The organism is Streptomyces sp. NRRL S-244 (genome assembly GCF_000717915.1).
Classification (GTDB): Bacteria; Actinomycetota; Actinomycetes; order Streptomycetales; family Streptomycetaceae; genus Streptomyces.
Genome location: NZ_JOCX01000005.1, coordinates 55356 through 113026, shown reverse-complemented (window position 1 = coordinate 113026; position 57671 = coordinate 55356). Strand labels below are relative to the sequence as shown.

49 protein-coding genes and 2 pseudogenes (2 of these 51 cut by a window edge) are annotated in these 57671 nt (G+C 72.2%); 16 read left to right on the top strand and 35 right to left on the bottom strand.

The window, feature by feature from the left end:
* On the bottom strand, nt 1-1055 hold the 5' portion of the coding sequence (guaA, locus tag IF02_RS0108095; protein ID WP_030154791.1) for a glutamine-hydrolyzing GMP synthase. Its footprint begins 538 nt before the window's first position; 1055 of the gene's 1593 nt are visible here — the first part of the coding sequence; the start codon lies at nt 1053-1055; its stop codon lies beyond the left edge, outside the window.
* Between the two features lie 290 nt (nt 1056-1345).
* On the opposite strand from guaA, the pseudogene IF02_RS0108090 reads away from it, so the two are divergent.
* Nucleotides 1346-1642: pseudogene (locus IF02_RS0108090) on the top strand (chorismate mutase); the annotation flags it as partial.
* Between the two features lie 346 nt (nt 1643-1988).
* Here IF02_RS0108090 and IF02_RS0108085 read toward each other — a convergent pair.
* From IF02_RS0108085 to IF02_RS0108055, 7 genes are all read right to left on the bottom strand, one after another.
* Nucleotides 1989-3635, bottom strand: coding sequence for a hypothetical protein (locus IF02_RS0108085; protein WP_051695975.1), 1647 nt, complete (start codon nt 3633-3635; stop codon nt 1989-1991).
* Nucleotides 3636-3827: 192 nt separating this feature from the next.
* Nucleotides 3828-5645, bottom strand: coding sequence for a GMC oxidoreductase (locus IF02_RS0108080; protein WP_030154786.1), 1818 nt, complete (start codon nt 5643-5645; stop codon nt 3828-3830).
* Between the two features lie 26 nt (nt 5646-5671).
* Nucleotides 5672-7300 (bottom strand): succinic semialdehyde dehydrogenase, encoded by a 1629-nt coding sequence (locus IF02_RS0108075; RefSeq protein ID WP_030154784.1) that lies wholly within the window; start codon nt 7298-7300, stop codon nt 5672-5674.
* A gap of 93 nt (nt 7301-7393) precedes the next feature.
* Nucleotides 7394-9037, bottom strand: coding sequence for a serine/threonine-protein kinase (locus tag IF02_RS0108070; protein ID WP_030154782.1), 1644 nt, complete (start codon nt 9035-9037; stop codon nt 7394-7396).
* Nucleotides 9038-9161: 124 nt separating this feature from the next.
* Nucleotides 9162-11891 carry a protein kinase gene (locus tag IF02_RS0108065; protein ID WP_030154781.1) on the bottom strand — a complete coding sequence of 910 codons (2730 nt, stop codon included), beginning with the start codon at nt 11889-11891 and terminating at the stop codon, nt 9162-9164.
* Between the two features lie 151 nt (nt 11892-12042).
* Nucleotides 12043-14490 carry a serine/threonine-protein kinase gene (locus IF02_RS0108060; RefSeq protein WP_030154779.1) on the bottom strand — a complete coding sequence of 816 codons (2448 nt, stop codon included), beginning with the start codon at nt 14488-14490 and terminating at the stop codon, nt 12043-12045.
* A gap of 161 nt (nt 14491-14651) precedes the next feature.
* Complete coding sequence (locus IF02_RS0108055; RefSeq protein WP_030154778.1) at nt 14652-16358, bottom strand: glycerol-3-phosphate dehydrogenase/oxidase; 1707 nt, start codon at nt 16356-16358, stop codon at nt 14652-14654.
* Nucleotides 16359-16618: 260 nt separating this feature from the next.
* On the opposite strand from IF02_RS0108055, the gene IF02_RS0108050 reads away from it, so the two are divergent.
* Nucleotides 16619-17908 carry a nucleotide sugar dehydrogenase gene (locus tag IF02_RS0108050; protein WP_030154776.1) on the top strand — a complete coding sequence of 430 codons (1290 nt, stop codon included), beginning with the start codon at nt 16619-16621 and terminating at the stop codon, nt 17906-17908.
* 150 nt (nt 17909-18058) lie between these two features.
* Nucleotides 18059-18565 carry a hypothetical protein gene (locus IF02_RS0108045; RefSeq protein WP_030154775.1) on the top strand — a complete coding sequence of 169 codons (507 nt, stop codon included), beginning with the start codon at nt 18059-18061 and terminating at the stop codon, nt 18563-18565.
* Between the two features lie 73 nt (nt 18566-18638).
* On the opposite strand, the gene IF02_RS0108040 is transcribed toward IF02_RS0108045, so the two are convergent.
* From IF02_RS0108040 to IF02_RS0108025, 4 genes are all read right to left on the bottom strand, one after another.
* Entirely contained in the window at nt 18639-19763 is a 1125-nt protein-coding gene (locus IF02_RS0108040; protein WP_030154774.1) for a GuaB3 family IMP dehydrogenase-related protein, read from the bottom strand.
* Between the two features lie 135 nt (nt 19764-19898).
* Complete coding sequence (guaB, locus tag IF02_RS0108035) at nt 19899-21398, bottom strand: IMP dehydrogenase (RefSeq protein WP_030154773.1); 1500 nt, start codon at nt 21396-21398, stop codon at nt 19899-19901.
* 180 nt (nt 21399-21578) lie between these two features.
* Nucleotides 21579-22208, bottom strand: a complete 630-nt coding sequence (locus IF02_RS0108030) for a sigma-70 family RNA polymerase sigma factor (protein ID WP_030154772.1) — start codon at nt 22206-22208, stop codon at nt 21579-21581.
* Between the two features lie 437 nt (nt 22209-22645).
* Complete coding sequence (locus IF02_RS0108025) at nt 22646-23257, bottom strand: response regulator transcription factor (RefSeq protein WP_003948568.1); 612 nt, start codon at nt 23255-23257, stop codon at nt 22646-22648.
* Nucleotides 23258-23636: 379 nt separating this feature from the next.
* Between IF02_RS0108025 and IF02_RS0108020 the strand changes: the two genes are divergently transcribed.
* A complete protein-coding gene (locus IF02_RS0108020; RefSeq protein WP_030154771.1) occupies nt 23637-23963 on the top strand; it encodes a WhiB family transcriptional regulator in 327 nt (108 codons plus the stop codon).
* 138 nt (nt 23964-24101) lie between these two features.
* Here IF02_RS0108020 and IF02_RS0108015 read toward each other — a convergent pair whose 3' ends face one another.
* Complete coding sequence (locus tag IF02_RS0108015) at nt 24102-25019, bottom strand: LysR family transcriptional regulator (RefSeq protein ID WP_030154769.1); 918 nt, start codon at nt 25017-25019, stop codon at nt 24102-24104.
* 143 nt (nt 25020-25162) lie between these two features.
* On the opposite strand from IF02_RS0108015, the gene IF02_RS0108010 reads away from it, so the two are divergent.
* From IF02_RS0108010 to IF02_RS0108000, 3 genes are all read left to right on the top strand, one after another.
* The gene (locus IF02_RS0108010; protein WP_030154767.1) at nt 25163-25834 is read left to right on the top strand and encodes an MOSC domain-containing protein; all 672 of its coding nucleotides are present in this window, start codon (nt 25163-25165) and stop codon (nt 25832-25834) included.
* Between the two features lie 180 nt (nt 25835-26014).
* The gene (locus IF02_RS0108005) at nt 26015-26788 is read left to right on the top strand and encodes an SDR family NAD(P)-dependent oxidoreductase (RefSeq protein ID WP_030154766.1); all 774 of its coding nucleotides are present in this window, start codon (nt 26015-26017) and stop codon (nt 26786-26788) included.
* Nucleotides 26789-26882: 94 nt separating this feature from the next.
* Nucleotides 26883-27572, top strand: a complete 690-nt coding sequence (locus IF02_RS0108000) for an ester cyclase (RefSeq protein WP_030154764.1) — start codon at nt 26883-26885, stop codon at nt 27570-27572.
* A gap of 89 nt (nt 27573-27661) precedes the next feature.
* Here IF02_RS0108000 and groL read toward each other — a convergent pair whose 3' ends face one another.
* Together groL and groES are read right to left on the bottom strand one after the other, a co-directional pair.
* Nucleotides 27662-29290 (bottom strand): chaperonin GroEL, encoded by a 1629-nt coding sequence (groL, locus tag IF02_RS0107995; RefSeq protein ID WP_030154762.1) that lies wholly within the window; start codon nt 29288-29290, stop codon nt 27662-27664.
* Nucleotides 29291-29401: 111 nt separating this feature from the next.
* Entirely contained in the window at nt 29402-29710 is a 309-nt protein-coding gene (gene groES, locus IF02_RS0107990; protein ID WP_030154760.1) for a co-chaperone GroES, read from the bottom strand.
* A 258-nt stretch (nt 29711-29968) separates the two neighbouring features.
* Here groES and IF02_RS0107985 point away from each other — a divergent pair, with 258 nt between their 5' ends.
* From IF02_RS0107985 to IF02_RS0107960, 6 genes and pseudogenes are all read left to right on the top strand, one after another.
* The gene (locus IF02_RS0107985; protein WP_030154758.1) at nt 29969-30664 is read left to right on the top strand and encodes a response regulator transcription factor; all 696 of its coding nucleotides are present in this window, start codon (nt 29969-29971) and stop codon (nt 30662-30664) included.
* A 52-nt stretch (nt 30665-30716) separates the two neighbouring features.
* The gene (locus IF02_RS0107980) at nt 30717-32204 is read left to right on the top strand and encodes a sensor histidine kinase (RefSeq protein ID WP_158708468.1); all 1488 of its coding nucleotides are present in this window, start codon (nt 30717-30719) and stop codon (nt 32202-32204) included.
* 95 nt (nt 32205-32299) lie between these two features.
* Nucleotides 32300-33535, top strand: a complete 1236-nt coding sequence (locus IF02_RS0107975) for an LCP family protein (RefSeq protein WP_030154754.1) — start codon at nt 32300-32302, stop codon at nt 33533-33535.
* The gene (locus IF02_RS0107970; RefSeq protein ID WP_078621954.1) at nt 33523-34950 is read left to right on the top strand and encodes an FtsW/RodA/SpoVE family cell cycle protein; all 1428 of its coding nucleotides are present in this window, start codon (nt 33523-33525) and stop codon (nt 34948-34950) included. The genes IF02_RS0107975 and IF02_RS0107970 overlap by 13 nt, the downstream gene beginning before the upstream one ends.
* Nucleotides 34951-34953: 3 nt before the next feature.
* Nucleotides 34954-35712 (top strand): annotated as a pseudogene (locus IF02_RS0107965) (glycosyltransferase family 2 protein); the annotation flags it as partial.
* A gap of 51 nt (nt 35713-35763) precedes the next feature.
* The gene (locus tag IF02_RS0107960) at nt 35764-36402 is read left to right on the top strand and encodes an HAD family hydrolase (RefSeq protein ID WP_030154749.1); all 639 of its coding nucleotides are present in this window, start codon (nt 35764-35766) and stop codon (nt 36400-36402) included.
* Nucleotides 36403-36409: 7 nt separating this feature from the next.
* Here the strand turns inward: IF02_RS0107960 and IF02_RS0107955 are convergent, their stop codons facing one another.
* Entirely contained in the window at nt 36410-37279 is an 870-nt protein-coding gene (locus tag IF02_RS0107955; protein ID WP_030154748.1) for a polysaccharide deacetylase family protein, read from the bottom strand.
* Nucleotides 37276-38223 (bottom strand): polysaccharide deacetylase family protein, encoded by a 948-nt coding sequence (locus tag IF02_RS0107950; RefSeq protein WP_037835777.1) that lies wholly within the window; start codon nt 38221-38223, stop codon nt 37276-37278. The genes IF02_RS0107955 and IF02_RS0107950 overlap by 4 nt, the downstream gene beginning before the upstream one ends.
* A gap of 107 nt (nt 38224-38330) precedes the next feature.
* On the opposite strand from IF02_RS0107950, the gene IF02_RS0107945 reads away from it, so the two are divergent.
* Entirely contained in the window at nt 38331-39518 is a 1188-nt protein-coding gene (locus tag IF02_RS0107945; protein ID WP_030154745.1) for a THUMP-like domain-containing protein, read from the top strand.
* A 12-nt stretch (nt 39519-39530) separates the two neighbouring features.
* On the opposite strand, the gene IF02_RS0107940 is transcribed toward IF02_RS0107945, so the two are convergent.
* From IF02_RS0107940 to tsaB, 5 genes are all read right to left on the bottom strand, one after another.
* Nucleotides 39531-40160, bottom strand: a complete 630-nt coding sequence (locus tag IF02_RS0107940) for a hypothetical protein (RefSeq protein WP_037835775.1) — start codon at nt 40158-40160, stop codon at nt 39531-39533.
* A 65-nt stretch (nt 40161-40225) separates the two neighbouring features.
* Nucleotides 40226-40498 (bottom strand): hypothetical protein, encoded by a 273-nt coding sequence (locus IF02_RS0107935; RefSeq protein ID WP_030154742.1) that lies wholly within the window; start codon nt 40496-40498, stop codon nt 40226-40228.
* On the bottom strand, nt 40498-41622 hold the full coding sequence (gene tsaD, locus IF02_RS0107930; RefSeq protein WP_030154740.1) for a tRNA (adenosine(37)-N6)-threonylcarbamoyltransferase complex transferase subunit TsaD: 1125 nt from the start codon (nt 41620-41622) through the stop codon (nt 40498-40500). Before tsaD ends, IF02_RS0107935 begins: the two co-directional genes overlap by 1 nt.
* Nucleotides 41615-42094: a ribosomal protein S18-alanine N-acetyltransferase gene (gene rimI, locus IF02_RS0107925; protein WP_030154739.1), complete on the bottom strand. Its 480-nt coding sequence runs from the start codon at nt 42092-42094 to the stop codon at nt 41615-41617. The genes tsaD and rimI overlap by 8 nt, the downstream gene beginning before the upstream one ends.
* 35 nt (nt 42095-42129) lie before the next feature.
* Nucleotides 42130-42792, bottom strand: coding sequence for a tRNA (adenosine(37)-N6)-threonylcarbamoyltransferase complex dimerization subunit type 1 TsaB (gene tsaB, locus IF02_RS0107920; RefSeq protein WP_030154737.1), 663 nt, complete (start codon nt 42790-42792; stop codon nt 42130-42132).
* 162 nt (nt 42793-42954) lie between these two features.
* Between tsaB and IF02_RS0107915 the strand changes: the two genes are divergently transcribed.
* Complete coding sequence (locus IF02_RS0107915) at nt 42955-43512, top strand: hypothetical protein (RefSeq protein ID WP_030154735.1); 558 nt, start codon at nt 42955-42957, stop codon at nt 43510-43512.
* Between the two features lie 73 nt (nt 43513-43585).
* Here the strand turns inward: IF02_RS0107915 and IF02_RS34255 are convergent, their stop codons facing one another.
* The 8 genes from IF02_RS34255 to IF02_RS0107875 form a co-directional block, all read right to left on the bottom strand.
* Nucleotides 43586-43768 carry a hypothetical protein gene (locus IF02_RS34255; RefSeq protein WP_106977242.1) on the bottom strand — a complete coding sequence of 61 codons (183 nt, stop codon included), beginning with the start codon at nt 43766-43768 and terminating at the stop codon, nt 43586-43588.
* A gap of 180 nt (nt 43769-43948) precedes the next feature.
* On the bottom strand, nt 43949-44509 hold the full coding sequence (tsaE, locus tag IF02_RS0107905; protein WP_030154733.1) for a tRNA (adenosine(37)-N6)-threonylcarbamoyltransferase complex ATPase subunit type 1 TsaE: 561 nt from the start codon (nt 44507-44509) through the stop codon (nt 43949-43951).
* Complete coding sequence (locus tag IF02_RS0107900; protein WP_078621952.1) at nt 44445-45644, bottom strand: alpha/beta fold hydrolase; 1200 nt, start codon at nt 45642-45644, stop codon at nt 44445-44447. Before IF02_RS0107900 ends, tsaE begins: the two co-directional genes overlap by 65 nt.
* An 18-nt stretch (nt 45645-45662) precedes the next feature.
* Entirely contained in the window at nt 45663-46799 is a 1137-nt protein-coding gene (gene alr, locus IF02_RS0107895; RefSeq protein ID WP_030154730.1) for an alanine racemase, read from the bottom strand.
* A gap of 89 nt (nt 46800-46888) precedes the next feature.
* The gene (locus tag IF02_RS0107890; RefSeq protein WP_030154728.1) at nt 46889-48319 is read right to left on the bottom strand and encodes a bifunctional ADP-dependent NAD(P)H-hydrate dehydratase/NAD(P)H-hydrate epimerase; all 1431 of its coding nucleotides are present in this window, start codon (nt 48317-48319) and stop codon (nt 46889-46891) included.
* A 26-nt stretch (nt 48320-48345) separates the two neighbouring features.
* Nucleotides 48346-48714 (bottom strand): holo-ACP synthase, encoded by a 369-nt coding sequence (locus tag IF02_RS0107885; RefSeq protein ID WP_030154727.1) that lies wholly within the window; start codon nt 48712-48714, stop codon nt 48346-48348.
* 18 nt (nt 48715-48732) lie between these two features.
* The gene (gene glmS, locus IF02_RS0107880) at nt 48733-50580 is read right to left on the bottom strand and encodes a glutamine--fructose-6-phosphate transaminase (isomerizing) (RefSeq protein WP_030154725.1); all 1848 of its coding nucleotides are present in this window, start codon (nt 50578-50580) and stop codon (nt 48733-48735) included.
* Between the two features lie 108 nt (nt 50581-50688).
* Nucleotides 50689-51480, bottom strand: a complete 792-nt coding sequence (locus IF02_RS0107875) for a hypothetical protein (protein WP_158708467.1) — start codon at nt 51478-51480, stop codon at nt 50689-50691.
* A gap of 301 nt (nt 51481-51781) precedes the next feature.
* Between IF02_RS0107875 and coaA the strand changes: the two genes are divergently transcribed.
* Complete coding sequence (gene coaA / locus IF02_RS0107870; RefSeq protein WP_030154722.1) at nt 51782-52774, top strand: type I pantothenate kinase; 993 nt, start codon at nt 51782-51784, stop codon at nt 52772-52774.
* Between the two features lie 82 nt (nt 52775-52856).
* Here coaA and glmM read toward each other — a convergent pair whose 3' ends face one another.
* The 5 genes from glmM to IF02_RS0107845 all read right to left on the bottom strand — a co-directional run.
* Nucleotides 52857-54215: a phosphoglucosamine mutase gene (gene glmM / locus IF02_RS0107865; protein ID WP_030154720.1), complete on the bottom strand. Its 1359-nt coding sequence runs from the start codon at nt 54213-54215 to the stop codon at nt 52857-52859.
* A gap of 134 nt (nt 54216-54349) precedes the next feature.
* Nucleotides 54350-54865 carry a 30S ribosomal protein S9 gene (rpsI, locus tag IF02_RS0107860; RefSeq protein ID WP_030154718.1) on the bottom strand — a complete coding sequence of 172 codons (516 nt, stop codon included), beginning with the start codon at nt 54863-54865 and terminating at the stop codon, nt 54350-54352.
* A 42-nt stretch (nt 54866-54907) separates the two neighbouring features.
* The gene (rplM, locus tag IF02_RS0107855) at nt 54908-55351 is read right to left on the bottom strand and encodes a 50S ribosomal protein L13 (protein ID WP_030154717.1); all 444 of its coding nucleotides are present in this window, start codon (nt 55349-55351) and stop codon (nt 54908-54910) included.
* Between the two features lie 231 nt (nt 55352-55582).
* A complete protein-coding gene (locus IF02_RS0107850) occupies nt 55583-56872 on the bottom strand; it encodes a glycosyltransferase family 87 protein (RefSeq protein WP_030154715.1) in 1290 nt (429 codons plus the stop codon).
* Nucleotides 56873-56910: 38 nt separating this feature from the next.
* On the bottom strand, nt 56911-57671 hold the final stretch of the coding sequence (locus IF02_RS0107845; RefSeq protein ID WP_030154713.1) for an ABC-F family ATP-binding cassette domain-containing protein. It continues 859 nt past the right edge of the window; 761 of the gene's 1620 nt are visible here — the last part of the coding sequence; its start codon lies off the right edge, out of view — the gene reads right to left on this strand; the stop codon is at nt 56911-56913.

Genomic DNA, 57671 nt, shown 5'->3' with positions numbered 1-57671 from the left:
CCGCCGGACTCGACGACGTCCGGGTACAGGGTGCCCTGGACGAGGAAGGCCACCGCCGGGCCGTCCTCCTGGAGGATCTCCAGCTGGGCCTGCTCGAAGACGCGGATGAACTCGCGGCCGATGATCTTCCGCTTGGTCTCCGGGTCGGAGACCCCGGCCAGCGCGGTCAGGAAGCGCTCCTGCGCGTCGACGACCTTCAGCTGCACGCCGGTGGCGGCGACGAAGTCCTTCTCGACCTGCTCGGTCTCGCCCTTGCGCATCAGGCCGTGGTCGACGTACACGCAGGTCAGCTGGGAGCCGATGGCCTTCTGGACGAGGGCCGCGGCGACCGCGGAGTCCACGCCGCCGGAGAGGCCGCAGATGGCGCGCTTGTCGCCGACCTGCTCGCGGATGGCCGCGATCTGCTCCTCGACGATGTTGCCGGTGGTCCAGGTGGGCTCCAGGCCGGCGCCGCGGTACAGGAAGTGCTCCAGCACCTGCTGGCCGTGCGTGGAGTGCATCACCTCGGGGTGGTACTGCACGCCGTACAGCTTCTTCTCGTCGTTCTCGAAGGCCGCGACCGGGACGACGTTCGTCGACGCGGTGACGGTGAAGCCCTCGGGGGCGGCGGAGCAGGCGTCGCCGTGGGACATCCACACCGACTGGTGCTCGGGGGTGCCCTCGAAGAGGGTGGAGCCGGCCTTGGAGACGGCGAGCGGCGTACGGCCGTACTCACGGGCGCCGGTGTTGTCGACGGTGCCGCCGAGGGTGGTCGCCATCAGCTGGAAGCCGTAGCACATGCCGAAGACGGGGACGCCGGCCTCGAAGAGGGCGCGGGCGTCGTCCAGGCGCGGAGCACCCTCCTCGTACACGGAGGACGGGCCGCCGGAGAGGATGATCGCCTTCGGGTCCTTGGCGAGCATCTCGGCCACCGGCATCGTGCTGGGGACGATCTCGCTGTAGACCCGTGCCTCGCGGACGCGGCGGGCGATGAGCTGGGCGTACTGGGCGCCGAAGTCGACGACGAGAACCGTGTCCGGGGCGCTGTCGTGGGCGGCGGAGGGTGCTTCTGGCACGGGGCGGCCTTCCGGCGGAAGAGGGTGGCTGTTTTGTCGATTCTACCGGTGGCGCCGGCCGCCACTTTGTCGCACCATCCGAGGCCCACGTCACGGTCCGTCTCACGATCCGGGCCGGGTTGGCCCGGAGGGGGTCGGGCCGACATAATCCGGTTCATGCGCAAGCAGCTGAGCTTCCTCTTTACCTATGGCACCGGCCGGTCCGGTCGCCATGGGTCCGCGTGATGCTCGCTTGAGCCGCTGACTTCCCAGAGCGCCCCGGTCCGACAGGACCGGGGCGCTCTGGCGTTTCCGCTCCTGCCGGCACAACCCACAGGAGTAAGAACATGAGCGTGACCACCACCCCCGCGCAGCTGATCGCCGAGTCCCGCGAGCGGATCGACGCCATCGACGACCGGATCATCGGGCTGATCCAGGAGCGGATGGCCGTCTCGACCGTCATCCAGGACGCCCGGATCGCCTCGGGCGGCCGCCGGGTGCACCTCTCGCGCGAGATGGAGGTGCTCGCGCACTGGAGCGACGCCCTCGGCAAGCCGGGGACCACCCTCGCGATGACGCTGCTGGAGCTCTGCCGCGGCCGGGTCTGAGGCCCGTTCGTCCGCTCCGGTCTTTGCGCCCGTTCCGGTACGCCCGTTCCGGTAAGCCCGTCCCGGTACGCCCGTCCCGGGCCTTACGCCTGTTCGTCACTCGTCCGGACCGTGACCGGCCCCGGCACCCTTCGTTGGTGTGGATGGCCGCGCCAGCCAGGCGCGGGACCACAGCACCACGCGTGGCTCTTCGGGAGCGATGAGACGTACGGCCCCCCGGGACGTGCGTCGTGGGACCTCGCTCCTTCGCGTGACCGGACGGCAGGGGACAGCAGCCCGGTCACCCCAAAAAGGACGGCCGGCCGGGGGGACGCCCCCGGCCGGCCGTTCCGCGTGTCCCCGCTGCTTACGCGTGCCCGCCCGAGCGGCGGCGGACCCCCACGTACAGCGCACCGCCGACGGCCACCGCGCCCAGCGCGCCCAGCGCGATCGGGCCGACGGAGCTGCCGGTCGAGGCCAGGTTGCCGCCCGTACCGCCGGTGGCGGACGCGGACGCGCTCGGCGAGACCGACGCCGAGGGCGAGGCGGAGGCCGACGGGGACGGCGACGCGGAGGCCGAGCCGGACGGGCTCGGGCTCGTACCGCCCTTGACCTCGACCACGAAGGCGGCCTTGGCGTTGCCCGCGACCGGGTCGAAGGCGAGCGGCTTGGTGCCGCCCGCGACCGGCTCGCCGACGGTGACCGAGCCCTTGGCGTCCGCCACCGCCTTCTCGATCTTCATCGAGAACCGGCCGGTGTACGTACCCGGGACGTCCGCGAAGATCCCGCCGTCGCAGAAGTAGCGCGGCGCGCCCAGCTGCTCCGCGCGGTCGCTCCCGTCCGCGTTGGCCGCGCGGCAGTTCCGGGGCACGTCCGTGACCTGCACCCCGGCCGGCATCACGATGTCGGTACGGGCCACGCTCTGGCTCGAGCGGAGGTGGCTGATCACGGCCGGGCCCTTGTTGCGGAAGCCGAGCTCGGCCACGACCGTGTCGCCGACCTTGCCGGAGGGCGCGGCGGTGACCGCCTCGAAGTCGGCCCGGGCGCCCTTGGCGGTGAACTCGAACGCGCGCTCGTTGTCGCGCGGGTTCAGGTCGGTGTCCTCGGCGCGGCGAGCGTCCCGCGCCTCCAGGTTGGAGTCGGTGACCGGCACCGCGGCCGACGCCTTGACCAGCTTCAGCTTCTTGCCGGTCGCCGGCTTGCCCTCGGTCGCGTCCTTGGCCGGCGCCGGGTCGGGGACGACCCCGTACCTCAGCCGGTCCTGATAGGCGCGCTCGGTGGTCTTGAGGTGCAGCGGGGAGTCGGGGGCGAGCTGGTAGGACTCGCCCGGCAGGAACTCGCCCTCGACGAGGCACACCGTGGTGGCGCCCATGCCGCCGTGGTCCTGCCGCCGGCAGTTGTCGTACGTCTCCGCCGGCTCCAGGCCGGCCGAGGCGTCCAGCTCCAGCGCCACCGACCTGGCGGGCAGCGTGCCCCGGTTCGCGAAGGCCAGCGGCAGGTCCTGCTGCTCGCCGGCCGTCACCTCGGCCTTGGGCTTCAGCTCGCCCAGGTGCAGGTCGGGGCCGCCGACGGTCAGCTTGGTGGTGACCGGCGTGACGCCGGCGCCCGCCACCCGGCCGGTGACCGCGATCTCGCCGCTCGCGCCGTTCTTGGCGTCCTTGGCGGCGGAGACGAGCAGGTCGAAGCTGTTGCCGTTCCCACCGGTCCCGACCGACAGGCCCTGCTGCGTGCAGACGATCGCGGTGGCGCTCGTCGTGCAGTTCGGCCTGGGCTTGGCCGGGTCGAGCCGGACCGACGCCACCCCGGAGACCTTGGCCAGGTCGACGGTGACGGTGAACTCGCCCGGGAAGCTGTTGCCGGGGCCCACGTAGGCCAGCTCGTAGCGAAGGCTGCGCTCCTTCGAGGCGCCCGTGTCCGGGGACGGCTGGAGCACCAGTGCGGAGGGGCCGCCTAGCGGAAAGACCGGTTCCGCGGCGAGCGCGGGGGCGGCCGCGCCGAGGCTCAGCGCCGCCAAGCCAGTAGCGGCCAAAAGGGAGATGCGCTTGTCCATGAAGATCGAGACCGCCGAGTACGGGTCTCGGTTGCCCCCTTCGGAGGGTGACGGGCATCACATGCAACCATCCGGACTGATCACCTGTCACTTATGTACGCGGCGGCGGGGTCTGCGCTCGGAGGGGGAGCGCAGAACCCGCCGCCGCGAGACGTGTCAGGCCTTCTTCGGAACCTCCGGTACCGGCAGCAGCAGCGGCAGCCGCAGCGCGCCGAAGGCCTCCTTCGGGACCGCCGGACGGGCCGGTTCCACCGCCGCCAGGCGGATGTAGGCCGCGCCCTGCTCCGGCCGCGGGTCCTGCTCGCCCTTGTTCGGCCAGTACGACATCGCCCGCTCCGCCTGCGCCGTGATCGTCAGCGACGGATTGACGCCGAGGTTCGCGGAGACCGCCGAGCCGTCCACCACCGAGATCCCCGGGTGCCCGTACAGGCGGTGATACGGGTCCACCACGCCCTCCTCGGCACGGGCGCCGATCGGGCAGCCGCCGAGGAAGTGCGCGGTCAGCGGGGTGCCCATCAGCTCGCCGATGTTGCTGCCGGGGAAGCCGTTGATCTCCTCGGCCAGCAGGGTGGCCGCCTCGGTGGCCTCCTTGATCTGCACCGGGTTCGGGGCGCCGTGCCCCTGGCGGGCGGTGAGCAGCCCCTTCCCGAGGCCACCGGGCTTGCGGTACGTCGTCAGCGAGTTGTCCAGCGACTGCATGACGAGCCCGATGATCGTCCGCTCCGACCAGCGCCGGTTGGAGAGCGAGCGCGCCAGCTGCACCGGGTGCTTGGCGGTCCGGGCGAACCAGGCCCGCACCCGGTGCCTGCCGTACGGCACCTGGAGGACGGTCATGAACCCCATGGCGTTGGAGCCCTTGCCGTAGCGGACGGGCTCGATGTGGGTGTCGGCGTCGGGGTGCACGGACGAGGTGATCGCCACGCCCCGGGTGAAGTCCGCCTGCCGGTCCCGGCCGTGGCGCCTGCGGTAGCGGCGGTCGTCGGTCTGCGCGCCGACCAGGCCCTCGGAGTTGGTCCGGGTCAGCTCGCCGAGCCGGTCCGAGATGCGCGGGAGCAGCCCGTTGTCCTTCATGGTGTGCAGCAGGGTCTGGGTGCCGTACGTGCCCGCCGCGACGACCACGTACCGGGCGCGCAGCTCCTTGGCGGTGCCCCGGCGTCGGGCGTCGGTGGGGACGGTGCGGACGCGGAGGCCGCCGTCGGGGTGCTCGGCGAGCGCGGTGACGGTGGTCATCGGGTGGATGACGGCTCCGGCGCGCTCGGCGAGGTGGAGGTAGTTCTCGTTCAGGGTGTTCTTCGCGCCGTGGCGGCAGCCGGTCATGCATTCGCCGCATTCGGTGCAGGCCCTGCGGGCGGGGCCGGCGCCGCCGAAGTACGGGTCGGGGACCTCCTCGCCGGGGCGGGCGGTGCGGCTGCCGCCCGAGCCGTCCGCGTCCGCGCCGTCGCCGAAGTAGACGCCGACCGGGGCCATGTGAAAGGAGTCCCCGACGCCCATCTTCTCGGCGGCGGCCTTCAGGTGGACGTCGGAGGGGGTCATCGTCGGGTTGAGGCGTACGCCGAGCATCCGCTTGGCCTGGTCGTAGTACGGGGCGAGTTCCTCGCGCCAGTCCGTGATGGACGCCCACTGCCGGTCCTCGAAGAAGGCGGTGGGCGGCACGTACAGGGTGTTGGCGTAGTTGAGCGAGCCGCCGCCCACCCCGGCGCCCGCGAGCACCATCACGTTGCCGAGCAGGTGGATCCGCTGGATCCCGTAGAGCCCGAGGGCCGGGGCCCACAGGTAGTTCCGCAGGTCCCAGCTGTTGCGGGGCAGGCTCTCGCGGGTGAACCGGCGCCCCGCCTCCAGGACGCCGACCCGGTACCCCTTCTCGGTCAGCCGCAGCGCCGAGACCGACCCTCCGAAGCCCGATCCGATGACGATGACGTCGTAGTCGTACCCGTTCTCGTTCTCGTTCTCGTTCTCGTCGGTGTTGTCCGACACTGCGGTGCCTCCCCGAGCGGTGGTGCCTAACGGAATCGGAGCGTCTTCATGACCTTGAGGCTGCGGGTCATGAACGCCGCGTACTTCTCGTCGTCCATCCCCAGCGAAGGCGCCATCGGCAGCAGCCGCTGGTGGGCGACGGTCTGGGCCTCGGTGTACTTGAGGATGCCCTCGGAGCCGTGCCGGCGGCCGAGGCCGGAGTCCTTCATGCCGCCCATGGGTGCCTGGGCGCTGCCGTAGGCCGGGGCGTAACCCTCGTTGATGTTGACGGTGCCGGTGCGCAGGCGCGCGGCGACGGCGTGGCCGCGGCGGGCGTCCTTGGTCCAGACGCTGGAGTTGAGCCCGTACGCGGTGGAGTTGGCCTGCGCGATCACCTCGTCCTCGTCGGTGAACCGGTAGACGGAGACGACCGGGCCGAAGGTCTCCTCGCCGCAGACCGCCATCGGCGCCTCGACCCCGTCGAGGATGGTGGGCTCGTAGAAGAGCGGGCCGATGTCGGGGCGGGCGGCGCCGCCCGCGACCAGGGTGGCGCCCTTGGCGACGGCCTCGTCGACGTGCCGCCGTACGGTCTCCAGCTGGCGCTCGCCGACCAGCGAGCCCATGTCCGCGCCGTACGCGAGGGAGGCGCCGAGCCGCATGGCCTTCGTACGGGCGGCGAAGCGCTCGACGAACGCGTCGGCGATGGAGGCGTGGACGTACAGCCGCTCGATGGAGATGCACAGCTGGCCGGCGGAGGAGAAGCAGGCGCGGACGGCGCCCGCGGCGGCCTTCTCGACGTCGGCGTCGGCGAGGACGAGCATGGCGTTCTTGCCGCCGAGTTCGAGGGTGACCCCGACCAGGCGGGCGGCCGCGCCCTGGGCGACCTCGCGGCCGGTGCGGGTGGAGCCGGTGAAGGAGACGTAATCGGCGTGCCGGACCACCTCGGGGCCGACGACGGGTCCGTCACCGAGGACGACCTGGAAGACCTCGGCGGGCAGTCCGGCCTCGATCAGCAGGTCGCGGGCCCACAGGGCGGTGAGCGCGGTCTCGGTGTCGGGCTTCATGACGACGGCGTTGCCGGAGACGAAGGCGGGCAGCGCGTCGCCGACGGAGAGTTCGAGGGGGTAGTTCCAGGGGGCGATCTGGCCGACGACCCCGCGCGGCTGGCGCAGCTCGGTGACCTTGGTGAGGGTGGGGATGGCGCCCGTGTGGCCCTTGGGGCGCAGGTACGAGGGGGCCTTGCGGCCGTAGTGGCGGGCGGCGACGGCGACCGCCTGAACCTCCTCGTGGGCGTGCAGACGGGCCTTGCCGGTCTCCAGCTGGATGAGGTCGAGCACCTCGGCCTGGCGGGCCAGGACCAGGTCGTGGAAGCGGAGCAGTACGGCGGCCCGCTTGCGTACGGGGACGGCGGCCCAGGCGCCCTGGGCGGCGCGGGCCCGGTCGAAGGCCTCGGCGACGTCCTCGGGGGTGGCCTCGGGGAGGTCCGCCAGCTTGGCCCCGGTGAAGGGGGTGTGGTTGGCGGTCCGGCCGGAGCCGATCACTCCGCGCGTGAGCCGGGTGACCAGGTCGGGGGTCACCACGTCGGCGGCGGTACGGGCACCGGCCGGGGCGGGGGCGACCGGGTTGGTGGGCTGCGGTGCGCTGCGGAGGGGGGCCGGGGCCTGCGAGTCCGTCATGGCGGTGAGCGTATTCCGCCCGGGGGGCTTTGGGTACCCGTCGGTAACCGGATTTTGCCATTTCTGCCAGCGATCGCTGGCAGGATGACGGAATCAGGGTTTCTCGGCCGGCGGCTTCCAGCCGCTGAGCACGACGTCGAACTGCTGCTCGGTCTTGGCCCAGTCGGCGACCGGGCTCGAGATGTAGACCGCGTACTCCGTGCCGTCCGGGGCGACGTACATCTGCTCCTTGGCCCGGCGCGGACCCGGGTGGTTCTGCTTCTCCGTCCAGGTGAAGTCCCAGAGCGCGGCCCGGGTGCTGTCCCGGAAGGTGTTCTGGTTCAGCCGCACCTTCTTGTAGTCCGTCCGCTTCTGCACCTGCTTCTCCAGGTCGAGCAGGTGCGCGTACGGATCCTGGTAGTCCGGGGTGGAGTCGGAGGCGATCCGGATGAAGTGCTTCCCGTCGTCCGGGGTGTAGTCGATCTGGTCGCCGTTCGCCTTGCGCGTCCAGCCGTCGGGGACGAACAGCGTGAAGCCGGCCAGGGGGTCGACGACCTTGGTGTAGCCGGCGGGCGGGGCGGCCTCGTCGCCGCCGTCGTCGTCCTGCTGGTCGGGGGCGCTCGCGTTCTTGTCGGTGCCGCCGTTGCCCGCGTCGTCCCCGGTGAACTTCAGGACGCCGAAGACGGCTCCGCCGCCGACCAGCGCCGCCACGAGCGCGATGGCGGTGGCCCGCTTGACCCAGCCGCCGCCGGTCGCCGGTGCCGGCGCGGGGCCGGGCTGTTCGGGCAGGGCGGCCGTGCGCGCCTGATCGGCGGTCGGGGCGGACGCGGGAGCGGGCTCCGCCTCCGGCTCCGTTTCCTCGGCGGCGTCGGCGAGCTCCTCCGAAGTCACCGCGCGCGTGGGGACGTACGCCTGCGCCGCCTTCGGCGGCCGGCCCTCCATCGCCTCGATCAGCATCCGCTCGGTCTCCTGCGCCGAGGGCCGCTCGTCGGGGTCCTTGCGCAGCAGGGCCGTGATGACCGGGCCCAGGGCCCCCGCCTGGCGCAGCGCCGGCGGCTCGTCGTTGACCACGGCCTGGAGGCTGGAGATGGGCGAGGTGCGGCGGAAGGGCGAGCGCGCCTCGACCGCCGTGTACAGGGTCGCGCCCAGCGACCACAGGTCGGAGGCGGTGCCGGGGGTCCCGCCGGTGACCCGCTCCGGAGCCAGGTAGTCGATGGAGCCGACGATCTCGCCGGTCCGCGTGATGGAGGAGTCGCCCTCGATCGCGGCGATCCCGAAGTCCGTGAGCAGGACCCGGCCGTCCTTGGCGAGCAGCACGTTGCCGGGCTTGACGTCCCGGTGCAGGACGCCGACCGCGTGTGCCGCGCGTAGAGCGCCCAGTACGTGCAGGCCGATCCGGGCCGCCTCGGCGGGCTCGATCCGGCCGGCCGCCTTGGCCGCGTCCGCGAGGGAGGGGCCGTCGATGTACTCCATGACGATCCAGGGCCGGTCGTCGTGCTCCAGTACGTCGTGGACCACCACGACCGCCGGGTGCTGGATCCGGGCCGCGGCCCGGGCCTCCTTCTGGGTCCGGGCGTGCAGCACCTCCCGGTCGGCCTGGGCCACGTACAGACCCGCCGTCAGTTCCTTGACGGCGACGGTCCTGTGCAGCAGCTCGTCATGCGCGCGCCACACTTTGCCCATGCCGCCGCTGCCGATCGGCTCCACGAGCCGGTACCGGCCAGCGAGCACCGCGCCCGCACCTGTCTGCTGTTCCACGAAACCCCGCCACTCTGTGCACTTCGGGCCAGATTACGGAGCGCCCGGGGCTGCCGGAACCGTGAAGGCGCGGTTCCGGCAGCACTGTGACGCAATCGCCGTACTGAGTCACCGTCAGTCGGCCTCAGCCGCCTGATTTGTAACTCCCCGTGGCCTTTTCGAAGACCTCGGTGACCTTGCCTTCGCCGTCCTGCGGACCGGTCACCATGACGACGTGGTAGCTGCCGCCGAGCGCCACGACGAAATTCCGGGCAACGACGCTGCGGCCGTTGCCGTCGATCCACGTGTACCGGCCGGTGACGCGGAGCTGGCTGCCGACCTTGGTGGTCTTGACGTCGCCGCCGCTGGCCCAGGTCGAGGACCGGTACGGGGCCAGCTCCGGCTCCTTGTCCTTCTGGTACGTCGCCGGGTCGGGGTTTCCGTCGACCTTGTCCCGGCCGGGGACGACGGTCAGGACGTACTCCCCGTCGGTGTACCGGACCTGCCCGGCCTCGTTCATCCCGCGCCGCTCCCAGCCGCTGGGGACGGCGATCTCGAAGTGCTCGGGGTCCTGCTGGGTGGTGTAGCCGGGGGGAGCGGGGGCGGGGGCGGCCTGGCTGGGCGTCGACTTCGGCGACGCCGACGGCGGGGCGGACGGGGGCCGCGAAGGGGACTGCACGGGGGGCTTGGCCACGGCGGCGGGTCGCTGCTCCTCGTTCCTCGGCAGGAAGAGGATGGCGTAGGCCACGGCCCCGGCGAGCAGGACCAGGACGCCGAGGAGGAGGGTCCGCCCGAGGGAGCGGGGCTTGCGGGAGGCGGCGGGATTGCGGTGGCGGCCGTGCAGGTCGCCCCGCCGGCGTACGACGGGCAGCCGCGCGGGATCCGGCTCCGGCATCGGGAGCGCGGCGAAGTCGCCGTCCGGCTCGGGGGCGGACCGTACGAGCGAGCGCAGCCAGCCGCGGAGCTCCTCGAAGTCGGGGCGCTCGGTGGGGTCCTGGCGCAGCAGCGACTCCACGATGGGGCGCAGGGGGCCGCACTCCTCGGCGAAGGCCGGGGACTCGGCGCAGACCATGTCGACGAGCTCGGTGACGCTGTCCTCGGGGTACGGGGCGTGCCCCTGGACGGCGCGGTACAGCAGCGCGCCGAGCCCCCAGAGGTCGGTGGCGGGCCCGACGGGTGCGGCCAGCTGCCAGGGCCCGGTGACGGACCCGGCCTGCTCGGGCGCCCACCGCTCGGTGACGGCCCCGACGACGGCCATCCGGGTCAAGCGCGCCCGCTCGGCCCCCAGCCCCCGGAGCCCGTCCCCGCCCCAACCCCCGGCTTCCCGGCGCTCGGCGCCTTGCGGTCCGGCCTGGCCGGGGCGGGGCTGACCGGGGCGGGGGTACGCGGCCGCGGCCGGGGCATCGGACCCGTTCGGCCGGAGCCGGCCGGGCTCGCCGGACGGCAGGTACGAGGCCATGTTCGGGCCCTCGGTGCCGTGCGGCGGGGTCTGGCCGGGGCGCGGGGGGCGGGGCTGGCCGGGCTGGCCGGGGCGGAGGTAGGCGGTCGGGTCCGGGGCTTCGGCTTGGCGGTAGCCCTCGGGCAGGGCCAGTTGCGCCGGCAGCGCGGGACGGACCGGCGCCGGGTCGGGCCGCGATTCGGGCTCCCGCACCGGCCCGGGCTCCTGCTCCGACGGCTCCGGCTCCGAAGGCCCCTGCCCCTGCCCCTGCCCCTGCCCCGACGGCCCGGCGGGGGGAAGCGCGGCCTGCCGGCGCGGCGTGGCCCCGTGCCACGGCGCACTCGTACCGGTCTCCGGCCCGCCGTACGGGTACGAGTACCCCTGCGGGAGGTTCGACCCCTGCGGCCTCGGCTCCGGCGCGGGCTCGGACCCGCCCTTGCGCTGCTCGGTGACCCGCGCGGCGGCGGCCTGCGCCCCCGCCCGGTAGGCGGCGATGGCCCCGGCCCGGGCGGCGGCCTTGAGGTCGGGCCGCTCCCCCGTCGCCCCGGGGGTGATGTGGTCGGAGTACCGCGGGCCGGTGTCGTACCCGGGCGCCACGAGCGGCGCGTAACCGCCCGCGCCCGGACCACCGTCCGGCCGGGCGCCCGCCGGCTCGCCCTGAGCACCCCGTACGTCCAACCCCGCACCGGGCACCGCACCCTGCGCACCGCCGGAGCCCGCCGACGCGACGGGCGGCGCACCCCTGCCCGGGTCAGGGTCTAAGGCGGCCGTACCGTTCGGGCCCGTGCCCCGGCCCACGCCCCCGGCGGGAGGAGAAGGCGGTGGCGGGTCGTCCCAGGGCTCGGACTCGGCATGGGGCTCGGACTCCCGGGGGACCGGGTCGTATCCGCACAGGGCGTCCTCCGCGGCGCCCGCCGCCAGGCCCGTCAGGACGACCCGGCCGTCATCGCATATCAACACGGTCCGGACCGTGATGTTCCGGTGCGTCCAGCCGTGCGCGTGCAGCACCCGCAGCGCGGTCAGCACGTCCGCCGCGACCTCGGCCGCCCGGTACGGGCTCAGCGGTTCATCGGCGATCAGCGCGGCCAGCGGGCGCGCCGGCACCAACTCGCTCACTATCCACAGCGACCCGCCCTCGGCGAACACGTCGAAGACCTGGTCCAGCCGCGGATGGTCCGGCACGGACGCGGCCGCCTGTGCCGCGGCGATCGCCCGGCGCACGGCCGGGATTTCTCCCCCGGCCGGCGCCGGAGGCCCCGGCGTCTGACCGTCGAGCAGCTCGGCATCCACGATCTCCGGCAACGGCACCTGCCGCACCAGGACTTCCTGCCCGCTGCGCGTGTCGAAGGCGCGGGTCTCGACCAGTTCGTACTCGTCCGACGGCGGCAGCGGCAGACGGTAGCGGCCGGCCAGGATCCGGCCCGCGTAGTCCTCCACTTCGCCTCCCCCGAGTGCCGGGGCGCACGTCCCCCATGGCCCCACTGCCACGATACGTCGCGCGGGCCGCCCGCGTCCCGAGCCTGGAAAGGCTCGTCACCCGTCACCCGTCACTCGTCGGCGCCCGGCCCGGCAGCCCCGGAGGCGCGGTTCAGCCCAGGGGCTGGAACGTCTGGAACGCCGTGTTGCGCATCGTCGTGCATTCCGGGGCGTCCCACTGGTCCGCCGGGCAGCTGATCATGATGGCGTAGCCGTGCTTCGCGTCCACCTTGAAGCCGCGGTTGAGCACGCGGACCTTGATGCCCTTCTGCTCCCGCTCGAACTCCCAGTCCGCGACGGTCGGGTAGCCGTTGTACTCCGTCGGGTCGATCCGGATCGTGCGGTAGTTCGTGCTGCTGCCCGCCGTTCCGGCGACCGCCTCGGCCCATGCGGCGCGGGCGTCGTTGCCGGGGCTGGCGGTGTAGTCGACCTGAATGCGCGGGAAGCCGCCGTCGCGGCTGTATATCGCGCCGGAGTTCTCACCGGCTATGCCCGTCACCTTGAAGCCCGACGGCATCGCCATCGAGAAGTGGAACCCCAGGTCCGTCACCTTCGCGTAGCCCTCGGGGAGCCCGGCTCCGGCACCGCCCGAAGTCGAACCCTGCCCCTGGCTCTGGCCTTGGCCCTGACTCTGCCCCTGGCTCTGCTGCCCGCCCGGGGACTGTCCCTGGCTCGGCTCGCCGCCGGCACCGCCGTTGGCCGTGGCGCCCTTGCCCGAGGTGGCGTTGGTCTCGCCGGTCTTCGCGGACGGGCTGGGGTTCGGGCTGGCGGAGACCGTCGTACCCGGACCGCCCTTGCCCTCTTCCTTCTTCTTGTCGGCCGCGTCGTCACCGCTGAACGCGTACGCGATGAGCGAACCGATCGCGGCGAGCGCGACGACCACACCCGCTATCGCGAGGGCGATGGTACGGCGGGACATGACGTCGGTGAGCGGCGCCGCGACCGGCGAGGGCCTGCCCGACGCCGGTGCGGGGGCCGGGGATTCGGCCGCCGAGGCCGCCGTGGTCGCCGCCGCGGCGGCCGCGGCCTTGCGGGTCGCCTTCAGCGCCGCGCGGGCCCGATCGCGCTGCTCGCGCTCAAGGCGGTCGCGCTCCTTCTTCTCGGCCTTCTCGGCCGCCTTCTCGGCTGCGGCCTTGGCCGCGGCCTCCTTGGCATCGGCCAGCGAGATCTGCCGGGTCTCCTCGACGGCCGGGGCCAGGACGGGAGCCGGCACCGGCTCCGGCGCGTTGACGACGGCGGTGAGCATCACCCGCGCGCGCTCCTCGTCGAGGCGGCGGGCCGGGTCCTTGGCCAGCAGTCCGTAGATGACCTCGGTCAGCGGACCCGCGTTCTTGGGCGGCTCCACCGGCTCGGTCATCACGGCGGTGAGGGTGGCGAGCGCGGAGCCCTTGTCGTACGGGGGCACGCCCTCCACGGCGGCGTACAACAGGCCGCCGAGGGACCACATGTCGGCGGGCGGGCCGGGCTTCTGGCCGCGGGCGCGCTCGGGGGAGATGTACGAGGGGGCGCCGACGAGCATGCCGGTGGAGGTGACGGAGGGGTCGCCCTCGACCTGTGCGATGCCGAAGTCGGTGAGGACGACGCGGCCGGTGCGGGCGATGAGCACGTTGGACGGCTTCACGTCCCGGTGCAGGATTCCCTGGCCGTGCGCCGCACGGAGTACGTCGAGGACGGCGAGGCCGACCTCGGCGGCGCGGTGGGGGGTCAGCGGGCCCTGTTCGCGGATGAACTCGGCGAGGGAGGGCCCCTCGATGAGCTCCATGACGATCCACGGGCGGCCGTCCTCGTCGACGACGTCGAAGACGGTGACGGCTCCGCCGCTGCGGATCCGGGCAATGGCCTTGGCTTCGCGGAGGGTACGGGTGATGAGGCGGCGCTTCTCGTCCTCGTCGACGCCGGTGCTGAAGCGGAGTTCCTTGACGGCGACGGTCCGGCCGAGGGTCTCGTCCTCGGCGCGCCAGACGGTGCCCATGCCGCCCTTGCCGAGCACTTCGCGCAGCCGGTAGCGCCGCGCGAGCAGCCGCCCCTCGGCTCCCGCGCCCGCGGCGGCCTTGGCGGCAGCGGCCTTGACGGCAGCGGCAACGGCATCGGCCTTCTCGACTACGGGGTTCCCTCCGGCAGATGCACCGGCGGATGCACCAGCGGACTTGCCCGGGTCCGGCTCCACCGCAGCCGAGCCTGCGGACTTCGCGTCCTGCGACGCACCGCCACCGGCTCTGCCCGCGCCTGCCGCCGACTCGGCGGTACCGGCGACGGGCTTGGCCAGGTCGGCCTTGGCCGCAGCCGGCTCCTCGTCCTTCGGCTCCGCCGACTCGGCGGACGCCACGGCGGACTTGCTCAGGTCGGCCTTGGCCGCAGGCGCGCCGGGAGGCTTGGTGTCCTCCGGTTCCGCCGCGGGCGAGGCGGCGGGCGCGGCGGCAGGCTTCACAGCCTCCGGCTTCGCCGCCTGCCCGGCATCACGCTCCGCCGCGGCCGAGGCGGCAGGCTTCGCCGCACGCGCAGCCTCCTGCTTCGCCGCAGGCGACTCGGCGGGCGACTCGGTGTGCTCCGGCTTCGACATGCGTCCCCTCTGCGATCGTGCCGCCTGCTGCCCCGGGGATCCCCGGTGGCCCGCTCCGGGAAAACCCGTGCGGTAACCCGCCCCGGCAGAACCCTCATTGTTCCTCACTCCGCAACGGACGGGCGCCCCGGGTCCGCGGTTCCCCCCTCCGCATCCCGGAGTTACAACGGAACGATGTCGGGCGCCCCCAGCCGCGCGGCATCCGCCGTCTGGTCGTCCGGCTGACGCTGCGATTCCCGTTCCGCCTGCACCCGCTTCTCGTAGTGTTCCACTTCCTTCTCGATCTGCTGCTTGTCCCACCCCAGGACCGGAGCCATCAGCTCCGCGCACTCCCGGGCCGAGCGCGTCCCCCGGTCGAACGTCTCGATCGAGATCCGCGTCCGCCGCGTCAGCACGTCGTCCAGATGCCGCGCCCCCTCGTGCGACGCCGCGTACACCACCTCCGCCCGCAGGTAGTCGTCCGCCCCGCCCAGCGGCTGCCCCAGCCCCGGGTCCGCCGCGATCAGGTCCAGCAGTTCGTCCGTCATCGAGCCGTACCGGTTCAACAGGTGCTCCACCCGCACCACATGGAGGCCCGCCCGGGCCGCGATCCCGGCCCGCCCGTTCCACAGCGCCCGGTACCCCTCCGCCCCCACCAGCGGCACGTCCTCCGTCACGCACTCCGCGACCCGCTGGTCCAGGCCGTGGACCGCCTCGTCGACCGCGTCCTTCGCCATGACCCGGTACGTCGTGTACTTGCCGCCCGCCACCACCACCAGCCCCGGCACGGGATGCGCCACCGTGTGCTCGCGCGAGAGCTTGCTCGTCGCGTCCGACTCCCCGGCCAGCAGCGGCCGCAGGCCCGCGTACACCCCCTGGACGTCGTCCCGCGTCAGCGGCACGGCCAGCACCGAGTTCACGTGCTCCAGCAGGTAGTCGATGTCCGCGCTCGACGCCGCCGGATGCGCCTTGTCCAGGTCCCAGTCGGTGTCCGTCGTGCCCACGATCCAGCTCCGGCCCCACGGGATGACGAAGAGGACCGACTTCTCCGTACGCAGGATCAGCCCGGTCGAGGAGTGGATCCGGTCCTTCGGTACGACCAGGTGGATGCCCTTCGACGCCCGGACGTGGAACTGGCCCCGCTCCCCGATCAGTGCCTGCGTGTCGTCCGTCCACACCCCCGTCGCGTTCACGACCTGCCGCGCGCGGATCTCGTACTCGCCGCCGCCCTCCACGTCCTGCACGCGCGCCCCGACGACCCGCTCGCCCTCCCTCAGGAAGCCGACCACCCTCGCCCGGTTGGCGCACTGCGCCCCGTACGCCGACGCCGTCCGCACCAGCGTGGCCACGTACCGCGCATCGTCCATCTGGGCGTCGTAGTACTGCAGGGCGCCCACCAGCGCGTCCTTGCGCAGCGCCGGAGCCACCCGCAGCGCGCGCCCCCGCGACAGGTGCCGGTGCACCGGCAGCCCCCGCCCGTGCCCGCTGGACACCGACATCGCGTCGTACAGCGCGACGCCCGATCCGGCATAGAACCGCTCCCAGCCCTTGTGCTGGAGCGGGTACAGGAACGGCACGGGCTTCACCAGGTGCGGAGCTAGCCGCTCCAGCAGCAGGCCGCGCTCCTTCAGGGCCTCCCGGACGAGGGCGAAGTCGAGCATCTCCAGATACCGCAGTCCGCCGTGGATCAGCTTGCTCGACCGGCTGGAGGTGCCGGACGCCCAGTCCCTGGCCTCCACCAGCCCCGTCGAGAGGCCTCTGGTCGCGGCGTCGAGCGCGGTGCCCGAGCCGACCACGCCCGCGCCCACCACCAGCACGTCCAGTTCCCGCTCGGCCATCCGGGCGAGCGCCTCTTCGCGCTGGACCGGCCCCAGTGTCGCTGTCCTCACTGCTGCCTCCCGTCGGTGCGGGCCGTTCCCGCTCGGTGCGGGTGACCCCGCTCACATCCCCCGCTCACGATTCTGACCCGCCGTACCGACATCAGCCACCGCCTGTGGACAACACAACGGCGACCATCACCCCGTAATACGACACATCGGTCATATATACGCCTAGTCTGACATCGCGCCAGCTCCACACTCCACCTGCACGGTCCACAGGGCTTGCGCACCCAGCCCCCTCATGCATGCCAGGGAAGGGACGGCACCCCATGCCCGCAGATCTCGCCGTCATCGGACTCGGCCACCTCGGCCTCCCGCTGGCGCAGGCGGCCGTCGCCGCCGGAATCGAGACGGTCGGCTACGACAGCGGTCCGGCAGCGGCAACGGCCGCCGACCCGGCCACGGCCACGCCCGCGGTCAACGCCACGGCCACCGCCACGGACTCCACCCTCACCGCCGCCGAGATCCGCCGCATGTCGGCCGCCGGCTTCCGGATCACCACCAACCCCGCCGAACTCGGCCGGGTCCGCACCGCCGTCATCTGCGCCCCCACCCAACTCGGCGCCGACCGCGCACTCGACCTCTCCGCCGTCGGCGAGGCGGGCCGCACGCTCGCCGCCCGGCTGCGTCCGCACACCACCGTCATCCTCGAATCCGCCGCCCACCCGGGTGTCACCGAGGACTACCTGCGCCCGATCCTGGAGGAGGGCTCCGGACTGCGCGCCGGCCGGGACTTCCACCTCGCGTACTCCCCCAGCCGCCTCGACCCCGGCAACCGCACGCACGGCATCGCCAACACCCCCAAGGTGATCGGCGGCCTCACCCCCGCCTGCACCGAGTCCGCGCACGCCTTCTACGCCCGCCTCACCGAGAAGGTCGTCCGGGCACGCGGCCTGCGCGAGGCCGAGACCGTACAGCTCCTGGAGACCAACTACCGGCACGTCAACATCGCCCTCATGAACGAGATGGCGGTGCTCTGCCACGACCTCGGCGTCGACCTCTGGGACGTCATCCGCTGCGCCGAGACCAAGCCGTACGGGTTCCAGGCCTTCCGGCCCGGCCCGGGGGTCGGCGGCCGCAGCGTCCCCCTCGACCCCAACTACCTCCCCCACACCACCCGCACCCCGGGCCACCCCCTGCGCATGGTCGGGCTGGCGCAGGAGATCAACGGCCGGATGCCCCAGTACGTCATCCAACGCTCCGCCACCCTGCTGAACGAGCACGGGAAATCGGCCCGCGGGGCGCGCGTCCTGCTGCTCGGCGTCACGTACAAGCCCGACCTCGCCGACCAGGAGGGCTCACCGGCCCGCGAGATCGCCAGCCGGCTGCTCGACCTCGGGGCGCTGGTCAGCTACCACGACCCGTACGTCGCCGGATGGCGCGTCAGGGACCGGCCGGTCCCCCGTGCCGAATCGTTGTACGAGGCCGCCGCGAACGCCGATCTGACGATCCTGCTCCAGCACCACCGCACGTACGACCTCCAAGGCCTCGCGGTGAAGGCGCAGTTGCTGCTGGACACCCGCGGAGCCAGCCCGGCGGGTGCGGCGCACCGGCTCTGACCTGGCCGGACCGCGCCGGACCGGGCCCGGAAAACGCTTCAGCGGATGTCGGGGCCGCCTGCTAGCCTGCGGCGACTTATCTCATCCATACGTCCTCGGCCGACCACCGTGGACACCCGTATGCCCGAATCCCTGGGGGGGATTTCCACCATGAGCCAGCCCATCCAGCCGCCCGCACCCGAGTCCGACGCCGCCGCCGGCTCCGCGATCCCGGCCTCCGCCGCCGTCGCGTACCCGGCCGAGCCGGCCCGCACCGGCAGCATCGGCCTGGGCATCGCCGCGGCCGTGGTCGCCGCCCTGGTCGCGGCCGCCGCGTACGGCGGGATCATGAACGCGATCGACCGCCAGGTCGGCTACGCGGCGGTCGGCGTCGGCCTGCTGATCGGCTTCGCCGCCGGCAAGCTCGGCGGCAGGAACCCGGCGCTCCCCGTGGTCGCCGCGCTCCTCTCCCTCGGCGCCGTCTACCTCGGCCAGCTGTTCTTCATCGCGCTGGCCCTGGCCGACTACGGCCACGTCGGCCTCGGCGAGGTCCTCGACAAGGCGGGCGTCGGCGGCCTGCACGACATCTGGCGGGAGGCCACGGACGCGATGGACTACGCCTTCCTCGCCATCGGCGGCTTCGTGGCCTTCGGCGCCGCGAAGAAGGCCGGCGACTGACCTGCGCCCACCTGACGCCGAAGGGCCGGCTCCCCGAATTCGAGGAGCCGGCCCTTCGTGCGTACGGGGTGCGTCAGCGGCGGTGCTGCGAGTCCGCGATGGTGACCTCGACCCGCTGGAACTCCTTGAGCTCGCTGTAGCCCGTGGTCGCCATCGAGCGGCGCAGGGCGCCGAAGATGTTCATCGAGCCGTCCGGGGTGTGCGACGGGCCGGTGAGGATCTCCTCGGTGGTGCCGACCGTGCCCAGGTCGACCTTCTTGCCGCGCGGCACGTCCTCGTGGACGGCCTCCATGCCCCAGTGGTGGCCCTTGCCGGGCGCGTCGGTGGCACGGGCCAGCGGGGAGCCCATCATCACGGCGTCGGCGCCGCAGGCGACGGCCTTCGGGATGTCGCCGGACCAGCCCACGCCGCCGTCGGCGATGACGTGCACGTAGCGGCCGCCGGACTCGTCCATGTAGTCGCGGCGGGCCGCGGCCACGTCCGCGACGGCGGTGGCCATCGGGACCTGGATGCCGAGCACGTTGCGCGTGGTGTGCGCGGCGCCGCCGCCGAAGCCGACCAGGACACCCGCGGCGCCGGTGCGCATCAGGTGCAGGGCCGCCGTGTACGTGGCGCAGCCGCCGACGATGACCGGGACGTCGAGCTCGTAGATGAACTGCTTCAGGTTCAGCGGTTCGGCGGCGCCCGAGACGTGCTCGGCCGACACGGTGGTGCCGCGGATCACGAAGATGTCCACGCCCGCGTCGACGACGGCCTTGGAGAACTCGGCGGTGCGCTGCGGGGAGAGCGCGGCGGCGGTGACGACACCGGAGTCGCGGACCTCCTTGATGCGCTGCCGGATCAGGTCCGCCTGGATCGGGGCGGAGTAGATCTCCTGGAGGCGGCGGGTGGCGGCGTCCTCGTCGAGCTCCGTGATCTCGTCGAGCAGCGGCTGCGGGTCCTCGTACCGGGTCCACAGGCCTTCGAGGTTCAGCACGCCGAGGCCGCCGAGCTCGCCGATGCGGATGGCGGTCTGCGGGGAGACGACCGAGTCCATGGGAGCGGCGAGGAACGGCAGCTCGAAGCGGTAGGCGTCGATCTGCCAGGCGATCGAGACCTCCTTCGGGTCCCGCGTACGCCGGCTCGGGACGATGGCGATGTCGTCGAACGCGTACGCCCTGCGGCCGCGCTTGCCGCGCCCGATCTCGATCTCAGTCACGTGTGGTGGCCTTTCCTCTGGGTCTGCCCGTCCAGTATCCCCGAACCCCGGCGCCCCGCGTTCCGGTGACCGCTGTACGGACGCATGGCGAAGGGGCGGGTCCGGATGGACCCGCCCCCTTCACGCGCTGTCGGTTCAGCCCTTGCGGCTGTAGTTCGGTGCCTCGACCGTCATCTGGATGTCGTGCGGGTGGCTCTCCTTGAGGCCCGCCGACGTGATGCGGACGAAGCGGCCGCGGTCCTGGAGCTCCGGCACCGTACGGCCGCCGACGTAGAACATCGACTGGCGCAGGCCGCCGACGAGCTGGTGCACGACCGCGGAGAGCGCTCCGCGGTACGGGACCTGGCCCTCGATGCCCTCGGCGATGAGCTTGTCGTCGCCGCCCACGCCCTCCTGGAAGTAGCGGTCCTTGGAGAAGGAGCGCTGGTCGCCGCGGGACTGCATCGCGCCGAGCGAGCCCATGCCGCGGTACGACTTGAACTGCTTGCCGTTGATGAAGAGCAGCTCGCCCGGGGACTCCTCGCAGCCCGCGAGCAGCGAGCCGAGCATCACCGTGTCGGCGCCCGCGACGAGCGCCTTGGCGATGTCTCCGGAGTACTGCAGGCCGCCGTCGCCGATGACCGGGACGCCGGCCGCCTTCGCGGCGAGCGAGGCCTCGTAGATGGCGGTGACCTGCGGGACGCCGATGCCGGCGACGACGCGGGTGGTGCAGATGGAGCCGGGGCCGACACCGACCTTGATGCCGTCGCAGCCGGCGTCGATCAGCGCCTGGGCGCCGTCGCGGGTGGCGACGTTGCCGCCGATGACGTCGACGGAGGAGTTCGACTTGATCTTGGCGATCATGTCGCCGACGAGCCGGGAGTGGCCGTGGGCGGTGTCGACGACGATGAAGTCGGCGCCCGCCTCGATCAGCGCCTGCGCACGGTCGTACGCGTCTCCGGTGACGCCGACCGCGGCGCCGACCAGCAGGCGGCCGTCCTTGTCCTTGGCGGCGTTCGGGTACTTCTCGGCCTTGACGAAGTCCTTGACCGTGATGAGGCCCTTGAGGATGCCCGCGTCGTCGACCAGCGGAAGCTTCTCGATCTTGTGGCGGCGCAGCAGCTCCATGGCGTCCACGCCGGAGATGCCGACCTTGCCCGTGACCAGCGGCATCGGGGTCATGACCTCGCGCACCTGGCGGCTGCGGTCCGACTCGAAGGCCATGTCACGGTTGGTGACGATGCCGAGCAGCTTGCCCGCGGAGTCGGTGACCGGGACGCCGGAGATGTGGAACTTCGCGCAGAGCCCGTCGGCCTCGCCGAGCGTCGCGTCGGGGTGCACCGTGATCGGGTCGGTGACCATGCCGGACTCGGAGCGCTTGACCACGTCGACCTGGTTGGCCTGGTCGGCGATCGACAGGTTGCGGTGCAGTACGCCGACGCCGCCCTGGCGGGCCATCGCGATGGCCATGCGGGCCTCGGTGACCTTGTCCATGGCGGCGGACAGGAGCGGCACGTTCACGCGGACGTTGCGCGAGATCAGGGAAGAGGTGTCGATCGCATCAGGCGACATGTCCGACGCGCCCGGCAGCAGCAGCACGTCGTCGTAGGTCAGTCCGAGCGTGGCGAATTTGTCGGGCACTCCGTCGGCGGTCATGACACCTTCCCAAATGGTCTTGCTAAGCGGGGGTGTCCATGCTAACGGGATCCCGACGCGTCTCATTCCACGACCAAGGTCAAGCAGAAGTTTCAGCTGTTCCTACGAGGATGCGCCTACGAGGATGCAGGGATCCGGCCCGCGCCCCGCCCACTGCTCGCTACTGCTCGCTACTGCTCGCTACTGCTCGGCGAGCGCGCGCAGCCGGCTGAGCGCACGGTGCTGGGCCACCCGCACCGCACCGGGGGACATCCCGAGCATCTGCCCGGTCTCCTCGGCCGTCAGGCCGACCGCCACCCGCAGTACGAGGAGCTCGCGCTGGTTCTCCGGAAGGTTGGCCAGCAGCTTCTTGGCCCAGGCGGCGTCGCTGCTCAGCAGCGCCCGCTCCTCCGGGCCGAGCGAGTCGTCCGGCCGCTCCGGCATCTCGTCGGAGGGCACGGCCGTGCTGCCCGGGTGCCGCATGGCGGCGCGCTGGAGGTCGGCGACCTTGTGCGCGGCGATGGCGAAGACGAAGGCCTCGAAGGGCCGGCCGGTGTCCCGGTACCGCGGCAGCGCCATCAGTACGGCGACGCAGACCTCCTGCGCGAGGTCCTCCACGAAGTGGCGGGCGTCGCCCGGGAGCCGCGAGAGCCGGGTTCTGCAGTAGCGGATGGCCAGCGGGTGCACGAAGGCGAGCAGATCGTGCGTCGCCTGCTCGTCACCCTCGACGGCTCGGCGTACGAGCGCGCTGACGGCACCCGCGCTGCCGCCCTTGGCGGCGCCGGTGGAGCCTGTGGCCGTGGGTGACCCCGGGGCCTCGTCGTCGCGCATCAATCCATGGTGCCTTGGCGCCGGAGCATTCGCGCCGCCACGGCCCGTGTTGTGCGTCGAAGCGTTATGAGCGGGTGCGCCTGAGCTCATCACTGCGCCCTCCCCTCCCGCTCGACCGGATACTCCCCGAGGCCCCATCCCAGAAAATGCGCCACACCTCAAGCATGCGGCATCGCGCGCGAAGCGACACGTCCCCCGATTGTGCCCCGCCCATCCCCGGGTGCGCACCGGGTACGGCGGGACGGGAACGGGCGGGCGCACGACGGGCACGCGCGGGGTCGGCCGGGGGCGGCCGCGGACGGCCGAAGGCGGCCGGGCACACGGGCGGACACACGGGCGGGCACATGGGCGGACCCACAGCCCGGGCGCCCGTCGCGCCGCCCCGCCCGCCGGTGGCGGACGGGACCGCTCTCAGCGTCCGGCCTGCGGTCTCGCGGTCAGCGGACCAGGCCCCAGCGGAACCCGAGCGCCACGGCGTGCGCCCGGTCCGAGGCGCCCAGCTTCTTGAAGAGCCGGCGGGCGTGCGTCTTGACCGTGTCCTCGGAGAGGAAGAGCTCGCGCCCGATCTCCGCGTTGGACCGGCCGTGACTCATGCCCTCCAGCACCTGGATCTCGCGCGCGGTGAGCGTGGGCGCGGCGCCCATCTCGGCCGAGCGGAGCCGGCGCGGGGCCAGTCGCCAGGTCGGGTCGGCCAGGGCCTGGGTGACCGTGGCCCGCAGTTCGGCGCGCGAGGCGTCCTTGTGCAGATAGCCCCGGGCGCCGGCGGCGACCGCGAGGGCCACCCCGTCCAGGTCCTCGGCGACCGTCAGCATGATGATGCGGGCGCCCGGATCGGCCGAGAGCAGCCGGCGCACCGTCTCCACACCGCCCAGCCCCGGCATCCGTACATCCATCAGAATCAGGTCGGAGCGGTCGGCACCCCAGCGGCGGAGGACTTCCTCGCCGTTGGCAGCCGTCGTCACACGCTCGACGCCGGGCACGGTGGCAACCGCGCGACGGAGCGCCTCTCGGGCAAGCGGGGAGTCGTCGCAGACGAGGACGGAAGTCATGACCGCCCTCCGCAGCTGCTGATGCGCGTCACCTTGAGCCTCCAGGCTGGTACGTATCGTCACCTGTGCGGTCGATGCTCTCGGACACCTGTCCGGGAACTTCTTGGTTCAACCGCCTTCGCACTCTCAACGATGGTCACTCGAAAGAGTTACGGGTCGGACGGACACCTTCGGCACTCTACGTGAGGAAGCGAACACGGCGTGGGTGCCACTCTCCGCGTGTCCTCCATCTGGAGCTATGCCCTATTTGGCGGCTTTTCTTCCTTTTGGCACGTGTCTGAGGCTAGATTCCCAATGAGTCATATTTACATCTACTACGACAGTAGGTGTGGAGACTTGGACCGTATCCGTCTCAGTACCGGCACCAAGAGGACTACCCATGGCAGATTTCTCCCGCCTCCCCGGACCGAACGCCGACCTCTGGGACTGGCAGCTGCTGGCCGCCTGCCGGGGGGTCGACAGCTCCCTCTTCTTCCACCCGGAAGGCGAGCGGGGCGCGGCCAGGAGTGCGCGCGAGGCCTCGGCTAAAGAGGTCTGCATGAGATGCCCGGTGCGCTCGGAATGCGCCGCGCACGCACTGGCCGTCCGCGAGCCCTACGGGGTGTGGGGCGGCCTCACCGAGGACGAGCGCGAAGAGCTGATGGGACGCGCGCGCCATCGTCTGATCCCCGCGTCGACCACGATCGGACCCCTTCCGCCGCACTGATCCACGGTTCGCCGAAACGTTCGAAGGAACGTTTCCTCAACCTTCGCGCGACCGGGACGTCACGCGATTGGCCGTACCGCCGTACGCAGACGCCGGCGCCGACCCCGTATGCCGACGCCGGCGCCGTACGCCGCACGGTCAACGCGTGGCGGCCCGCTCCAGTTCGGCCAGGGTCGCCGCCACGGCCGGTACGCGCGCCAGGTCGGGCAGGGTCAGCGCCACGACCTCCCGCTCCACCGCCGGCTCCACGGCCACCGTGCTCACGCCCTTGGCCCGTACGGACTCCACCGCCAGCTCCGGCAGTACGGCGACGCCCAGCCCGGCGCCGACCAGGCCGACCACGGCCGGGTAGTCGTCGGTCGCGAAGTCGATGCGCGGGGTGAAGCCCACCTCCTCGCACACCTCCACCAGATGGCGGCGGCAGCGCGGACAGCCCGCGATCCAGGGCTCGTCGGCCAGTTCCGCCATCCCCACCCGCTCGGCCCCCGCCAGCCGGTGCCCCTCCGGCACCAGCCCGACGAGCCGGTCCGTGAGCAGCGGCCGCACCACGAGGTCCTCCCACTCGGCCTCGGCGGCCGAACCGCCGGCCGAGGGGGAGGCCGAGCCGTACCGGAAGGCCAGCGCCAGATCGCAGTCGCCCTCGCGCAGCATCTCCACCGAGCGCGGCGGCTCCGCCTCGACCAGCGAGATCCGGGTGCCGGGGTGCTCGGCGCGCATCGCGGCCAGCGCCGTCGGCACCAGCGTGGAGCTCCCGCTGGGGAAGGACACCAGCCGGACCCGGCCCGCGCGCAGCCCGGCGATGGCCGCGACCTCCTCCTCGGCGGCGGTCAGCCCGGCGAGGATCCCGGCGGCGTGCCGGACCAGGGCCGTACCGGCCTGGGTCAGCCGCATCTCGCGGCCGGCCCGGACGAGCAGCGGGGTGCCGGCCGACTGCTCCAGCGCCTTCATCTGCTGGGAGACGGCGGGCTGGGTGCAGCCGAGCTCGCGGGCGGCGGCGGAGAAGGACCCGGTGCCGGCGACGGCGCGCAGCACCCGGAGATGACGTGCCTCGATCATCCTTCGAGCATAAGCCCCGCTTTGGGCTCGGCGCGAATATTCTCGTGCCCCTTTGAGGAGGCTGGACTACCGTGGTCTTCATGGCCCTCACCGTTCCCGGCACCTCCGGCGCCCCCGGCACCCCCGGCGACTCCGCGGCCCCGCTGCGCGTCGTCTCCGTGAACCTCGGCCGCGCGACGGCCGTCGACCACACCGACGCGCAGGGCGGGGTGACCGGCATCGGCAAGCGCCCCGTCCCCGGCCCGGTCCACGTGTTCCCGCCCGGCCCCAAGGGCATCGGTGCCAGCGGCCTCAAGGGCGACGCCGTCTGCGACCTGCGCCACCACGGCGGGGACCACCAGGCCGTCTACGCCTACGCGCGCGAGGACCTCGACTGGTGGGAGGGCGAGCTGGACCGCGAACTGCCCGCCGGGCTCTTCGGCGAGAACCTCACCACCTCCGGCATGGACCTGACGGGCGCGCTGCTCGGCGAGCGCTGGCGGGTCGGCGCGGGCGGCCTCGTCCTCGAAGTGGCCTCGGCCCGCATCCCGTGCCGCACCTTCCAGGGCGCCCTCGGCGAGCGGGGCTGGGTCAAGCGGTACACGCGGGCCGCGCGGCCGGGTGCGTACCTGCGCGTGATCCAGGAGGGTCCGGTCTCCCCCGGCGACTCCGTCGAGATCGTCCACCGCCCGGACCACGACGTGACGGTGGAGCTCTGGTTCCGGGCCTTCACCACCGACCGGTCGCTGCTCGCGCGCACCCGGGCGGCGGGCGCGGCGATGGCGCCGCAGTGGCACGAGGCGGCCCTCGCCCACATGGAGAAGTACGGGCAGTAGCAGGGCATTCGTGGGTGACGCCGGCTCAAGCGGCGGAAACGGGAGCTCAAAGCGGGTTTTCGTAGCCGGAAGTAGCGGTTCCGCAGCGGGAAGCGACGACGCGTGGCCCCGTGCGTCACGAAGGGGTACCGCCCGGCGGGCTCCCCTTGAGCTGTCGTCGAGGGCGGCTAGGTTGCGCCTATGACGACTGCGTTGATTACGGGATCCACGGCGGGCATCGGCGCCGCATTCGCCCGGCGGCTCGCCGCCCAGGGGCACAACCTCGTACTGGTGGCCCGCGACACGAAGCGGCTCGGCGAGCAGGCCACCGAGCTGCACGACCGGCACGGCATCGAGGCCGAGGTGCTGGCCGCCGACCTGTCCACCGACGAGGGCATCGCGGCCGTCGAGCGCCGCCTCGGCGACCGTACGCACCCGGTGGACCTGTTGGTCAACAACGCGGGCTTCGGCAACAAGGGCCGCTACCTCGAAGTCTCCATGGCCGACGAGCTGACCATGCTGAAGGTGCACATCGAGGCCGTCCTGCGGCTGACCTCGGCGGCCACCGAATCGATGCGCTCGCGCGGCCGCGGCGGCGTCGTCAACGTGGCCTCGGTGGCGGCCTTCGTGCCGCGCGGCACGTACGGGGCGAGCAAGGCCTGGGTCGTGCAGTTCACGCAGGGCGCGGCGCGGGACCTGTCCGGATCGGGCGTCCGGCTGATGGCGCTGTGCCCCGGCTTCGTCCGCACCGAGTTCCACCAGCGCGCCGGCATGGGCACGGACAACATCCCCAACTGGATGTGGCTGGACGCGGACAAGCTGGTGGCGGCGGCCCTGGACGACCTGGCACGCGGAAAGACGGTCTCGATCCCGGATCCGCGGTACAAGGCGCTGATGGGCGTGGTGAAGCTGACGCCGCGCGGGCTGCTGGGCGGGGTGTCCTCGCGCACGGGCCGCAAGTACGGTCCGCAGTAGCCCGAGTGACTTGCGGGTAGGCCGGTCTCCAAACCGGCCGACCGGGTGAAATCTCCCTAAACTGGACGTGTCCCCTCCAGCCCGGGAGTACGCCATGACATTCGTACAAATAGTCGATTACGAGACCAGCAGCCCCGAGGCCGTCAACGAGGTCATCGACCGGTACCTGGCGAAGACGAAGGGCAAGCGGACCGTGTCCCACACCATGGTGGGCAAGGACCGCGAGGCCGAGACCCACTTCGTCGACGTCGTCGAATTCCCGTCGTACGAAGCGGCCATGAAGAACTCTCACCTCCCGGAGACGGACCAGATGTTCCAGGAGATGATGGCCCTCTGCGACGGGATGCCCCGGTTCACCAACCTGGACGTCGTCCGCGACGAGCACCTCAACACCCTGCTCGCGAACCGCATGTACGAAGAGGTCGCGATGAAGGGCGACATGTCCGTCGTGGACGAGATCTTCGCGGCGGACTACCGGGACCACGACATCAGCCGGCCCGAGGCCAAGGTCGGCCGCGACGGCATCCGCGAGGACGTGCAGATGTGGCGCGGCGCCTTCGACTTCACCTTCACGCGGGACGCCCAGATGGCGCAGGAGGACTACGTCACCACGATGTGGACCTTCAACGGCAAGCACAAGGGCGAGTTCATGGGGGTCGCCCCGACCGGCAAGAACTGCACGATGACCGGCACGACGGTCTTCCGGTGCGAGGACGGAATGATCAAGGAAGGCTGGTGGCACTACGACGCCGTGCGCCTGATGCGGGAGCTCGGCGCGATGTGACGTCAAGTGACGCCATGTGACGCCACCCCGCCTACGGGAAGGCCCCGTTCCGCCGATGCGGAACGGGGCCTTCTCAGTGTGGGGCGCGATCAGTGGCTGTGGCCGTGACCGTGGCCGTGACCGGCATCGGCCTCTTCCTCGGCCGGCTTCTCGACGACCAGGGTCTCGGTCGTGAGCAGCAGGGAGGCGATGGAAGCGGCGTTCTCCAGCGCGGAGCGGGTGACCTTGACCGGGTCGATGACGCCGGCCTTGACCAGGTCGCCGTACTCGCCGGTGGCGGCGTTGAAGCCCTGGCCCTTTTCGAGCTCGGCGACCTTCGAGGTGATGACGTAACCCTCGAGGCCGGCGTTCTCGGCGATCCAGCGCAGCGGCTCGACGGCGGCGCGGCGGACGACCGCGACACCCGTGGCCTCGTCGCCGGACAGACCCAGGTTGCCCTCCAGCACCTTCACGGCGTGGACGAGCGCGGAGCCACCGCCGGAGACGATGCCCTCCTCGACCGCGGCGCGGGTCGCCGAGATGGCGTCCTCGAGGCGGTGCTTCTTCTCCTTGAGCTCCACCTCGGTGGCGGCGCCGACCTTGATGACGCAGACGCCGCCGGCGAGCTTCGCCAGGCGCTCCTGCAGCTTCTCGCGGTCCCAGTCCGAGTCGGTGGACTCGATCTCGGCCTTGATCTGGTTGACGCGGCCGACGACCTCGTCGTGGCTGCCGCCACCGTCGACGATGGTCGTGTCGTCCTTGGAGATGGTCACGCGGCGCGCGGAACCGAGGACGTCCAGACCGGCCTGGTCGAGCTTGAGGCCGACCTCCTCGGCGATGACGGTGGCACCGGTGAGGGTGGCCATGTCCTGGAGCATCGCCTTGCGACGGTCACCGAAGCCGGGGGCCTTGACGGCGACCGCGTTGAAGGTGCCGCGGATCTTGTTGACGACGAGGGTGGAGAGCGCCTCGCCCTCGACGTCCTCGGCGATGATCAGCAGCGGCTTCGAGGCGCCGGCCTGGATGACCTTCTCGAGCAGCGGCAGGAGGTCCTGGATGGAGGAGATCTTGCCCTGGTTGATCAGGATGTACGGGTCGTCGAGGACGGCCTCCATACGCTCCTGGTCGGTGACCATGTACGGCGAGAGGTAGCCCTTGTCGAAGGCCATGCCCTCGGTGAACTCCAGCTCCAGGCCGAAGGCGTTGGACTCCTCGACGGTGATGACACCGTCCTTGCCGACCTTGTCCATCGCCTCGGCGATGAGCTCGCCGACCTGCTGGTCCTGCGCGGAGAGCGCGGCCACGGCGGCGATGTCGGACTTGTCCTCGATCGGGCGGGCGGTCGCGAGGAGCTCCTCGGACACGGCCTTGACCGCGGCGTCGATGCCCTTCTTCAGGGCGGCCGGGGAGGCGCCGGCGGCGACGTTGCGCAGGCCCTCGCGGACCAGCGCCTGGGCCAGCACGGTGGCGGTGGTGGTGCCGTCACCCGCGATGTCGTTGGTCTTGGTCGCCACCTCCTTCACGAGCTGCGCGCCCAGGTTCTCGTACGGGTCGTCCAGCTCGACCTCGCGGGCGATGGTGACACCGTCGTTGGTGATGGTGGGGGCGCCGAACTTCTTGTCGATGACGACGTTGCGGCCCTTGGGGCCGATCGTCACCTTCACCGTGTCGGCCAGCTTGTTGACGCCGCGCTCGAGGGCGCGACGGGCGTCCTCGTCGAACTTCAGGATCTTCGCCATGGGAGCGGTTCAGCCCTCTCGAAAACTCGGGTTTAACGAACTGCGCCCCTTGCCGCCCGGCAATCAGCGGGGTGACCAGGGGCGCAGCTCAAGCAATACAGATGAAGTGGATTACTTCTCGATGATCGCGAGCACGTCGCGAGCCGAGAGGACGAGGTACTCCTCGCCGCTGTACTTCACTTCGGTGCCGCCGTACTTGCTGTACAGCACGATGTCGCCGACGCTGACGTCCAGCGGGAGACGCTGGCCGTCCTCGAAGCGGCCCGGGCCCACCGCGAGGACGACGCCCTCCTGGGGCTTCTCCTTCGCGGTGTCCGGGATGACCAGGCCGGAAGCCGTGGTCTGCTCGGCGTCGAGCGGCTGGACCACGATGCGGTCCTCGAGCGGCTTGATGGCAACCTTGGAGCTGGTGGTCGTCACGATCCGACCTCCCCCTTCGGAGATCTCACGGGGCTAACTGTCTGAGGTGGCGACCAGGTGGATCCGTCGTCGCGGGTGCCGGACCTGCCCGTCGCTGTGTTGGCACTCACCGGGGGCGAGTGCCAGGTGCGAGACTATTCCGGCGATTAGCACTCGGTCAAGCGGAGTGCCAACACGCTCCGCCGGGCGATGCGGATCGGCACCCCGGTCCGGACGCCGCCCGGGGGGCCGAGGTGGGCGGTATGTGACGCTTGGGGCGTGCGCATTCTCGTGGTCGAAGACGAAGAAGGCCTCGCCGAGTCCCTGCGGCGCGGCCTCTCCGCCGACGGGCACTGGGTCGACCTCGCCCACGACGGCCACCGCGGGCTGGAGCTCGCCCGCACCGGCTCGTACGACGCCGTGCTGCTCGACCTGATGCTGCCCGGCCTCAGCGGCTACGAGATCTGCGCCCGCCTGCGGGCGGACGGCGATCCCACGCCCGTCCTGATGCTGACCGCCAAGGACGGCGAGTACGACGAGGCCGAAGGCCTCGACTCCGGCGCCGACGACTACCTCACCAAGCCGTTCTCGTTCGTGGTCCTGGCCGCCCGGCTCCGCGCCCTCGCCCGCCGGGCGACCGGGGCCACCACCGGGGCCGCCGACCCCCACCACACCCTCCAGGCCGGCGACCTCGTCCTCGAACCCGCCGGCCGCCGCTGCCGCCGCGGTACGCACGACATCGAGCTCACCGCCCGCGAGCTCGGCGTACTCGCCTGCCTGATGGAACAGCCCGGCCGGGCCGTCGCCAAGCAGGACATCCTGGACCAGGTCTGGGACACCCCGCACGCCATCGACCCGAACATCGTCGAGGTGTACGTGTCCTCGCTGCGCAAGAAGATCGACGCCCCCTTCGGCCGCCGCTCGATCCTCACCGTCCACGGCACCGGCTACCGCATGGCGCCCGACGGTGGCTAGGGAGTGCCGTCAAAGTGGCGTCGGCCGCCCGAAGGGCGGGGCTGGCGGGACTTTGACGACACGACCCGGGACGAGCCCGGGGCCGCTGCGGCGGCGGGCGGCGCTGGCCGCCGCGCTCGCCATGGCCGCCGTGCTGGGCGCCGGCGGGCTGTGGCTCTACAGCCTGCTGCGGGCCAACCTCCTCGACAACACCACCAACCGCACCGAGCTCGCCGCCCGCAAGGTCGCCGCCCAGCTCGACGGCCAGGCCTTCCCCGGCGTCCTCGCGCCCGGCGGGCGGCTGCCCGCGCCGGAGAGCGGGGTGGACCTGGTCCTCGTACGGGACGTGCAGGGGCGGACCGTCGCCTCCACCGGGGACCTCGGGGACGCCCCCGACCTCGGCGGCCTGAGGCCGCCCGCGTCCGGTGCGTCGGGTGCATTCGGTGCGCCCGGTGCACCCGGTGCGTCCAGTGCGTCCGGTGCGTCCAGTGCGCCCGGCGCGGACTCCCGCTCCGCCGTGCTCCCGCCCGCGCGCCCCGGCGCGGAACGGCGCGCGGTGGTCGCGGTCGATGCGCCGGGCGGGCACGAGGTGTACGCCGTCACCGTGCTCGGCGACGTGGACGACGCGACCCGCGCCATCGCCCTCGGCCTGCTGGCCGGCGCACCCCCGCTGATCGGCTTCGCGGCGGCCCTCGCCTGGTGGGTGACGGGGCACGCCCTGCGCCCCGTCACCGCGATCCGGACCGAGCTCGCGGCGGTCACCGCCAGCGAGCTGGACCGCCGCGTTCCGGATCCCGGCGGGGCCGACGAGATCGCCCAGCTGGCCCGGACCGTCAACGACACGCTCGACCGGCTGGAGCGGTCCGACGCCCGGCAGCGGCAGTTCACCGCGGACGCCTCGCACGAGCTGCGCAATCCGCTGGCCGCCGTCCGGTCCCGGCTGGAGGTGGCGCTGGCCCAGGGCCGCCCCGACCGGGAGTCGGTCGCGGCGGCACTGGCCGATACCGAGCGGCTCCAGCGCATCGCGGCGGACCTGCTGCTGCTCGCCCGCCTCGACGGCGGGCCCGTACCGCGGACCGAGCCGGTGGACCTGGCGCTGCTGGCCGCGGAGGACCTGGCCCGGCGGCCGGCCCCCCGGGTTCCGCTCCGGCTGGACGCGCAGGCGCCCGTACCGGCGGCCGGGGACCCGGCGCGGCTGGAGCGGGCGCTGGCCAACCTGGTGGACAACGCGCTGCGGCACGCCCGTACGGGGGTCGTCGTACGGGCGGCCACCGAACCGGCGGACTCCGGAGGCAGCGACTGGGCGGTGCTGGAGGTCGAGGACGACGGCCCGGGCATCCCGGCGGAGGACCGCGACCGGGTCTTCGAGCGGTTCGTCCGCCTGGACGCGGACCGCGGCCGCGCGGGCGGCGGTACGGGCCTCGGCCTGGCCATCGTCCGCGAGATCGCCCGCGCGCACGGCGGCGAGGCCCGTGCGCTTGCGTCGAGGTCGGGCGGCGGCATCCGCCTCGTCCTGCGCGTGCCGGTCGGCGGGACGGCCCCGGTCCCGGCCCCGGCCTGACTCCGGCCCCGGCTCCGGCCCGTCCCTGAGGGTCCTGAACCTCCCTTCAGGACTCTCAGGACTTCTTCAGCACCCCTCCCCCACCATCGACTGGCATGAGCGCGCACCGGAGGAAGACAAGCCACCCCGCCCGTCGGCCCCGACGCCCCCGGCCCCGCCGGCCCCGCCGGCCCCGCCGGTTCCGCATCGCCCGCACCCTGCTCGTCGCCGCCTGCGCGCTGGCGGTCATGGGCGCCGCCGGCGCCTGGTACGTGTACCGGGACCTCGCCGGCAGCATCGGCAGCTCCAAGGCCCTGGAGGGCGCCGAGAAGTCGAAGTACGGCGACACCAACATCCTGCTGATGGGCCTGGACAGCCGCCGCGACCAGAACGGCGAGAAGCTGCCGGAGGAGGTCCTCGACAAACTGCACGCCGGCAGCTCCGACATCGGCGGCTACAACGCGAACACGCTGATCCTGCTCCACGTCCCCGGCGACGGCAGCCAGGCGAAGGCCTTCTCGGTCCCGCGCGACGACTTCGTCGACATACCGGGGCAGGGCCAGGACAAGATCAAGAAGGCGTACGGGCTGGCGAAGGCCAAGGAGGAGGAGCGGCTCTCGGCCCAGGGGGTCAAGGACCGGCGCCAGCTGGAGCGCGAGGGGCGGGAGGCCGGCCGCAAGGCGCAGATCGAGACGGTACGGAACTTCCTGGGCGTCCCGGTCGATCACTTCGCCGAACTCAACCTGGCCGGTTTCTACCACCTGGCGGACGCGCTGGGCGGCGTACCGGTGTGCCTGAAGAAGCCGGTGCAGGACAAGTACTCGGGCGCCGACTTCCCGGCGGGCCGCCAGACCCTGAACGGGCAGCAGTCCCTGGCCTTCGTACGCCAGCGGCACGGCCTGGACATGGGCGATCTGGACCGGACGAAGCGGCAGCAGGCCTTCCTGGCGGGTGCCACGCAGAAGCTGAACTCGGCCGGGACCTTCACCGATCCGGTCAAGCTGATGAAGCTGATCGACGCCGCGAAGCAGGACGTGGTGACGGACGCGGGCTGGGACCTGCTGTCGTTCGTGAAGCAGGCGAAGAACCTGTCCGGCGGCAAGGTGGCGTTCACGACACTGCCCGTCGAGCGGTTCGGAAGGAACCATGGAGAGGACATAAACGTCGTAGACGATATGAAGATAAAGCGCCTCATTGCCGAGCAGATCGGACCGGAGGCTTCCGCCTCTGCGGCCGCTCCGAGCCCGAGCGGCGCACCGGGGGCGCCTCCGGGACCGGGCGGCGCCGGCCCGGCTCCGGCCGCGAGCGGCAGCCCCGCCATCGACGGTGGCGGCATCCCGTGCGTGGACTGAGACCGCTCACGACGGCCGGCGCGCGCCGCCGTACCGAGGCGCTGCTCCTCGTCTTCGTCGTCGCCCTCACCGTCTTCGGGCACGCGAGCGCCGGTCTGGCGATGAACGGCGAGCTGCCCGCCAACCTCACCGGCTTCACCATCAGCATGACGCTGCTGGCGCTGGTGGGGCACCTGGGCGTGCGCCGGTTCGCGGCGTACGCGGATCCGCTGATCTTCCCGCTCGCCATGCTGCTGTCGGGGCTGGGGCTGGTGCTGCTGCACCGGCTGGACCAGTCGTACATCGCGCGGTACGGCGGCGAGGCGAACGCGCCGGGGCAGCTCCAGTGGACGGTCATCGGCGTGGCCGCGTGCCTGGCCGTGGTGGCGCTGCTGCGGGACCACCGGCTGCTCCAGCGGTTCATCTACATCACGATGGCGGTCGCGCTGGTGCTGCTGATCGCGCCGGCGTTCTTCGGTGCGGACACGTACGGCGCGAAGCGCTGGATCATCCTGTTCGGGTTCTCGCTCCAGCCGGGCGAGTTCGTGAAGATCATGATCTCGATCTTCTTCGCGGGCTATCTGGTCATCCACCGCGATTCGCTGGCCCTGACGGGCCGGAAGTTCCTGGGCATGCGGCTGCCCCCGATGCGCCAGCTCGGGCCGATCATCACGGTGTGGATCGTGTCGCTGCTGGTGCTGGTCTTCGAGCGGGACCTGGGTACGTCGCTGATCTTCTTCGGCGTGTTCGTGGTGATGCTGTACGTCGCCACCGAGCGCACCAGCTGGATCGTGACGGGCCTGCTCATGGCGGGCGTGGGCGCCTTCGTGGTGGGCTCGACGGAACCGCACGTCAAGGGGCGTGTGGCCGCCTGGCTGGAGCCGCTGTCGTACTACTGGAAGGAGCGGCCGCCGGGGGTCATCTCGGACCAGTCCGCGCAGGCGCTGTTCAGCTTCGGCACGGGCGGCATGTCGGGGACGGGGCTGGGGATGGGGCACCCGGAGCTGATCGGCTTCGCGGGGCGCAGCGACTTCATCCTGACCACGGTGGGCGAGGAGCTCGGGCTGGCCGGGGTCATGGCGGTGCTGATCCTGTACGCACTGCTGGTCCAGCGGGGGCTGCGGATGGCGCTGGGCGCCCGCGACCCGTTCGGGAAGCTGCTGGCGGTGGGCCTGTCGGCGGCGCTGGCGCTCCAGGTCTTCGTGGTGGCGGGCGGTGTGACGGGCCTGATCCCGCTGACCGGCAAGGCGCTGCCGTTCCTGGCGAAGGGCGGCTCGTCGCTCCTGGCCAACTGGATCATGATCGCCCTGCTGCTGCGCATCAGCGACAGCGCGGAACGCCAACGCGAAGCCGACGCCCACGGCCCGGCGGAAACGACGATCACCCCGGTGGTCTCGGCCACCGCTTCACCCCCCGCCAGCCGGACGGGACTTTGACGCAATGCGACGTCTCTCACCGATGTGGACGTGGCGGCCAACGTCGCCAAAGTCCCGCTTGAGCAGAACCTGGGCTGCCCGGGAGGCCGCAACGTCGGCCTGGAGAAGCTGCGCGAGTCCGGTGAGGTGGACGTCGTCATCGAGCTGGATGACGACGGGCTGCTCATCGACACAGGAGTGTTCGGGAGGGTCCGGCAGCTGTTCGCGGAGGACCCGGCGCTGGGGGTCATCGGCTTCAGGGTCGCTGACGAGCACGGGCACACGGAGCGGCGCTGGGTTCCGCGGCTGCGTGCCGGCGATCCGATGCGCCGTGGTCTGGTGACCGCCTTCCTCGGCGGCGGCCACGCCTTCTCGATGCCCATGCTCCGGCAGATCGATTTGTGGCCTGCGGAGTTCTTCTTCGGGCACGAAGAGTCCGATCTGGCATGGCGGGCGCTGGATGCGGGATGGAAGATCCTCTACGAGCCCGAGCTGGTCCTCCAACATCCGACGACGTCCCCCGCTCGGCATGCGGTCTATTACCGCTTCACCGCCCGGAACCGTGTCCGGCTGGCCCGCCGCCGGCTGCCGGTTCCGCTGATTCCGGTCTATCTCGGCGTGTGGATCGTTCTCGCCATGGTGCGGATGCGGTCTTTGACGGGGCTGAAGGCGTGGTGGAGCGGTTTCGTCGAGGGCGTGCGAGCGCCGTGCGGGCTGCGCAAGCCGATGAAATGGCGCACGGTGTGGCGCATGACCCGACTGGGTCGGCCTCCGGTTCTTTGAGCGGCTTGCGCGGCCGGCGCGGCGGCGCTTGGGGCGGTTTACCGTGGGCGGGTGATTCGGACCGTTGTGTTGGATGTCGGCGAGACCATCGTCCGCGACGACCGTTACTGGGCGGCCTGGGCCGACTGGTTGGGGGTGTCCGGACACACGCTTTCCGCGCTCGTCGGCGCCGTTGTCGTCGAGGGGCGCGACAATGCCGATGCCCTGCGGCTGCTGCGGCCCGGGATCGACATTTCCGGTGAGTACGCCGCCCGTGAGGCGGCGGGGCGGGGCGAGCGGCTCGACGAGGGCGATCTGTACCCGGATGTACGGCCGGCTCTCGCCGGGCTCCGGGCCATGGGGGTTCGGGTGGTCGTCGCCGGGAATCAGAGCCGGAAGGCGGGTGGCCTGCTGAGGGACCTCGGGCTTCCTGCGGATCTCGTCGTGACCTCCGGGGAGTGGGGGGTCGCCAAGCCGGACGCCGGGTTCTTCGAGCGGGTGTCGGAGGTTTCCGGTGCGCCCGCGGGTGAGACCTTGTACGTCGGGGACCATCCGGCGAACGACGTCTTTCCGGCCGCGCGCGCCGGGCTGCTCACGGCGCACCTCCGCCGCGGCCCCTGGGGGCACTGGTGGGCCGACGACCCCGAGGTGCGGGCGGTTGCCGACTGGTCCATCTCGTCGCTGGACCAGCTTCTCGACCTCGTGACGTAGGCCGAGGTCAGAGGTAGTCCTCCAGGCGGCCTATGCGGTAGCCCTGTTCCTGGATGCGCTGGAGCATGCGGGTGGTCATCTGGATTTCCGTCGAGCCCTTGAGTTCGGAGGGGCCGCGGAAATGGGCCAGGATGATGTCGCCCGGTTTGAGGGCGGAGCCCTCGGCGTACTGGAAGTTGTTGATCTGCATCGACACGCGCCACAGGACCACCTGCGATATGCCGCATTCGGAGGCGGCCTTGAGGGTGTCGTCGTTGTAGTTGCCGTACGGCGGGCGGAAGCGGACCGGCTTGGCGCCGAACCGTTTCTCCAGGTGTTCCTGCTGGCCGCATATCTCCTTCTTCTGCGCCGCGAAGGGCAGGGTCCGGAGGTTCGGGTGCGTCAGGGTGTGGTTGTTGATCGTGCTGCCGGAGCCGTTGTCGCGGAGCTTCTCGAAGTGCCCGTAGTCCGACGAGGCGATGTTGTCCGTCAGGAACATGCTGATCGGCAGCTTGAGGTCGGCCGCCATCTTCAGGAACTCGGGGTCCTTCTCCGCGCCGTCGTCGAAGGTCAGGAAGACGACCTTGTCGGTGGGCGGGACGGGTATTCGGTCCACCACCTGGGCCTTGCCCGGGGCGGCCGGGGGGAGGGCGGGTTTCTGGGCCGGCTTCGGGGCGAATTGGAGAGGGGATTTCAGACCCCACTTCTTGTACGCCTCGTCGCCCGCCGTGCCGGGCGACGTCGACGGCGACGCAGCCGCCGTCGGCGGCTGCGTCGTCTCCGGAGTCTTGCTCCCCAGCCTCTCGACCGGGTCCACGCCGTCCCCGCACCCCGTCAGGGACAGCGCGAGCGCGCCGGCCGCCAGCGTTCCGACCACGGACCGGCGCGCGTACCTCACAAGTAGTCCTCCAGGCGGGCCACGGCGTACCCCTTGTCCGTGACGGTCTTCATGACATGACGGATCATGTCAGGCATCGAACCCTTCCAGTCCTCCCGCCCTCGGAAATGAGTCAGGATGATGTCTCCAGGGTGGAGGTCCCGGTCCCATTCCCGCCAGTCCATGCGGTTCACGAAGGCCTCCGCGTTCCACAGCGGGACCGCCTTGATGCCGCAGGATTTCGCCGCGCGCAGCGTGTCCTCGTTGTAGTTGCCGTACGGCGGCCGGAACAGCGTCGGCCGTTTGCCGAACTGCTTCTGGATGGTGTCCTGCTGCCCGCAGATCTCCTCGTGCTGCTCCTCGTACGAGAGCGCCGGCATGTAGCGGTGGTTGAGCGTGTGGTTGTTCAGGGAGACGCCGGCGGCCTGCATCTCCTTGAAGTAGGGGTAGTTGTCGCGGACGAGGTAGTCGCTGAGGAACGCCGTGTACGGGATCTTCAGCTCCTTCATCATCTTCAGGAACTCGGGGTCCTTCTCCGCGCCGTCGTCGATCGTCAGGAAGACGACCTTGTCCTCCGTGGGGACGGTGGTGAAGACGGGCGGGAGGTCTTCCTGGCCCTCGACCTCGAAGCCCTCCCGCGTGGTGATCTCGGGCTTCGTCTTGGGCGCGGCCGGCGCGGTCAGCGGCGGCTTGGCCAGCTTCCACTTCTTCGCCGCGGCGATCCGGGCCTGCTGGGTGGTCTTCAGCTGCTCGGCCGGGTTCGCGACCGCGCCCGCGGCGCCCGCGGGGGCGTCCGCGGCCTTGCCGCCCTTGCGGGCGGGGGCGGAGTCGGCGGCCGAGCCGCATCCCGTTCCGAGGGCGGCGACCAGCAGTGCGGCCAGTGCCACCCCGACGCGGCCGCGCGGACCCGCCGCGGACCGGTGACCATGAAGCGTCTTATCTTCCTTTTGTCCGACTAGCTGCATAGCAGCGCATCCTGGCACCCGACACGCCCGCTTCCCGGACGACACCTCGCGCCGCGCTGCCACGTTCCTCCGACCGGCCCACACGCCCCGTCGCCGACAATGGGGACGTGACCCCCGAAGACTTCGCCGCGCTCCTCACCCCCGAGGGCCGCGCCCTCCTCGACTCGCTCCGCGACCACGACCCGGCCCAGGAGCTCGCCCTCGCCACCCGGCTGCGCCGCGAGCACCCCGCCGCACTGGTCTCCGCAGCGCTCGGGCAGGCCCGGCTGCGGCAGCGCGCGGTGGCGAAGTTCGGGGCCGAGGACGCGTTCCGGATGTACTTCACGCCCGGCGGCGGCGAAATGGCCACCCGCGCCCCGGTGGCCTCGTACCGCGCCGGACGGCTCGCGGAACTCGGCGTGCGCAGCGTCGCGGACCTCTGCTGCGGCATCGGCGGGGACGCCCTCGCCCTGGCCCGGATCGGCATCCGCGTCCTCGCCGTGGACCGCGACCCGCTGACCGTCGCCGTCGCCCGCGCCAACGCCGAGGCCCTGGGGCTGGCGGAGCTCATCGAGGTCCGCGAGGCGGACGTGACCGACATCGACACCTCCGGGTACGACGCCGTCTTCCTCGACCCCGCCCGGCGATCCGGCCGCGGCCGGACGTTCGACCCCGAGAGCTACTCGCCGCCGCTGTCGTGGGCCGTCGAGGCCGCCCGTAGGGCCAGGTACGCCGCCATCAAGGTCGCCCCCGGCATCCCGCACGAGGCCGTGCCGCCGGAGGCCGAGGCCGAGTGGATCTCGGACCAGGGGGACGTGAAGGAGGCGGTGCTGTGGTTCGGGACCGCGCCCGGCACCGTACGCGCCACCCTGCTGCCGGGCCCGCGCACCCTGCACACCGGCGATCCGCTGCCCGATCCCGAGGCCGGTCCGGTCGGCCGCTACCTCTACGAGCCCGACGGCGCCGTGATCCGCGCCCACCTCGTCGCCGAGGTCGCCGAGCAGCTGGCGGGCCGGCTCATCGACCCGACCATCGCGTACGTCACCGCCGACGAGCTGCGCGCGACGCCGTACGCCACCGCGTACGAGATCACCGACGTGCTGCCGTTCGGCCTCAAGAAGCTGAAGGCGCTGCTGCGCGAGCGCGGGGTGGGCATCCTGACCGTCAAGAAGCGCGGTTCGGCGATCGAGCCCGAGGAGCTGCGCAAGAAGGTCAAGCCGCAGGGGCCGCACTCCGCGACCGTCTTCCTGACCCGGGTCGCCGGCGCCCCGTCGATGCTGATCGGCTCGCCCGTCACCGCACCGCAGGACCGCTGACCCGCTCGCCCGTCAGCGCGCCGGGGCACCGCCGCGGAAGGCGCGCACCGCCCACCGGTAGTGCGCGCCGGCCTTGCCGAGGCCCAGCAGGCCGGTGATCCACAGGATCATGCCGAGGCCCATGTAGTACGTGACCTCCCCGTACGTGGTGATGCCCGGGCGGGCCGTCGCCGCCGAGCCGAAGGTCACGTACAGCCCGAACGCGCCCAGCGCGAAGGAGGCCAGCAGCCAGGTCAGGCTCAGCCCCGGGGCGCGGACCCCGGCGTCGGCGGCCGGGTCCCGGTCCGATTCGGCCCAGGCGCGCAGCAGCTGGCGGACCAGCCGGTCCCGCCGGGCGCCCCAGGCGAACCAGAACCCCGCCGGGATCAGCACGCCCGCGCCGAGCAGGCCGAAGATCAGGCCGAAGACGTACGAGAACGGGTCGCCCGGTGTCTCGAAGGACATCAGGGCCATCGCGACGAAGGACCAGCCGAGCGCGAAGACGGCGGCGACGGTCCAGAGCAGCAGCAGCCGCCCCAGGCCCAGGCTGCGCCGGCGCAGGTCCTTCAGGAAGCGGGCGCGGTCGGCGCGTACGGCGTTCTCGTCCAGCCAGTCGCGCAAGTGGGCCGGGGGCGGTGGAGGCGGCAGGTCACGGCGAGGCATGCTCATGACGATAACGGCAGCGGGCCCGAGTCCCGCTCACCAGTCCCTGGAGGGCGCCTCGCATGTCAGGTTCCGCTGGTCTCCACCGACTCGAACCGCCAGCGGTGCACCGCACGGGTGATCAGATCGGCTGCGGGCTCCGGGAGTTCGGGCAGTTCCGCCGCCACGCCCTCGTCCGCCTCCCACCACGTGACGACCAACACCCGGTCTTGCGGGGCCCGCAGCAGCTCGCGGCGCACCGGCTCGCGCTCCAGTACCTGCGAACGGGCCCACTCCAGCAGCTCGTTGCCCCGCCCGGCGGCGGCCCGGGCCTCCCACATCAGCGCGACGGTGCTCATCAGTACAGGTTGTCCTTGCTCAACTCGTGCACGTGGTCGTGGTCGTGGCCGGCAGAGTGCCCGTGCGTGTGGGAGTGCGAGGTACCCGGCACGTGCGGGTCCGTCACCGGCAGCGAGGAGTCCGCCGACAGGTCCCAGTCCGAGGCCGGCCGGTTCCGCTTGACCATCTCCGCGCCCAGCGCCGCCACCATCGCGCCGTTGTCCGTGCACAGCTTCGGCCGCGGCACCCGCAGGATGATCCCCGCGTCGTCGCAGCGCTCCTGCGCCAGCGAGCGCAGCCGGGAATTGGCCGCCACACCGCCGCCGATCATCAGGTGGTCGACGCCCTCGTCCTTGCACGCGCGGATCGCCTTGCGGGTCAGCACGTCCACCACGGCCTCCTGGAAGGACGCCGCCACATCGCGCACCGGCACCTCCTCGCCCGCGTTCCGCTTCGCCTCGATCCAGCGGGCGACCGCCGTCTTGAGGCCGGAGAAGGAGAAGTCGTACGCCGCGTCGCGCGGCCCCGTCAGCCCGCGCGGGAAGTTGATCGCCTTCGGGTCGCCCTCGCGCGCGAGCCGGTCGATGACCGGGCCGCCGGGGAAGCCCAGCTGCAGCACGCGCGCGATCTTGTCGAAGGCCTCGCCGGCCGCGTCGTCGATGGTCGCGCCCAGCGGCCGTACGTCGGAGGTGATGTCCGGGGCGAGCAGCAGCGAGGAGTGCCCGCCGGAGACCAGCAGCGCCATGGTCGGCTCCGGCAGCGGCCCGTGCTCCAGCTGGTCGACGCAGATGTGCGAGGCCAGGTGGTTCACCCCGTAGAGCGGCTTGCCGAGCGCGTACGCGTACGCCTTGGCCGCCGAGACGCCCACCAGCAGGGCCCCCGCGAGGCCGGGACCCGCGGTGACGGCGATGCCGTCGAGGTCGCGGGCGCTGACCCCGGCCTCCTTCAGGGCGCGCTCGATGGTCGGGACCATCGCCTCCAGGTGCGCCCGGGAGGCCACCTCGGGAACGACGCCGCCGAAGCGGGCGTGCTCGTCGACGCTGGAGGCGATCGCGTCGGCCAGCAGGGTCGTGCCGCGGACCACGCCGACGCCGGTCTCGTCGCAGGAGGTCTCGATGCCGAGGACGAGCGGTTCGTCAGCCATTGCTCTCAGTGCTTTCAGTCGTCGCTTGTGCGGGGTCGGTCAGGCGCATCACGAGCGCGTCCACGTTGCCGGGCTGGTAGTAGCCCCGCCGGAAGCCGATCGGCTCGAAGCCGAAGCGCTCGTAGAGCTTCTGGGCCCGGGTGTTGTCCACCCGTACCTCCAGCAGCACCTCGGCGCACTCGAACGCGGTGGCGGCGCGCAGCAGGTCGGTGAGGAGCCGGGCGCCGAGCCCGGTCCCCCACTGGTCCCGCGCGGCCGCGATGGTCTGTACGTCGGCCAGGTCACCGGCGGCGGCCAGCCCGGCGTAGCCGACGAGGCGGCCCGACGCGTCCTCGGCCACCACGTAGCGGCGGGTGGCGTGCGGGCCGCGGGCGTGGGCGAGCTCGGACCAGAACATGCCCGCGGACCAAGCGTCCTCGGGGAACAGCTCGTGCTCCAGTTCCAGCACCGGCTCGATGTCCCACCAGCGCATCTCGCGCAGTACTGCGGTCGCTGCGGTCGGTGCCGTCACTGCGGGGTGACCACCTTGTAGTTCTTGGGCACCTGCGCGTCGGGCCGGCGCAGGTACAGCGGCGTCGGAGGCAGGAACTCCTCCCCCGCCGCGAGCCGTTCCACCGCCAGGGAGGCGAGCGCGGCGGCGCTCTGGTGCTCGGGGGCCCGCGCGTCCGTGAAGACGTCCGGGTACAGCAGCGCGCCCTGGCCCACCGCGGGCACCCCGGCGACCCGCTCGGCGATGTCGGCCGGGCGGTCCACGGCGGGCTCGCCGACGCGCGTGCGCGGGTCCTCGTACCGGGCCCAGTAGACCTCCTTGCGCCGCGCGTCGGTGGCGACGGTGAAGGGGCCCTCGATCCCGGCGGCGCCCGCGGCGTACGCGAGCCCGTCGAGGGTGCACAGGCCGTGCACGGGGATGCCGAGCACGGTGGCGAAGGTGGAGGCGGTGACGAGGCCGACGCGCAGTCCGGTGTAGGGGCCGGGGCCGACGCCGACGACGATGCCGGTGAGGGCGTCGAGCGTGAGCCCGGCCTCCGCGAGGACCTTGTCGACGGAGGGCAGCAGGAGCTCCCCGTGGCGGCGGGCGTCGACCTGGTTCGACTCGGCGAGGACGGACTCGCCGTCGTGCAGGGCGACGGTGACGGCGGGCGTGGCGGTATCTACAGCGAGCAAGAGCACGCGAACAGCCTACGACTCCGGGGGGCCGGGCCCTCGCGGCCGGTCGCGGGGCACCCCGGCTGCTACCTTCGACCCAGGTATCGGCCGAGTCCGGGCCGGGGCACGCAGGCGCTGCCCGGCAGGCGCTCCGCCGCAGGGGAAGCACGGGAGAGGTGGAGCAAGGTGGCACGCAGCAGCTCGGGAATCGTGGCCGGGCTCACCGTGGTGGCGATCGCCGCCGTCGGCTTCCTCGGTTACCAGGCCTCCGCGACCGCGCCCGCGCATCCCCCGAAGGCGGCGGCGCCGCCCGCGGCCCCTTCCCCCGTACCGTCCGCGCACGCGGCCGAGCCGGCGAAGCCGGTGGCCGTGCCGGCCGAATCGGGCACCGGCTCGCGCGTCGTGTACTCGGTGAGCCAGAAGCGGGTGTGGCTGGTCAGCGAGGGCGGCCAGGAGCCGAAGTCGTTCGCGGTCAAGCCCAGCACGGCGCACCCGAAGCCGGGCACGTACCTGGTGAACTCGCGCTCGGGCGCGGTCACCGGCTCGGACGGGGTGCCGATCGAGCACGTCGTACGGTTCGCCACGGCGGACGGGGTCGTGGTCGGGTTCAGCTCCCGGGTGGACGGCGAGATGCCGGAGCCCGACCAGAGCAAGAAGACCGGCGGCATCCGGATGGCGCGGGCCGACGGCGATGCCATGTGGGCCTTCGCGACGATCAACTCGAAGGTCGTCGTCCTTCCCTGACCCTTCCCTGACCGCCGACCGCCGCCGCGGATTCACCCGTACGGACTACGGCGCCGGGCAGGTCGCGGGCTTCTCAGGCCGCCTCGGACTCCGGGGCGGCCTGTTCGCGTACGTCCACCGGGCCGGCCCCGGGCGCGTCCGGGACCTCCCGCACGGGAGGCGTCGAGACGGCGGTGGCTGCCGCGCCCGCGGCGAGCAGTGCCCCCATGGACACGACGGACGGGCGGGGGTCGCGCTGCACTCCTGCTGCGGACATGGCTCCTCCTGGCTTGGGCCGGCCCGTACTTAGGTAAACCTAACCAGCCCTCTGTACCATGTCACCACGTCGGACTCCATCGGCGCAATATCTTGCCGACGAGTTGTCGGTACGTTTTCCGGGACGGCGCCTCCAGGGCGGCGCGTCCTGCGCCACGGGAGCGGGCTGCCAGGCAGTCGGCTACAGCGCCGCCAGCGCGCCCGGCGCGGACCAGCGCGCACCGATCCCGCGCACCGAGACCTCCCGTACGTCGTCGAGGACCTCCTCGTGGCCGACCGCCCGCGCGATCACCACGTGCAGCCGGTCGTCGGAGAGCTCCTCGACCTTGCCGTCGCCCCACTCCACGACGACCACGGACTCGGGCAGCGAGACGTCGAGGTCCAGGTCCTCCATCTCGTCCAGCCCGCCGCCCAGCCGGTACGCGTCCACGTGGACCAGCGCCGGCCCGCCGCTCAGCGAGGGGTGGACCCGGGCGATCACGAAGGTCGGCGAGGTCACGGCGCCCCGTACGCCCAGCCCCTCGCCCAGGCCCCGGGTCAGCGTGGTCTTGCCCGCGCCGAGCTCCCCGGTCAGCAGGACGAGGTCGCCGGGGCGGAGCAGGCGGGCTAGGGTGCGGCCCAGCTCCTGCATGGCCTCGGGCGAGTCGACGGTGATGTGCGCCTCGGCGTCGGCCGTCTCAGTTCCCTGCCGCGGTGCCTGACGGTGCGGTGCTCGTGGCGCTTCCAGCGGTACTTCTTCCATGCCCGCCAACGTTAGTCGCTGCGGGCACCGCACCGGTGCGCGCCAGCAGGTCGGTCAGCAGCCCCGTCACCGTGTCGGGGTACTCCAGCATCATCAGGTGCCCGGCGGACTCCAGGACCACGAGCTCCGCGGCCGGCAGCGCGTCCTTGATGGCCTGGCTGTGCGCGGCGGGGGTGACCATGTCGCGGTCGCCGGCGATGACGGTGACGGGGATGTCGGCGAACCGCTGGAGGGCGGCGCTCTTGTCGTGGATCTGGAAGGCCGGGTAGAACTCGGCGACCACGTCGATCGGGGTGGCCTCGATGAGCCGCTCGGCGAAGCGCGCGACGCCCGGGTCCACCTCGCGGGGGGCGCCGAACGAATACATCTTGATCATGCCGGCGAACAGGTCGGCGGTGGCCCGGCGGCCCTTCTCGACGAGCTCCACCTGCGAGCCGAGCGCCTTGAGCACGGGCGGCAGGATGCGCCGTACGGCGCCCATGCCGACCGAGGGCAGCCCGTACGTGACCTGGTCGAGGTGGCCGCTGGACGTGCCGACCAGGGCCACGCCGATCACCCGGTCGCGGATCAGCTCGGGGAACTGCTCGGCCAGCGCCATGATCGTCATGCCGCCCATCGAGTGGCCCACCAGGATCAGCGGGCCCTCGGGGGCGGCGGCGTCGATGACGGTCTTCAGGTCGCGGCCGAGCTGGTCGATGGTCACGCGCTCGCCGTCTGCCTGGGCGAAGCCGCGCGCGCTGCGGCCGTGGCTGCGCTGGTCCCAGTACACGGAGCGGACCAGTCCGCGCAGGGCGGAGCGCTGGAAGTGCCAGGAGTCCTGGGCGAGGCAGTAGCCGTGGCAGAACACGACGGTCGGCGCGGCCGGGTCCTTGCGGCGCAGCCGGGCCCGCTTCTTGGGGCCCTCGGGCGGCTCGTCGACCTCGTAGTAGAGCTCGGTGCCGTCCTCGGCGTAGCAGGCTCCCGGCGTCCCGCGCAGGGAGCCGTAGTCGCCGGTGGCGTCGAGCGCGAGGCGCGCCTTGCGGCGCATGCCGCGCCCGACCGTGATCCGTTCGACCGCGACCCCGGCCGCCGCGCCTGCGGCTATCACGCCGATCGCGGCGCCGGCCCACCCTGCCTTGCGCCAGTTCTCGCTCACGCCGTCCTCACTCAGCCCTCAGCCGCCCAGGTAGACCCGAGGAACGCGCACCCCGATACGGGTGACGATCTCATAGGCGATCGTGTGTGCCGCTTGAGCCCAGTCCTCGGCGGTGGGCTCGCCGCGCTCGCCGCTGCCGAAGAGGACGGCCTCGTCCCCGGCGCGCACCAGGTCACCGCCCAGGTCGACGACGAACTGGTCCATGGCGACGCGGCCGGCGACGCGCCGGACCTTGCCGCCGACGAAGACGGGCCCGCTGCCGGAGGCGTGCCGGGGGATGCCGTCGGCGTACCCGGCGGGGATCAGCGCGAGGTTCGTCTCGGCCTCGGTGACGTAGTGGTGCCCGTAGCTCACCCCGTGGCCTGCGGGCACGGTCTTGACCAGCGCCACGGAGGCCTTGAGGGTCATGGCGGGCCGCAGGCCCAGCTCCTCGGCGGTGCCGAGCTCGGGGGCCGGGGAGACCCCGTAGACGGCGAGGCCGCAGCGGACGAGGTCGAAGTGGCTCTCGGGCAGGGTCAGGGTCGCGGGCGAGTTGGCGATGTGCCGGACCTCGGGCTCCACGCCCTCCTTCTCCGCGTACGCCAGCATGTCGCGGAAGGAGGCCAGCTGGAGCGCGATGGAGGGGTGGCCGGGCTCGTCGGCGCAGGCGAAGTGCGACCAGAGACCGGTGATCTTGACGGTGCCCTCGGCCTGGGCGGCGACGGCCGCGCCGACCAGCTCGGCCCAGTCGGCGGGCTGGCAGCCGTTGCGGCCCAGGCCGGTGTCGGCCTTGAGCTGGATCCTGGCCGTGCGGCCGGCGGCGAGGGCGGCCTTGCGCACCTCGTCGAGGGCCCACATCCCGCTGACGGAGATGTCCACGTCGGCCTCGACGGCCGCCTGCCAGGGCCCGCCGGGGGTCCACAGCCAGCACAGGACCGGTCCGGCGATCCCGGCGGCGCGCAGGGCGAGCGCCTCCTCGGGGGTGGCGGTTCCGAGCCAGGTGGCACCGGCCTCCTGGGCCGCGCGGGCGCAGGGGATCGCGCCGTGGCCATAGGCGTCCGCCTTGACGACGGCCATCAGCTCGGCCCGGGGTGCCCGCGCGCGCAGGGCGCGTACGTTCGCCCGTACGGCGTCAAGATCGATCTCGGCGTACACGCGCGTCGGTGTCTCGTTCATCGCCCCCAGTCTCTCAGAGCGAGGCCGTGGCCTGTGCGACCGCCGTTCACACGGCGACATATTGGACGATTTTCACCCCTGATGACACATCAGGGGTGGTCCGCCCAGGCCGTGTCAGGCTCGGCTTGGCTGCGGATGTCGCGCCAGGCGTCCGGGAGGGACTCCGCGATCTGCTGGGCGAGGAGCGGGGCTCCGGAGGCGGCCCGGCGCCCCGCCAGGCCGTGCACGTACGCCGCCACCGACGCGGCGTCCGGCGCCGCCAGCCCCGCGGCCAGCAGCGATCCCGCCAGGCCCGACAGGACGTCGCCGCTGCCCGCGGTCGCCAGCCACGGGGTTCCCGTCGGGTTGACCCGGACCGGGCCGCCTCCGGCGCGCGCCACCAGCGTCGTCGATCCCTTCAGCAGGGCCGTGGCCCCGTACCGCGCCGCCAGGGAGCGTACGGACGACAGCCGGCCCGACTCCACCGCCTCGCGGTCCACCCCGAGCAGCGCCGCCGCCTCCCCCGCGTGCGGGGTCAGCAGGGTCTCGGCCGGCCGGGCCCGCAGCACCGCCGGGTCCAGCCCGCGCAGCCCGTCCGCGTCCACCAGCACCGGCACCGGGTCGGCCAGTGCCCCGGCGACCTCCGCCGCCCGGCCCTCGCCCAGCCCCGGGCCGACCACCCACGCCTGCACCCGGCCCCGCCCGATCAGCGTCTCGGGGTACCGCGCCAGCACCGCGTCCGCCGCCGGGCCGACGTACCGCACGGCGCCCGCGCCGCCGCGCAGCGCCCCCGCGACGGCGAGCACCGCCGCGCCCGGGTACTGCACCGACCCGGCGACGATGCCGACCACGCCCCGCCGGTACTTGTCGCTCGACGCCGTCGGAGCCGGCAGCAGCGCCGCCACATCGGCGTGCTGCAGGGCCTCCGCGTCCGGGTCCGGCAGCGACAGCCCGATGTCCACCAGGCGCAGCGCGCCCGTGCGCGAAGCCCCCGGGTCGATGAGCAGCCCCGGCTTGTACGCCCCGAAGGTCACCGTGACGTCGGCGTGGACGGCCGCTCCGGCCACCTCGCCGGTGTCCGCGTCGACCCCGCTCGGCAGGTCCACCGCGACGACGGGGGCACCGGCCGGGATCCGCTCCACCAGCGCGGCGGCGGCCGGCCGCAGCCCGCCGCGGCCGCCGATGCCGACGAGCCCGTCCAGTACGAGGTCCGCCCGGCCGGGAACGGCCTGCGCGAGGCGGCCCCCGGCGGCCAGCAGCGCCCGCAGCCCGCCCGCGTGCACCCGCTCCGGATCCATCGGGACCGCCGTCACCCCGGCGCCGCGCCGGGCCAGCCGGGCGCCCGCGTACAGCGCGTCGCCGCCGTTGTCCCCGGGCCCGACGAGCAGCACGACGCGCGCCCCGTACACCCGGCGCAGCAGTCCGGCGCAGACGGCGGCCAGCCCGGCCGCCGCGCGCTGCATCAGGGCGCCCTCCGGCAGCCGGGCCATCAGCTCGCGCTCGGCGGCCCGTACGGTCTCCACGCTGTAAGCAGTACGCATGGCACCAGCCTGCCCGAAAAGGAGGCTCAGCCCTCGGCGATCACCACGGCCGAGGCGATGCCCGCGTCGTGGCTCAGGGAGATGTGCCAGGACTTCACGCCCAGCGCCAGCGCCCTGGCCTCGACCGTCCCCGACACCCGCACCCGCGGCTGCCCGGTCTCCTCGACGTACACCTCGGCGTCGGTCCACAGCATGCCGCCGGGCGCGCCGAGCGCCTTGGCGAGGGCCTCCTTGGCCGCGAACCGGGCGGCGAGCGAGGCGATCCCGCGCCGCTCGCCGCTCGGCAGCGTCAACTCGGAGTCGACGAAAAGCCGCTGCGCCAGTTGCGGCGTCCGGGCCAGCGACTCACCGAACCGCTCGATCTCGGCAACGTCGATCCCCACTCCGATAATCACAACGCCAACTCGCTTCGCTCACTCCACCGTCACGGACTTTGCGAGGTTACGCGGCTGGTCCACCTCGTTCCCCCGCGCCGTCGCCAGCTCGCACGCGAAGACCTGTAGCGGCACCGTCGCCACCAGCGGCTGGAGCAGCGTCGGCGTCGCCGGGATCCGGATCAGGTGGTCGGCGTACGGGACGACCGCGTGGTCGCCCTCCTCCGCGATCACGATGGTCCGCGCCCCGCGCGCCCGGATTTCCTGGATGTTCGACACGATCTTGTCGTGCAGCACCGAGCGCCCGCGCGGCGAGGGCACGACCACCACCACCGGCAGGTCCTTCTCGATCAGCGCGATCGGCCCGTGCTTGAGCTCGCCCGCCGCGAAGCCCTCGGCGTGCATGTACGCCAGCTCCTTGAGCTTGAGCGCGCCCTCCAGCGCCACCGGGTACCCGACGTGCCGGCCGAGGAACAGCACGGTGTTCTTGTCCGCCAGCGAGCGCGCCAGCTCCCGGACCGGCTCCATGGTCTCCAGGACGGTGTCCACGGCCGCGGCGATGTCGGACAGCTCGCGGATCACCGTCTCGATCTCGTCGCCCCACTTCGTACCCCGCACCTGCCCGAGGTACAGCGCGACCAGATAGCAGGCCACCAGCTGCGTCAGGAACGCCTTGGTCGAGGCGACGGCCACTTCCGGACCGGCGTGCGTGTACAGCACCGCATCCGATTCGCGCGGGATCGTCGACCCGTTCGTATTGCAGATGGCCAGCACCTTGGCCCCCTGCTCGCGCGCGTGCCGCAGCGCCATCAGGGTGTCCATGGTCTCGCCGCTCTGCGAGATCGCGACCACCAGCGTCCGCTGGTCCAGGATCGGGTCGCGGTAGCGGAACTCGCTCGCCAGCTCCGTCTCGCACGGGATGCGGGTCCAGTGCTCGATGGCCAGCTTCGCGATCATGCCCGCGTGGTACGCCGTACCGCACGCCACGATCACGACCTTGTCGACCTCCCTGAGCACCGAGACGGGGATGCGCACCTCGTCCAGGCTCAGCGAGCCGCTCGCGTCGATCCTGCCCAGGAGGGTGTCGGCGACAGCCTTCGGCTGCTCGGCGATCTCCTTGAGCATGAAGTAGTCATAGCCCCCCTTTTCGGCCGCCGAGGCGTCCCAGTCCACGTGGTACGCCCGCACGGACGCGGGCGCACCGGCGAAGTCGGTCACCGTGACCCCGTCGCGGCGGAGCTCGACGACCTGGTCCTGCCCCAGCTCGATCGCGGACCGGGTGTGGGCGATGAACGCGGCCACGTCCGAGGCGAGGAAGTTCTCCCCCTCCCCAACGCCCACCACCAGGGGGGAGTTCCGGCGGGCCCCGACCACCACGTCCGGCGCGTCGGCGTGCACCGCGACCAGCGTGAACGCACCCTCCAGCCGCCGGCACACCTGCCGCATGGCCTCCGCGAGGTCCCCGCCGGCCTCGAACCGCTCGGCCAGCAGGTGGGCGACGACCTCGGTGTCCGTCTCGGACTCCAGCCGGTGCCCGCGCTCGGCCAGTTCGGCGCGGAGCGCGGCGAAGTTCTCGATGATGCCGTTGTGGACGACGGCCACCCGGCCCGCGTTGTCGAGGTGCGGGTGCGCGTTGACGTCGGTGGGCCCGCCGTGGGTGGCCCAGCGGGTGTGCCCGAGTCCCGTGGAACCGGCAGGCAGCGGATGCCCGACCAGCTCCTTCTCCAGATTGACCAGTTTTCCGGCCTTCTTGGCGGCGACCAGCTCCCCGTCCGCGAGCACGGCGACGCCCGCCGAGTCGTAGCCGCGGTACTCCAGCCGCTTGAGTCCGGCGATGACCACATCGAGCGCCGACTGCGCTCCCACGTAACCCACAATTCCGCACATACGGCGCAGCGTACGCCGTAGTTGGCCGTCTGCCCCGTACCTGAACAAGACGAAAACCCCGCCCCGGCGAATGAGCCGGAGCGGGGTTGACGTTCGGTCGGGCGGGGTTCAGCCGAGCTTCTTGGACTGGGCGGCGACCAGCGTCACCGGTGATTCCGCCGTCCCCAGGAGACTGATGGAGCTGAAGGTGGCGACCGTGGATCCGGTGCGCAGGACCGTGAGGAGGATGGTGGCCTTGTCGCCGTCCTCAAGGTCCGCCGTGAGGACGAGGCTGACGGAGTCGTCGCCATAGGTGACGGGGGCGCCGGTGCCGCGCTGGACGCTCTCGTACTTGGTGGTCTCCCCCTGGGAGGTGCTGCTGAAGCCGCCCGCGCACGCCTGGCCCGCCGCCTTCACCGAGGCCAGCACGTCCTGCGCGCCCTTGTCGTCGTAGGAGGTGAGGCCGACCATCGTCACGGTGGTGCCGATGGCGTTCTTGATCGCCTCGGCCTTCTCCTGCGCCGAGGCGTTCGGGCCCGCTTCCTTCGGCTTGGCGCCCAGGGCGGTACGCGCGACGCCGGTGGGCGAGCCGATCTTCTGCAGGGCCTGGCCCTGGACCAGGACCTTGCACTCGGGCTTGTCGGTGGTGACCGACGCCTTGTCGACGTCTGCCAGCTTGGCGGCCGCCTCGGACTGCAGGAGGTACCCGGGCGCCTCTGCCTGCGTGACCAGCAGGGCGGTCAGCTCCGCGTCCGTCTTGCCCTTCGCGGCCGGGGCCGCGGCGGCGGACGGGGCGGAGGGGGTCGGCGTGGCGCCGCCCACCTTGCCGTCCGCCTTGTCGGAGCCGCAGGCGGTGGCCAGCAGGGCCAGGGACACCGCGGAAGCGGTCAGGACGGTACGACGGACAAGAGTGCTGCGCACGAAAGATCTCCCCCAGGACACACGGCAAACGAAAACAGCGGCACCAGGCCGGAGCCGGGCCGCTTCGACCGGCAAATCTACGCGGCGATCCGATCAAGGCCGGACCATTTTCCGCCGCGCGCCACCCATCGTGACCGGGGCGATACCCTCCGCCTCCCCCTCCCTCCTCCCGCCCCCGCCGCACGTCCTCCACCGCACGTCCTCCCCACGTGACCGACCCCACCACCCACAACCGCCCCCGAGCCACGACAATGGCCCTGTGATCACTTCGCCGCCACGAAGCACGCCGCCGGAGAGCGCGATGGAGCGCCCCGACCGCCCCGAGCGACCCCACCGCCGGGCCGAGGTCTCCCCGTACGTCGACCTCACCCGCGACGAGTGGAGCGCGCTGCGCGAGCGGACCCCGCTCCCCCTCACCGCCGAGGAGGTCGAGCGGCTGCGCGGTCTCGGCGACGTCATCGACCTCGACGAGGTCCGGGACGTCTACCTGCCGCTCTCCCGCCTCCTCAACCTCTACGTCGGCGCCACGAGCAACCTCCGCGGCACCCTCAACACCTTCCTCGGCGACGCCGGCAACGGCCACGGCGCCCAGCAGGGCACCCCCTTCGTCATAGGGGTCGCCGGCTCCGTCGCCGTCGGCAAGTCCACCGTGGCCCGCCTGCTCCAGGCCCTCCTCGCCCGCTGGCCCGAGCACCCCCGCGTCGAGCTGGTCACCACCGACGGCTTCCTCTACCCCATGAAGGAGCTCCAGCGGCGCGGACTGACGTCCCGCAAGGGCTTCCCGGAGTCGTACGACCGCCGCGCGCTCACCCGCTTCGTCGCGGACATCAAGGCGGGCAAGGACGAGGTCAGCGCCCCTGTCTACTCGCACCTGATCTACGACATCGTCCCCGGCGAGAAGCTCGTCGTACGCCGCCCCGACATCCTGATCGTCGAGGGGCTCAACGTCCTTCAGCCGGCCCTGCCCGGCAAGGACGGCCGTACGCGCGTCGCGCTCGCCGACTACTTCGACTTCAGCGTGTACGTGGACGCCCGGCCCGAGGACATCGAGCGCTGGTACCTCAACCGGTTCCGGAAGCTGCGCGAGACCGCGTTCCAGAACCCTTTCTCCTACTTCCGCAAGTACACCCAGGTCTCCGAGGAGGAGGCGATCGAGTACGCGCAGACCATGTGGCGCACGATCAACAAGCCCAACCTCCTGGAGAACGTCGCCCCCACCCGCGGCCGCGCGACGCTCGTCGTCCGCAAGGGCCCGGACCACAAGGTGCAGAAGCTCAGCCTCCGCAAGCTCTGACCCCGCCGCGAACGGCGTCGGCCCCGCCCTCCGGGATCACCGGGAGGGCGGGGCCGACGCGCGAGGGACCTCGGGGGCCGCTCTAGCCGAGCGCCGACTTCACGGCGTCCGCCAGCCGCCCGGCGACCGCGCGGGCCTGCTCGATGTCGGCGGCCTCGACCATCACCCGTACGAGCGGCTCGGTACCGGACGGACGGAGCAGCACCCGCCCGGTGGTGCCCAGCTCGCGCTCGGCGTCGGCGACGGCCGCGGCCAGCTCCCCGGAGGTCGCGACCCGGGACTTGTCCACGTCGGGGACGTTGATCAGCACCTGCGGCAGCCGCCGCATGACGCCCGCGAGATCGGCGAGCGAGCGGCCCGTGGCCGCGACGCGCGCCGCGAGCAGCAGGCCGGTGAGCGTGCCGTCGCCGGTCGTGGCGTGGTCGAGGATGATCACGTGGCCGGACTGCTCGCCGCCGAGCGCGTAGCCGTGCTCCTTCATCGACTCCAGCACGTACCGGTCGCCGACGCCGGTCTGCACGACCTCGATGCCCTCGCCCTCCATGGCCAGCTTGAAGCCGAGGTTGGACATCACGGTGCCGACGACGGTGTTGCCGCGCAGCTGGCCCGCCTCGCGCATGGCGAGGGCCAGCACCGCGAGGATCTGGTCGCCGTCGATCTCGGCGCCGGTGGCGTCGACCGCGAGGCAGCGGTCCGCGTCGCCGTCGTGCGCGATGCCGAAGTCGGCGCCGTGCTCGACCACGGCCTGCTTGAGGAGCCCCAGGTGGGTGGAGCCGCAGCCGTCGTTGATGTTGAGGCCGTCGGGCTCGGCACCGATGGTGACGACCTCGGCCCCCGCCCGGGTGAAGGCCTCGGGCGAGACGCGGGCGGCCGCGCCGTGCGCCTCGTCCAGGACGATCTTGAGTCCTTCGATGCGGTTGGGGAGGACCCCGATGAGGTGGGCGACGTACTTGTCGAAGCCCTGGTCGTAGTCGGAGACGCGCCCGACGCCGGCGCCGGTGGGCCGGTCCCAGGGGGCGCCGGTGCGGTGCTCCTCGTAGACGGCCTCGATGCGGTCCTCGAGCTCGTCGGCGAGCTTGTGGCCGCCGCGGGCGAAGAACTTGATGCCGTTGTCGGGCATCGCGTTGTGGCTGGCGGAGAGCATCACGCCGAGGTCGGCACCCAGCGCACCGGTGAGATACGCCACCGCCGGGGTGGGCAGCACACCGACGCGCAGGACGTCCACGCCCGCGCTCGCGAGGCCCGCGACGACCGCGGCCTCCAGGAATTCGCCGGAGGCGCGGGGGTCGCGGCCGACGACCGCGGTCGCGCGGTGGCCCGCGAAGGTGCCTGCTTCGGCGAGTACGTGGGCAGCTGCCACGGAGAGGCCGAGCGCGAGCTCAGCCGTCAGATCCGCGTTGGCGACGCCGCGTACACCGTCCGTCCCGAAGAGTTGTCCCACTGTTGTCCTCCCGAGTTCACGCTTCGTTTGTGACCGCTTGTGACATGTATTTGCCGCTTGTGGCGGTAAACGAACCGCCCCGGCAGCACGGAGAGTGCTGCCGGGGCGGTTTGTTGCTGAACAGCAGGCGCAGATTAACGCTTGCTGTACTGCGGAGCCTTACGGGCCTTCTTGAGACCGGCCTTCTTGCGCTCGACCGCACGGTCGTCGCGGGAAAGGAAGCCGGCCTTCTTCAGCGCCGGGCGGTTGTTGTCGACGTCCGCCTCGTTGAGGGCGCGGGCCACGCCGAGGCGCAGGGCGCCGGCCTGGCCGGAGACGCCGCCACCCGCGATGCGGGCGATGATGTCGTAGCGACCGTCGAGCTCGAGGAGCTTGAACGGCTCGTTGACTTCCTGCTGGTGCACCTTGTTGGGGAAGTAGTCCTCAAGGGTGCGACCGTTGATCTTCCACTTGCCGGTGCCCGGAACGATCCGGACGCGGGCGATGGCGTTCTTGCGACGGCCCAGGCCGGCGGCCGGCTGCGGGTCGCCGAAGCGGCCGGCAAGGGACTCGGAGGTGTAGTCGCCCTCGACGACGACCTCAGACTCGGTGGTGTACTCCTCGACGCCCTCGAACTCTTCGACGGGGGTCTCGGCGGTGGTCTCGGCCACGATGCTCCTCAGAATTTTCTACGTCTTAGGGGGTGGCCGGAACTACTGCGCGACCTGGGTGATCTCGAACGGCACCGGCTGCTGGGCAGCGTGGGGGTGCTGGTCGCCCGAGTAGACCTTCAGCTTCGAGAGCATCTGACGGCCCAGGGTGTTCTTGGGGAGCATGCCCTTGACGGCCTTCTCGACGGCCTTCTCCGGGTTGTTCGCCAGGAGGTCGTCGTAGCGCACCGAACGCAGACCGCCCGGGAAACCGGAGTGGCGGTACGCCATCTTCTGGGACGCCTTGTTGCCGGACAGGTGAACCTTGTCGGCGTTGATGATGACGACGAAGTCGCCCATGTCCATGTGAGGCGCATAGGTCGGCTTGTGCTTGCCACGCAGGAGGGCAGCGGCCTGGGTCGCCAGACGGCCGAGGACAACGTCCTGGGCGTCGATGACGAGCCACTGGCGCGAGATGTCGCCGGGCTTGGGGCTGAACGTACGCACGCGTATGCCTTCGCTTCTTCAGTGGTGGTATCCCACGGGCGCAAGCCCAACGGGAAGGTCCTGACAGGGTCACCACGGACGATCACGACAGCCCTCGTTCACATCAGGGACGCAACCCGTGTGAACCGCTGGTCATCGGTCCGGTGGACCGGCGTAAGGCCCTTTCACGTGAGAATGAGCAAGCCAATACGCATAACAAACCAGCAGGATACCCAAGTAGACCCGTACGGGTCAAAACGCGGTCCGCGATGCCGATTCTGCTGGCGTCGCGGCGCACTCCGGTTCGGTCCTGGATGGGGACCCCGCAGTTGTTACGGGTCCCAGAGTAACCCGCCCGGAGCGCAGCGCACGACGCGCCAGCAGAATCGCGAGCCCGCACAGGGTGGCGCAGTCCTTGAAGGCGCGCCGTTTGTGGGCCAGCTCCGACGGCCACGGGATCAGGGCCACCTGGGGCGTCAGGGCCAGCCAGAACCAGGGCGAGCGGGGCATCGAGCCCGGCCGCACCGCCGAGGCAAGCAGCAGCGGCAGCACCACCAGGAGGTAGTGGTCGAAGGAGGGACGGGAGACCAGGAATGCGGCGAGCATCACCATGCAGGCCGTCTCCACCAGCCGCAGCTGCCCCTGGTCGGAATCGTCCGGCCGCCTCCAGCGCCGCCAGGCGCCCCACAGCCCGGCTCCGGCCCCCGCGAAGGCCGCCGCCACCGCCACCGGCTCCGGCACCCCCAGCCGCGGCAGCACCGCGATCGGCGAGGCGTCCCAGGGCAGGGCGTAGGCGTCCTGCCCCTGGAAGAGGAACGGCAGGGTCTTGGTGAAGAACAGCGACGGGCTCGGCATCAGCAGCGCCCCCACCAGCGAGGCCCCCAGCGGCACCAGCACGGCCGCCGCCAGCCCCCGCCACTGCCGGGCCAGCAGGAACAGCAGCCCGATCGGCACCAGCATCGGTTTGCAGGCGATCGCCAGCCCCACCACCAGGCCGGCCGCCCCCCACGCCCTGCGGTGCGCGAGCAGCAGCGCCACCGGCAGCGCCGCCGCCGAGATGGCCGTCCAGTTGCCGATCAGCACGAGGTTCACGTACGGCTTGTAGGCCAGGGCCAGCACCGCGAAGCCGCCGACCGCAAGCCGCGAGCGCAGGGGCACCGAGAACAGCCGCAGCGCGGCCAGCCAGCCCACGCCCACCAGCCCCGACATCCCCGCCGGAAGCAGCCAGCGCAGCACCGTCTGCGGCAGCAGCGCCTCCGGCACCGCCATCAGCACGGCGCTCGGCAGGTACAGGAACCGCTTGTCCTCGTACGGGGAGCCGCCGTCGAGCAGCGTCCGCGCGGCCTTGACCACGAAGGCGTTGTCCGAGCCCCAGTTCTCCCGCAGGCTCGTGGAGACCGAGATGCCGATCACCACGGCCAGGGCCACGGCCTTCCAGGGCCCGGACGCCGGACGCAGCAGCCAGAGCACCAGCCGGTGCCCGAACGCCGGATCCCTTACGGTGTCCCATCCCCTGAGCCAGGTGCCAGGCCGCAGCCGCACAACGCCTCCCGATCGACCCGCCCGGGGGCGTTCTCCCCCTAGCGCTTCCGCTCGACCCTACGTTCGTCCCAAACAGGTTCCTGAGTCTCTCGTACAACACCGTCGGAGCCGAAGACCAGGAAACGGTCAAATGTCCGCGCGAACCACCGGTCGTGCGTGACGCACAGCACAGTGCCCTCGTACGATTCCAGACCGTCCTGGAGCGCCTCAGCGGACTCCAGGTCCAGGTTGTCCGTCGGCTCGTCCAGCAGCAGCGCCGTGGTGCCCGCCAGCTCCAGCAGCAGGATCTGGAAACGCGCCTGCTGGCCGCCCGACAGCCGCTCGAACGGCTGCTCCCCCTGGCGCTCCAGCTCGTACCGGCGCAGGACGGCCATGGCGGGGCCGAGCGGCTTCGCGGCCTCCGTCCACAGGATGTCGACGAGCGTGCGGCCGAACAGCTCGGGGTGGGCGTGCGTCTGCGCGAAGTGACCGGCGACCACCCGGGCGCCGAGCTTGAAATCACCCGTGTGCTTGACGTCCTCGCCCGCCAGCAGCCGCAGGAAGTGCGACTTCCCGGAGCCGTTCGAGCCGAGCACCGCGACCCGCTCCCCGTAGAAGACCTCCAGCGAGAACGGCTTCATCAGCCCCGTGAGTTCGAGGTTCTCCACGGTCAGCGCGCGCACGCCGGTCCGGCCGCCCTTCAGACGCATCTTGATGTCCTGCTCGCGCGGCGGCTCCGGCGGCGGACCGGCCTCCTCGAACTTCTGGAAGCGCGTCTGCATCGCCCGGTAGCGCGAGGCCATGTCGGGGCTGCTCGCCG

Bases quoted from the DNA above. Each gene is read 5' to 3' on its own strand.
- IF02_RS0108075 (WP_030154784.1), bottom strand. From the start codon at position 7,300: ATGACGGACTCGCAGGCCCCGGCCCCCCTCCGCAGCGCACCGCAGCCC.
- IF02_RS0108060 (WP_030154779.1), bottom strand. From the start codon at position 14,490: ATGTCGAAGCCGGAGCACACCGAGTCGCCCGCCGAGTCGCCTGCGGCG.
- IF02_RS0108050 (WP_030154776.1), top strand. From the start codon at position 16,619: ATGCCCGCAGATCTCGCCGTCATCGGACTCGGCCACCTCGGCCTCCCG.
- IF02_RS0108045 (WP_030154775.1), top strand. From the start codon at position 18,059: ATGAGCCAGCCCATCCAGCCGCCCGCACCCGAGTCCGACGCCGCCGCC.
- guaB (WP_030154773.1), bottom strand. From the start codon at position 21,398: ATGACCGCCGACGGAGTGCCCGACAAATTCGCCACGCTCGGACTGACC.
- IF02_RS0108030 (WP_030154772.1), bottom strand. From the start codon at position 22,208: ATGCGCGACGACGAGGCCCCGGGGTCACCCACGGCCACAGGCTCCACC.
- IF02_RS0108025 (WP_003948568.1), bottom strand. From the start codon at position 23,257: ATGACTTCCGTCCTCGTCTGCGACGACTCCCCGCTTGCCCGAGAGGCG.
- IF02_RS0108020 (WP_030154771.1), top strand. From the start codon at position 23,637: ATGGCAGATTTCTCCCGCCTCCCCGGACCGAACGCCGACCTCTGGGAC.
- IF02_RS0108015 (WP_030154769.1), bottom strand. From the start codon at position 25,019: ATGATCGAGGCACGTCATCTCCGGGTGCTGCGCGCCGTCGCCGGCACC.
- IF02_RS0108005 (WP_030154766.1), top strand. From the start codon at position 26,015: ATGACGACTGCGTTGATTACGGGATCCACGGCGGGCATCGGCGCCGCA.
- IF02_RS0108000 (WP_030154764.1), top strand. From the start codon at position 26,883: ATGACATTCGTACAAATAGTCGATTACGAGACCAGCAGCCCCGAGGCC.
- groL (WP_030154762.1), bottom strand. From the start codon at position 29,290: ATGGCGAAGATCCTGAAGTTCGACGAGGACGCCCGTCGCGCCCTCGAG.
- IF02_RS0107975 (WP_030154754.1), top strand. From the start codon at position 32,300: ATGAGCGCGCACCGGAGGAAGACAAGCCACCCCGCCCGTCGGCCCCGA.
- IF02_RS0107950 (WP_037835777.1), bottom strand. From the start codon at position 38,223: ATGCAGCTAGTCGGACAAAAGGAAGATAAGACGCTTCATGGTCACCGG.
- IF02_RS0107940 (WP_037835775.1), bottom strand. From the start codon at position 40,160: ATGCCTCGCCGTGACCTGCCGCCTCCACCGCCCCCGGCCCACTTGCGC.
- IF02_RS0107935 (WP_030154742.1), bottom strand. From the start codon at position 40,498: ATGAGCACCGTCGCGCTGATGTGGGAGGCCCGGGCCGCCGCCGGGCGG.
- tsaD (WP_030154740.1), bottom strand. From the start codon at position 41,622: ATGGCTGACGAACCGCTCGTCCTCGGCATCGAGACCTCCTGCGACGAG.
- rimI (WP_030154739.1), bottom strand. From the start codon at position 42,094: ATGCGCTGGTGGGACATCGAGCCGGTGCTGGAACTGGAGCACGAGCTG.
- IF02_RS34255 (WP_106977242.1), bottom strand. From the start codon at position 43,768: ATGTCCGCAGCAGGAGTGCAGCGCGACCCCCGCCCGTCCGTCGTGTCC.
- tsaE (WP_030154733.1), bottom strand. From the start codon at position 44,509: ATGGAAGAAGTACCGCTGGAAGCGCCACGAGCACCGCACCGTCAGGCA.
- alr (WP_030154730.1), bottom strand. From the start codon at position 46,799: ATGAACGAGACACCGACGCGCGTGTACGCCGAGATCGATCTTGACGCC.
- IF02_RS0107890 (WP_030154728.1), bottom strand. From the start codon at position 48,319: ATGCGTACTGCTTACAGCGTGGAGACCGTACGGGCCGCCGAGCGCGAG.
- glmS (WP_030154725.1), bottom strand. From the start codon at position 50,580: ATGTGCGGAATTGTGGGTTACGTGGGAGCGCAGTCGGCGCTCGATGTG.
- coaA (WP_030154722.1), top strand. From the start codon at position 51,782: ATGGAGCGCCCCGACCGCCCCGAGCGACCCCACCGCCGGGCCGAGGTC.